This window comes from Variovorax sp. MHTC-1 (assembly GCF_003984645.1).
Classification (GTDB): domain Bacteria; phylum Pseudomonadota; class Gammaproteobacteria; order Burkholderiales; family Burkholderiaceae_C; genus Variovorax.
In genome coordinates, this window is the sequence record NZ_RWKI01000005.1 from 332725 (window position 1) to 389784 (window position 57060).

Annotated in this window: 46 protein-coding genes (2 of these 46 cut by a window edge); 14 read left to right on the plus strand and 32 right to left on the minus strand. The window is 68.4% G+C overall.

Going from position 1 to position 57060, the window contains the following annotated elements; all coding sequences use genetic code 11:
- Both miaB and EJI01_RS11505 read right to left on the minus strand, forming a co-directional pair.
- Positions 1–893, minus strand: partial view of a tRNA (N6-isopentenyl adenosine(37)-C2)-methylthiotransferase MiaB gene (gene miaB / locus EJI01_RS11500; protein WP_126837237.1) — the 5' portion only. The gene continues 481 nt to the left of window position 1, outside the view; only the first 893 of its 1374 coding nucleotides appear in the window; its start codon is at positions 891–893; its stop codon lies off the left edge, out of view.
- 146 nt (positions 894–1039) lie between these two features.
- A complete protein-coding gene (locus EJI01_RS11505; protein WP_260602417.1) occupies positions 1040–1510 on the minus strand; it encodes a hypothetical protein in 471 nt (156 codons plus the stop codon).
- A gap of 217 nt (positions 1511–1727) precedes the next feature.
- On the opposite strand from EJI01_RS11505, the gene EJI01_RS11510 reads away from it, so the two are divergent.
- Both EJI01_RS11510 and EJI01_RS11515 read left to right on the plus strand, forming a co-directional pair.
- Entirely contained in the window at positions 1728–2969 is a 1242-nt protein-coding gene (locus tag EJI01_RS11510) for an efflux RND transporter periplasmic adaptor subunit (RefSeq protein WP_185878903.1), read from the plus strand.
- Complete coding sequence (locus EJI01_RS11515) at positions 2966–6106, plus strand: efflux RND transporter permease subunit (protein ID WP_126837238.1); 3141 nt, start codon at positions 2966–2968, stop codon at positions 6104–6106. The genes EJI01_RS11510 and EJI01_RS11515 overlap by 4 nt, the downstream gene beginning before the upstream one ends.
- Positions 6107–6238: 132 nt before the next feature.
- Here EJI01_RS11515 and EJI01_RS11520 read toward each other — a convergent pair whose 3' ends face one another.
- From EJI01_RS11520 to EJI01_RS11565, 10 genes are all read right to left on the minus strand, one after another.
- A complete protein-coding gene (locus EJI01_RS11520; protein ID WP_126837239.1) occupies positions 6239–7180 on the minus strand; it encodes an alpha/beta fold hydrolase in 942 nt (313 codons plus the stop codon).
- Positions 7173–7979 carry an alpha/beta fold hydrolase gene (locus EJI01_RS11525; protein WP_126837240.1) on the minus strand — a complete coding sequence of 269 codons (807 nt, stop codon included), beginning with the start codon at positions 7977–7979 and terminating at the stop codon, positions 7173–7175. Before EJI01_RS11525 ends, EJI01_RS11520 begins: the two co-directional genes overlap by 8 nt.
- Positions 7976–8695, minus strand: a complete 720-nt coding sequence (locus EJI01_RS11530; RefSeq protein ID WP_126837241.1) for a 4'-phosphopantetheinyl transferase family protein — start codon at positions 8693–8695, stop codon at positions 7976–7978. Before EJI01_RS11530 ends, EJI01_RS11525 begins: the two co-directional genes overlap by 4 nt.
- A 10-nt stretch (positions 8696–8705) precedes the next feature.
- Positions 8706–13712 carry a non-ribosomal peptide synthetase gene (locus tag EJI01_RS11535; RefSeq protein ID WP_126837242.1) on the minus strand — a complete coding sequence of 1669 codons (5007 nt, stop codon included), beginning with the start codon at positions 13710–13712 and terminating at the stop codon, positions 8706–8708.
- Positions 13709–21034, minus strand: a complete 7326-nt coding sequence (locus EJI01_RS11540; RefSeq protein WP_126837243.1) for a polyketide synthase — start codon at positions 21032–21034, stop codon at positions 13709–13711. The genes EJI01_RS11535 and EJI01_RS11540 overlap by 4 nt, the downstream gene beginning before the upstream one ends.
- Positions 21035–21364: 330 nt before the next feature.
- Positions 21365–22003: a histidine phosphatase family protein gene (locus EJI01_RS11545; protein WP_126837244.1), complete on the minus strand. Its 639-nt coding sequence runs from the start codon at positions 22001–22003 to the stop codon at positions 21365–21367.
- A gap of 11 nt (positions 22004–22014) precedes the next feature.
- Positions 22015–22656: a DUF4136 domain-containing protein gene (locus EJI01_RS11550; protein WP_126837245.1), complete on the minus strand. Its 642-nt coding sequence runs from the start codon at positions 22654–22656 to the stop codon at positions 22015–22017.
- Positions 22657–22684: 28 nt separating this feature from the next.
- Positions 22685–23599 (minus strand): tRNA 2-thiocytidine(32) synthetase TtcA, encoded by a 915-nt coding sequence (gene ttcA / locus EJI01_RS11555; RefSeq protein WP_126837246.1) that lies wholly within the window; start codon positions 23597–23599, stop codon positions 22685–22687.
- A gap of 136 nt (positions 23600–23735) precedes the next feature.
- Complete coding sequence (locus EJI01_RS11560) at positions 23736–24125, minus strand: dihydroneopterin aldolase (RefSeq protein ID WP_126837247.1); 390 nt, start codon at positions 24123–24125, stop codon at positions 23736–23738.
- A complete protein-coding gene (locus EJI01_RS11565) occupies positions 24122–24922 on the minus strand; it encodes an SDR family oxidoreductase (RefSeq protein WP_126837248.1) in 801 nt (266 codons plus the stop codon). Before EJI01_RS11565 ends, EJI01_RS11560 begins: the two co-directional genes overlap by 4 nt.
- 17 nt (positions 24923–24939) lie before the next feature.
- Here EJI01_RS11565 and EJI01_RS11570 point away from each other — a divergent pair, with 17 nt between their 5' ends.
- The gene (locus EJI01_RS11570) at positions 24940–26037 is read left to right on the plus strand and encodes a class I SAM-dependent methyltransferase (RefSeq protein WP_126837249.1); all 1098 of its coding nucleotides are present in this window, start codon (positions 24940–24942) and stop codon (positions 26035–26037) included.
- Positions 26038–26078: 41 nt separating this feature from the next.
- On the opposite strand, the gene EJI01_RS11575 is transcribed toward EJI01_RS11570, so the two are convergent.
- Positions 26079–26459, minus strand: a complete 381-nt coding sequence (locus EJI01_RS11575; protein WP_126837250.1) for a DUF5329 family protein — start codon at positions 26457–26459, stop codon at positions 26079–26081.
- A gap of 116 nt (positions 26460–26575) precedes the next feature.
- On the opposite strand from EJI01_RS11575, the gene hisN reads away from it, so the two are divergent.
- Both hisN and EJI01_RS11585 read left to right on the plus strand, forming a co-directional pair.
- A complete protein-coding gene (gene hisN, locus EJI01_RS11580) occupies positions 26576–27373 on the plus strand; it encodes a histidinol-phosphatase (protein ID WP_126837251.1) in 798 nt (265 codons plus the stop codon).
- A 145-nt stretch (positions 27374–27518) separates the two neighbouring features.
- A complete protein-coding gene (locus tag EJI01_RS11585) occupies positions 27519–28058 on the plus strand; it encodes a helix-turn-helix transcriptional regulator (RefSeq protein WP_185878904.1) in 540 nt (179 codons plus the stop codon).
- A 28-nt stretch (positions 28059–28086) separates the two neighbouring features.
- Here EJI01_RS11585 and EJI01_RS11590 read toward each other — a convergent pair whose 3' ends face one another.
- Entirely contained in the window at positions 28087–28311 is a 225-nt protein-coding gene (locus EJI01_RS11590; protein ID WP_126837253.1) for a hypothetical protein, read from the minus strand.
- Positions 28312–28428: 117 nt separating this feature from the next.
- Between EJI01_RS11590 and EJI01_RS11595 the strand changes: the two genes are divergently transcribed.
- A complete protein-coding gene (locus EJI01_RS11595; protein ID WP_093104104.1) occupies positions 28429–28623 on the plus strand; it encodes a DUF2905 domain-containing protein in 195 nt (64 codons plus the stop codon).
- Positions 28624–28825: 202 nt separating this feature from the next.
- Positions 28826–29752 carry an ROK family protein gene (locus EJI01_RS11600; RefSeq protein ID WP_126837254.1) on the plus strand — a complete coding sequence of 309 codons (927 nt, stop codon included), beginning with the start codon at positions 28826–28828 and terminating at the stop codon, positions 29750–29752.
- Between the two features lie 180 nt (positions 29753–29932).
- Here the strand turns inward: EJI01_RS11600 and EJI01_RS11605 are convergent, their stop codons facing one another.
- On the minus strand, positions 29933–31417 hold the full coding sequence (locus EJI01_RS11605; RefSeq protein ID WP_126837255.1) for a PLP-dependent aminotransferase family protein: 1485 nt from the start codon (positions 31415–31417) through the stop codon (positions 29933–29935).
- A gap of 182 nt (positions 31418–31599) precedes the next feature.
- Between EJI01_RS11605 and EJI01_RS11610 the strand changes: the two genes are divergently transcribed.
- Positions 31600–31914 carry a hypothetical protein gene (locus tag EJI01_RS11610; RefSeq protein WP_126837256.1) on the plus strand — a complete coding sequence of 105 codons (315 nt, stop codon included), beginning with the start codon at positions 31600–31602 and terminating at the stop codon, positions 31912–31914.
- A gap of 81 nt (positions 31915–31995) precedes the next feature.
- Here EJI01_RS11610 and otsA read toward each other — a convergent pair whose 3' ends face one another.
- The 8 genes from otsA to EJI01_RS11650 form a co-directional block, all read right to left on the minus strand.
- On the minus strand, positions 31996–33381 hold the full coding sequence (gene otsA / locus EJI01_RS11615) for an alpha,alpha-trehalose-phosphate synthase (UDP-forming) (RefSeq protein WP_126837257.1): 1386 nt from the start codon (positions 33379–33381) through the stop codon (positions 31996–31998).
- A 25-nt stretch (positions 33382–33406) separates the two neighbouring features.
- Positions 33407–35332 (minus strand): glycoside hydrolase family 15 protein, encoded by a 1926-nt coding sequence (locus EJI01_RS11620; RefSeq protein ID WP_126837258.1) that lies wholly within the window; start codon positions 35330–35332, stop codon positions 33407–33409.
- Positions 35329–36090: a trehalose-phosphatase gene (otsB, locus tag EJI01_RS11625; RefSeq protein WP_126837259.1), complete on the minus strand. Its 762-nt coding sequence runs from the start codon at positions 36088–36090 to the stop codon at positions 35329–35331. The genes EJI01_RS11620 and otsB overlap by 4 nt, the downstream gene beginning before the upstream one ends.
- A 63-nt stretch (positions 36091–36153) precedes the next feature.
- Entirely contained in the window at positions 36154–37410 is a 1257-nt protein-coding gene (locus EJI01_RS11630; protein WP_126837260.1) for a multifunctional CCA addition/repair protein, read from the minus strand.
- Positions 37411–37451: 41 nt separating this feature from the next.
- Positions 37452–38096: a glutathione S-transferase family protein gene (locus EJI01_RS11635; protein WP_126837261.1), complete on the minus strand. Its 645-nt coding sequence runs from the start codon at positions 38094–38096 to the stop codon at positions 37452–37454.
- 3 nt (positions 38097–38099) lie between these two features.
- The gene (locus tag EJI01_RS11640; RefSeq protein ID WP_126837262.1) at positions 38100–38783 is read right to left on the minus strand and encodes a glutathione S-transferase family protein; all 684 of its coding nucleotides are present in this window, start codon (positions 38781–38783) and stop codon (positions 38100–38102) included.
- An 85-nt stretch (positions 38784–38868) separates the two neighbouring features.
- Entirely contained in the window at positions 38869–39429 is a 561-nt protein-coding gene (locus EJI01_RS11645) for an MgtC/SapB family protein (protein WP_126837263.1), read from the minus strand.
- A gap of 95 nt (positions 39430–39524) precedes the next feature.
- Complete coding sequence (locus tag EJI01_RS11650) at positions 39525–41546, minus strand: lytic transglycosylase domain-containing protein (protein ID WP_126837264.1); 2022 nt, start codon at positions 41544–41546, stop codon at positions 39525–39527.
- Between the two features lie 9 nt (positions 41547–41555).
- Between EJI01_RS11650 and EJI01_RS11655 the strand changes: the two genes are divergently transcribed.
- Complete coding sequence (locus tag EJI01_RS11655) at positions 41556–42170, plus strand: 5-formyltetrahydrofolate cyclo-ligase (RefSeq protein ID WP_126837265.1); 615 nt, start codon at positions 41556–41558, stop codon at positions 42168–42170.
- Between the two features lie 111 nt (positions 42171–42281).
- On the opposite strand, the gene EJI01_RS11660 is transcribed toward EJI01_RS11655, so the two are convergent.
- On the minus strand, positions 42282–43265 hold the full coding sequence (locus EJI01_RS11660) for a LysR substrate-binding domain-containing protein (protein ID WP_126837266.1): 984 nt from the start codon (positions 43263–43265) through the stop codon (positions 42282–42284).
- A 139-nt stretch (positions 43266–43404) separates the two neighbouring features.
- On the opposite strand from EJI01_RS11660, the gene EJI01_RS11665 reads away from it, so the two are divergent.
- A complete protein-coding gene (locus EJI01_RS11665; protein ID WP_126837267.1) occupies positions 43405–43725 on the plus strand; it encodes a DUF2917 domain-containing protein in 321 nt (106 codons plus the stop codon).
- Between the two features lie 21 nt (positions 43726–43746).
- Here the strand turns inward: EJI01_RS11665 and EJI01_RS11670 are convergent, their stop codons facing one another.
- Positions 43747–44151, minus strand: a complete 405-nt coding sequence (locus EJI01_RS11670) for a BLUF domain-containing protein (protein WP_126837268.1) — start codon at positions 44149–44151, stop codon at positions 43747–43749.
- Positions 44152–44241: 90 nt separating this feature from the next.
- Between EJI01_RS11670 and EJI01_RS11675 the strand changes: the two genes are divergently transcribed.
- Positions 44242–45012 carry a Crp/Fnr family transcriptional regulator gene (locus EJI01_RS11675; RefSeq protein WP_126837269.1) on the plus strand — a complete coding sequence of 257 codons (771 nt, stop codon included), beginning with the start codon at positions 44242–44244 and terminating at the stop codon, positions 45010–45012.
- Between the two features lie 112 nt (positions 45013–45124).
- The gene (locus EJI01_RS11680) at positions 45125–46423 is read left to right on the plus strand and encodes a hypothetical protein (protein WP_126837270.1); all 1299 of its coding nucleotides are present in this window, start codon (positions 45125–45127) and stop codon (positions 46421–46423) included.
- Here EJI01_RS11680 and EJI01_RS11685 read toward each other — a convergent pair.
- Both EJI01_RS11685 and EJI01_RS11690 read right to left on the minus strand, forming a co-directional pair.
- Positions 46408–47340, minus strand: coding sequence for a hypothetical protein (locus EJI01_RS11685; RefSeq protein WP_126837271.1), 933 nt, complete (start codon positions 47338–47340; stop codon positions 46408–46410). The genes EJI01_RS11680 and EJI01_RS11685 overlap by 16 nt on opposite strands.
- 64 nt (positions 47341–47404) lie before the next feature.
- Positions 47405–48295: a DUF6279 family lipoprotein gene (locus tag EJI01_RS11690; protein ID WP_260602418.1), complete on the minus strand. Its 891-nt coding sequence runs from the start codon at positions 48293–48295 to the stop codon at positions 47405–47407.
- Here EJI01_RS11690 and glmU point away from each other — a divergent pair.
- Entirely contained in the window at positions 48294–49718 is a 1425-nt protein-coding gene (glmU, locus tag EJI01_RS11695; protein WP_126837272.1) for a bifunctional UDP-N-acetylglucosamine diphosphorylase/glucosamine-1-phosphate N-acetyltransferase GlmU, read from the plus strand. The genes EJI01_RS11690 and glmU overlap by 2 nt on opposite strands.
- A 14-nt stretch (positions 49719–49732) precedes the next feature.
- On the opposite strand, the gene EJI01_RS11700 is transcribed toward glmU, so the two are convergent.
- Positions 49733–50302, minus strand: coding sequence for an Lrp/AsnC family transcriptional regulator (locus tag EJI01_RS11700; RefSeq protein WP_126837273.1), 570 nt, complete (start codon positions 50300–50302; stop codon positions 49733–49735).
- Positions 50303–50428: 126 nt separating this feature from the next.
- On the opposite strand from EJI01_RS11700, the gene glmS reads away from it, so the two are divergent.
- The gene (glmS, locus tag EJI01_RS11705; RefSeq protein ID WP_126837274.1) at positions 50429–52309 is read left to right on the plus strand and encodes a glutamine--fructose-6-phosphate transaminase (isomerizing); all 1881 of its coding nucleotides are present in this window, start codon (positions 50429–50431) and stop codon (positions 52307–52309) included.
- Positions 52310–53188: 879 nt separating this feature from the next.
- On the opposite strand, the gene EJI01_RS11715 is transcribed toward glmS, so the two are convergent.
- The 4 genes in view from EJI01_RS11715 to EJI01_RS11730 are tightly spaced (at most 50 nt apart) and all read right to left on the minus strand, a layout consistent with a single transcriptional unit that may run on beyond the window.
- Positions 53189–54469 carry a TRAP transporter large permease subunit gene (locus EJI01_RS11715; protein ID WP_126837275.1) on the minus strand — a complete coding sequence of 427 codons (1281 nt, stop codon included), beginning with the start codon at positions 54467–54469 and terminating at the stop codon, positions 53189–53191.
- Entirely contained in the window at positions 54466–55050 is a 585-nt protein-coding gene (locus EJI01_RS11720) for a TRAP transporter small permease (protein ID WP_126837276.1), read from the minus strand. The genes EJI01_RS11715 and EJI01_RS11720 overlap by 4 nt, the downstream gene beginning before the upstream one ends.
- A gap of 37 nt (positions 55051–55087) precedes the next feature.
- Positions 55088–56113 carry a TRAP transporter substrate-binding protein gene (locus tag EJI01_RS11725; RefSeq protein WP_126837277.1) on the minus strand — a complete coding sequence of 342 codons (1026 nt, stop codon included), beginning with the start codon at positions 56111–56113 and terminating at the stop codon, positions 55088–55090.
- A gap of 50 nt (positions 56114–56163) precedes the next feature.
- Positions 56164–57060, minus strand: partial view of an amidase gene (locus tag EJI01_RS11730; RefSeq protein WP_126837278.1) — the 3' portion only. 447 nt of this gene lie beyond the right edge of the window; the window shows 897 of its 1344 coding nt (coding positions 448–1344); the start codon falls outside the window, past its right edge; it ends in the stop codon at positions 56164–56166.

Here is a 57060-nt window from a genome sequence, read left to right on the forward strand (position 1 = left end):
GGGCGGATGGCGCGCAGCTTGCGCACCGTGCTCTTGTATTCCATCGCCGTGTAGCCGCGCTTCATCGCCATCAGGATGCGGTCGCTGCCGTGCTGCACCGGCAGGTGCAGGTGGCCGACGAGCTGCGGCACGCGGGCATAGGCCTCGATCAGCCGCGGCGTGAACTCGTTCGGGTGGCTGGTGGTGTAGCGGATGCGCTCGATGCCGGGAATCTCGGCGATGTACTCGATCAGGAGCGCGAAGTCGGCGATCTCCGCCGTGTCGCCCATCCGGCCGCGGTAAGCGTTGACATTCTGGCCCAGCAGCGTGATCTCGCGCACGCCCTGGTCGGCCAGGCCGGCGATCTCGACCAGCACGTCGTCGAGCGGGCGGTTTACTTCCTCGCCGCGCGTGTAGGGCACCACGCAGTAGCTGCAGTACTTGGAGCAGCCTTCCATGATCGAGACGAAGGCGGTCACGCCCTCGACGCGCGCCGGCGGCAGGTGGTCGAACTTCTCGATCTCGGGGAAGCTGATGTCGACCTGCGGCCGGCCCTCGCGCTCGCGCTGATCCAGCATGTCGGGCAGGCGGTGCAGGGTCTGCGGGCCGAAGACCACGTCGACGTAGGGCGCGCGCGCGATGATGGCCGCCCCTTCCTGGCTCGCCACGCAGCCTCCGACGCCGATCTTCACGCCACGGGCCTTGAGATGCTTGATGCGGCCCAGGTCGGAGAACACCTTCTCCTGCGCCTTCTCGCGCACCGAGCAGGTGTTGAAGAGGATCAGGTCGGCCTCCTCGACGTTGGTGGTCGGCTCGTAGCCCTGGGCGGCGTGCAGCACGTCGGCCATCTTGTCCGAGTCGTACTCGTTCATCTGGCAGCCGAAGGTCTTGATGAAAACTTTGGGGGTGGTCATGGGATTCTCCCGGAGATGCGGATGCCACCCCCCGAGCGCTGTTCCTTCGTGAGACACCGCGGAACTAGTTTCGCCAGGCCGCCGGTGTCGCCCGGCGAGGGGGTTGGCGGCTACACGAAGTGAGAAAGCCTGGGTGGTGAGCGTATTTACTGCCCGTAGCGGGGCAGCTGGTCGAACGGCGTCTTGCCGTCGTCGCGCGGGCCGGTGCCGGCCACGAAGGGCCAGAAGTTCAGGAGCGGCTTTTCCGCCGTTTCGCGCTTGGCCTGCGCTTCCTCGGGCGTGAGGATCCAGACCTCGCGCACCAGGCCGGCGGCATCGCGCGTGTAATTGACCAGCAGGTTTTGCCCGGTGATGGAGGCCGGCATCACCAGCATGTGCTGGGCGCTGCGGATGCGCGCGCCGGGCGAGAGCCGTTCGGACTGGCCGTCGAGCTGGATCTCGGGCGCATTCACCACCATGAACCGGCCGCGCAGCGTGCCGACGGGAAAGTTGCGGCCGCCCGCGGCGGCTTCGTTCTGGGTTTGCGGCACGGGCGCATCCTGGGCCCAGGCGGGCGCCGACAGGGCGGCGAGCGCTATTAAGATGAGAGCATTCCAGGGGGTGATGCAGCGGTTCATGGTGTTCATCCAGAGGCTGTGGGAGCGGCGATTCTAGCGGCCCGCTCCCTGCCGCCCACGCCGAGCCGCGCCCTTGGCGTCGGTCCTTCATGCTCGCTTTACTTATCTTTACGGGGGTGATGGACTCTCGCAGTGCACCCCTGCTCCAATGGTCGCTGTCAGGTAAAAGTGCACCCACTGCGCCTGCGATCAGCCCACGAGCCAACGTATACGCCCCATGAAGAAGAACCTCGTCCTCACCTTTGCGGGTGCGTTGATCGTCGCCGCCGCAGCCGGCACCTGGTGGTGGTCCGGCACCAAGACGCGCAGCGCCTCGGAAGCCGGTGCATCGACAGCGGCCATGGGTGCGGCGCCCAACGGTGGCGCGGTGGCGCTGGTCACGCTGGCAGCGGCGCGGCGGCAGGATGTACCGGTCACGGTGCAGGTCAATGGCAGCGTGGTCTCTCTCAACAGCGTGGACTTGCGCCCGCAGGTGACCAACACGGTGCGCGAGGTGCATGTGAAGGAAGGGCAGTTCGTGAAGGAGGGCCAATTGCTCTTCACGCTCGACGACCGTCCCGACCAGGCCAACCTCGCCAAGGCGCGCGCGCAGCAGCAGCGGGACGAGGCCACGCTGGCCGATCTCGAACGCCAGTACAAGCGCAGCCAGGAACTGGTGGCGCAGAACTTCATCGCCAAGGCTGCCGCCGACGCGACGCTGTCGCAGCTCGAGGCGCAGCGCGCCGCGGTGGCGGCCGACCGCGCGGCGGTGCAATCGGCGCAGGTGGCGCTGGGCTATGCGACGCTGCGCGCGCCGATCGCCGGGCGCATCGGCGCCGTCAACATCTACCCCGGCACGCTGGTGCAGCCCAGCCTGTCGCTGGTCACGATCACGCAGCTCGACCCGATCGCCGTGAGCTTCCCGGTGCCCGAAGGAAAGCTGCAGGACCTGCTGGCCGCGGCCCGTTCGCGCACGCCGGTCGAGGCGCTCGTCGCCGGGCGCAAGGCGCCAATGAAGGGCGTGTTGAATTTCGTCGACAACGCGGTCGACCCGCTGATCGGCACGGTCCGCGCCAAGGCGGTGTTCGACAACGCCGATCAGGGCCTCTGGCCCGGCCAGTTCGTCGAGACCCGCGTCACGGTTCGCACCATCGAGGGTGCGACCGTGGTGCCGGCGGCCGCGATCATGATGCTGGCCGAAGGGAGCTCGGTCTACGTGGTCGATGCCAACCAGACGGCCGTGCGCCGCAAGGTCGAGACGCTCCACAGCTTCGGCACGCAGGTCGCGGTGCGCGGCGTCGAGCCGGGCGAGCAGGTGGTCATCGAAGGCAAGCAGAACGTGCGTCCCGGCGGCAAGGTGCGCCTCGATGCATCGGTCTCGCCGCAGCGGCCCGGCGCGACGCCCGAGGCCACGCCCGGCAGCGCAGCCTCGGTCACGCCTTCCAACGCCAGCCTGGTCGCGGAGCGGGAACGCTCATGAACATCTCCGAGCTCTGCATCCGTCGGCCGGCGATGACGGTGCTGCTCTCTGCCGCGGCGGTGGTGGCCGGCATCTTTGCCTATTTCCAGATCCCGGTCGCGGCGCTGCCGAGCTACAACACGCCGGTCATCAACGTCAACGCGCAGCTGCCGGGCGCCAGTCCGGACACGATGGCGTCCTCGGTCGCGCTGCCGCTCGAAAAGCAGTTCTCCACCATCCCGGGGCTGCAGACCATCAGCTCGGTCAACACCCAGGGCGTGACCTCGATCACGCTCGAGTTCGTGAGCAGCCGCGACATCGACGCGGCCGCGGTCGACGTCCAGGCGGCGCTGCTGCGCGCGCAGCGGCAACTGCCGATCGAGCTGACCCAACTGCCGTCCTATCGCAAGGTCAACCCGGCCGATGCGCCGGTGCTGTTCATCGCGATGGTGTCGCAGTCGATGAGCCCGGCCGAGCTCAACGACTATGCCGAGAACCTGATCTCGCCGACCCTGTCGACCCTCGACGGCGTGGCCCAGGTGGTGGTCTACGGGCGCAAGGCCTTCGCGGTGCGCATCAAGGCGGACGCCGACCTGCTCAACGCGCGCAACATCACGCTCGAGGAGCTGGCCGACGCGGTGCGCTCGGCCAATGCCAATACCCCGGTCGGCGTGCTCGACGGCCCGCGCCAGACGCTCACCATCCAGGCCAACGAGCAACTGATGAAGGCGGCCGACTTCGCCAAGCTGATCGTCGGCCAGCGCAACGGGGCGCCGGTGCGTCTGGACGAGGTCGCGACCGTCGAGGACAGCTTCGAGTCGGTCAAGACCGCCAGCAGCTTCAACGGCCAGAGCTCGATCTCGCTCGCGGTGCAGCGGCAGCCCAATGCCAACACGGTGCAGGTGGTGGATGCGGTGCGCGCGCTGATGCCGCGCTTCCGCGAGGAGCTGCCGCAGTCGGTCGAGATCAACATGGTCAACGACCGGTCGATCTCGATCCGCGAGGCCGTGCATGACGTGCAGCTGACGCTGCTCGGCACCGTGCTGCTGGTGGTGCTGGTGATCTTCCTGTTCCTGCATCGCGTGGTGGCCACGCTGATTCCGGCCGCCACGATCCCGATCTCGCTGATCGGCGCGGTGGCGCTGCTCGCCGCCTTCGGCTATAGCCTGGACAACGTCTCGCTGCTGGGCATCACGCTGGCGGTCGGGCTGGTGGTGGACGACGCGATCGTGGTGCTCGAGAACATCATGCGCTACGTCGAGAAGGGCATGGAGCCGATGGCCGCCGCGCTGCGCGGCGCGCGCGAGGTTGGCTTCACCATCGTCTCGATCTCGGTCTCGCTGGTGGCGGTGTTCATCCCCGTCTTCTTCATGCCGGGCGTGATCGGCCTGCTGTTCCACGAGTTCGCGGTGGTGGTGGGCCTCGCGGTCTTGGTCTCGGCCGTGGTGTCGCTCACGCTGGTGCCGATGCTCGCGAGCCGGCTGCTGCGGCACACGCCGCGTGCCCACGGCGCCCTGGACCATGAGGAAGGGCACCCGGAACCGGGCACTGCAATCGGGCGCGGCTTCGAGCGAGGCTACCGCTGGGTGCACGGCAGCTACCTGCGCTCGCTCGACTGGACGCTGCATCACCGCAAGCTGATGCTCATCGTGGCCGCATCGACCTTCGCGCTGACGGCGTGGCTGTTCATCGTCATCCCGAAAGGCTTCTTCCCGGAGGAAGACATCGGGCAGATCTTCATCACGACCGAAGCCGCCGAGGACATCTCGTTCCCGGCGATGAAGGTCTTGCAGGATCGCGTGGCCGAGGCCGTGAAGGCCGACCCGAACGTGGCCTATGTCAACTCCTTCGTCGGCGTCGGCGGTTCGAGCTCCACGCAGAATTCCGGCCGATTGTTCGTGGTACTCAAGCCGCGCAAGGAACGCGCCGTCATGGCGCAGGTGATGGAGTCCCTGCGCACGCGCTTTCGCGAGATCCCGGGCATCACCGCTTACATGCAGCCGCTGCAGAACCTGCGCCTGGGCGGCCGGCCGAGCAAGGCGCGCTTCCAGTACACCCTGCAAAGCGTGAGCGCCGGCACGATGAACGTGTGGGCCGACCGGCTGATGGAGCGCATGCGCGCCGACCCGGCCTTCCGCGACGTGACCAGCGATTCGCAGAACCGCGGCCTGCAGGCCACCCTCGACATCGACCGCGTCAAGGCCGGCGTGCTCGGCGTCGAGGTCGGCGACCTGCGCACCGCGCTCTACAACGCGTATGGCGACCGGCAGATCGGCAGCATCTACGGCCCCAGCAACACCTACCAGGTGATCCTCTCGGCGGCCGACGACGACCGCCAGTTCGAGGAAGACATGACACGCCTGTCGGTGCGCAACAAGGCCGGGCAGCTGGTGCCGCTGTCGGCCTTCTCGACCGTCAAGCGCACGGTCGGCCCGACCTCGGTCAACCACCAAGGGCAGCTGCAGGCGGTGACGGTGTCTTTCAACCTCGCGCCCAACGTGCCGCTGGGCGACGCGACCGCCAAGGTCGACCGGTTCAAGGCCGAGCTCAAGATGCCTCCCTCGATCATCACGAGCTACGGCGGCGACGCCGCGGTGTTCCAGAGCTCGCAGGCCAGCCAGGCCGTGCTGCTGATCCTGGCGGTGCTGGTGATCTACGTGCTCCTGGGCGTGCTCTACGAGAGCTACATCCACCCGCTGACCATCCTCGCCGGCCTGCCTTCGGCGGCGGTCGGGGCGCTGCTCTCGCTCAGGCTCTTCGGCTTCGATCTGACCTTGATCGCGACCATCGGCATCCTGCTCTTGATCGGCATCGTCAAGAAGAACGCGATCATGATGATCGACTTCGCCCTCGATGCGCAGCGAACCCAGGGCATGCAGCCGGTCGATGCGATCCGCGAGGCCTGCAGGCTGCGCTTCCGCCCGATCATGATGACCACGCTGGCGGCCATGATGGGCGCTCTGCCGCTCGCGCTGGGCCTGGGCGCCGGCGCCGAACTGCGCCAGCCGCTGGGCGTGGCGGTGGTCGGCGGGCTGATCTTCTCGCAGGTGATCACGCTCTACATCACGCCGGCGATCTACCTCGCGCTGGACCGCTACAGCGGCAGCGGGCCGATGCAGGAGTTGCCCGAAGAAAAACTCGCGCACGCTGGGGCGTAGCTCGCTTCTACCCGCCGCTGAATTTGGAGGTCCATTCCAGGAACACCGCGGAACCGGCTTTGCCGGGCCGCTGGTGTTGCCCCCTTGCAAGGGGGTTGGCGGCCACACGAAGTGGGCAAGCCTAGGGGTGGCTCAATGCACCGGATCGCGCTGCCAGGCCGCTGCGCTGCGCGCTGCGCCGGCATGCGTGCCGGCGCGACCCGTCGCTGGGGAATGGGCCGAGGCCGTGCCGCCGTGCGTCACGCGCAGCGCCCAGTCGCACACCACCCGCATGAAGATCTGCTGCGAGGCCATCGAGGTGAGGCTGTGGTCGATCTCGCCGATGAACTCGTATTCGAACTGCTGCATGAAGGGCTCGTCGGCAAAGGGCCCCAGCTGGTCGCGGCCGCGGTCCGTCACGTGCATGGTGCCGGTGTAGAGCTGCAGCACCGCCACGTTGCGCTCCGCCAGCTGGCTCATCGAGCGGCGGAACAGCGCGGCCGTGACTTCCGGCGGTTCGGGTTCGAAGATGCTGGGCGACGCGGCGGCCGCGGCGCTGGCCGAGAACTTGCGCTGCAGCCAGCGCATCGTCTTGCCGATCACGGCCGGATTGGTCGGCACCGCCAGCGCGCGGTGCAAGCTGCGCTCCAGCTGCGCGCGGCGGCCCGGGAAGGCATAGCCGTCGAACATCAGCAGGCCGACGACGCGCGCATCGGCCACCGCAAGCGAAAGCCCGTTGGTGGCGCCCGAGCACAGGCCGATCGCAATGAAGCGCCGAATGCCGAGCATGGTCTGGATCAGGTTCATCGCCGCCTGCAGATCGAACACCGCCTGCGTGAGGAAGTGCTCGGAGCCGCTGGCCGGGCCGCTGTCGCCCAGGCCCGCGAGATCGAAGCGGATGCTGCTGATGCCGCGCGCGGCCATCTGCCGCGCCAGCTTCACGTTGATGCGCCGAGGCCCGATCCGGTGGTTCGCGCCCATGTTGAGCATGAGGCAGGCGACGGGCGCCAGCGAACCCTCGGCGGGCGTCGTGATGACGCCGATCAGCGAGCCGTCGGGCCCGAACTGGACGGGGATTTCTTTGTAGTCATTCATGGACTTCTGCCAGCAAGCGTTGCACGGCCTCGGTAGGGACCATCGCGTTATTGGGATGCGGGTCGGAGGTCCAGATCAGCGGGTGCTGGAACGGCGTGACGCGCAGCGGCATGTGGCGGGCCGTCTCCTTGCCCGCCCATTGATGGGCAATATGGTCGCCGGCATCGGCGAGCACCACGGTTTCGTGCAGCGCCGTGAGCTGCAGGGTTTCCGGGCCGAGCGCGCGCAGCTGCTGGCGCAGCAACTGCGATACGCCGAAGCCGAAGATTTCGTCGGTGAATGCATCGCCGTCCTTGGCCAGCCGGCGCCGCCATGCCGGGTCCGGCACGCAGAAGGAGCGCTCGAGCGCCTCCACGTGGCCGGCGCGCAGTTCCTGGACGTAGCGCGCGCCGTCGATGATCGGGTCCCACAGAATGAGCCGGGCCGGATCGCAGCGCCCGCTCTTGGCCGCCAGCACCGCCAGGGCGGCGCCCAGGCGCGCGCCGAGCCAGACGATGCGCCGGCTGCCGGCGCGGCGCCGCAGCTCCTCGTGCGCGGTGCAGACGTCGCGCCGCCAGCCTTCTAGATCGCCGTCGGTGTCCTCGCCGGGCGAGTCGCCGCTGCCGTGGTAGTCGAAGCGCAGCACCGCTACGCCGGAACGCGCGAGCCGGTCGGACAGCACGCGGAACAGGCGGTGCGCGCGCACGGCCTCCTGCCCGAGGGGCGGGCAGATCAACACGGCGATGCCGCTGTCGCGCTCAGGCGAATGGAAGAGCCCGAAGAGCTGCCGCGAGGCCGGGCCGAAGAGCATCGGAGTCATGCGTAAGTCTCGCTTTCGACGGCGTGCAGGCGCTGTGCGACAACCGCCTCTTCGCACATCAGCACCCGTGCCACCGCACACAGGGCGCCCTGGACATCATGGAAGGACGACAGCGCCAGGCGCACCACCCCGTCGGCGGAGCCGATCTTCACTTCGCGCGAATCGGGCACCACGCCCACGTCGAAGCTGCGCGTGTCGACCGAGAGGCCCATGCCGGTGGCCTTGAGGCAGGCTTCCTTGCGGGTCCAGCAGGTGAGGAAGGCGCGGTCGCGCTCGCTGGGCTCGAGCTGGGCCAGCGCCCGCCGCTCGGCCTCGGTGAAGTAGTTGGCGGCCAGCGCCGCCGCGTCCGGCATGGGGCGCAGCAGTTCGACATCGACCCCCACTTCGGCCTCGTCGCAGACCGCGATCAAGGCCACCGACTGGCTGTGGCTCAGGTTGAAGCGCAACTGCGCACGCTCGACCAGCGCGGGCTTGCCGAGGGCGCCGTGGTCGAACTCCAGCAGGCTCGCGGGGATCCCGCATTGCGCGGAGAGCGTCTCGCGCAGGGCCGCATGGGCGGCGACGAAGCGGTTGCGGTCGCGCCGAAAGACGAAGCGCCGGGCGCGCTCCCATTCGGCCTCCGACAGGGAAGCCACCGCCTGCGGCGCCGGCGTGGCGTCCAGGTCGACCTGCCAGAGGCGGCAAGATGCCGAGGAGGGGAGTTGCGTGATCGTCATGGCGGCCTCTTCAGCTCTTGCGGCCCCAGCCGGAGAACACGCGGCCGAGCAGGCCGCCGCGCCGCGATTCGTTCGCCGCCGGCACCGCGGCCATGTCGAGCGCCGTGCCTGCAGCGGCCGAGGCCAGCTGCCCCAGGCCTTCGAACACGTAGCGGCGCGGTTCCACGCGGAAGCCCATCACCTGTTCGGCTTGCTGGATCACGCGCATCGCGAGCAGCGAGTCGCCGCCGAGGTCGAAGAAGTTGTCGTTGGCGCGGATGTCGTTGACGTCGATGCTGAGCGCGCTGGCCCAGATCTGCGCCAGCTTCGCCTGCTCCGGCAACAGCAGCACCTGCGCCTGCGGCGGCCGCGCGGCCACGGTCTGCGCGGCGGTGGGCGCCGGCGCCTCGTCGGCCGCGAGCCGCTGCAGGTAGACCGCGCTTGCCGAGCCGGCCGGCGCCGCGATGGCTTCCAGCGTGGCGTCCGGCTGCTGCGCGACCAGGCGCAGCAGCTCGAGATAGCGCTCCATGAAGGCGGCGCCGGTCTCGCGCTTGTAGATGTCGGCGTTGTAGACCACCGCGCCTTCGAGGCCGTTGGGCTTGTCCATCAGCCAGATGCCGAGATCGTCGGTCGCGCCGCGCTGCGGCAGATGCATCTGGCGGTGCTGGAGTCCGCCGATGTCGCGCGGCCGCTCGCGCGCGTCCTGGAACGAGAACAGGGCCTGGTAGAGCCCCACGCCCTGCGCGCGCTCCACGAATTCGGGCTCGCTGACCAGGCGCTCGAAGGGGATCTGCTGGTGGCTCATCACTGCGATCAGCTCCTGCTTCACGTAGCGCATGAACTCGCCGAAGCGCAGCGAGCGGTCGATCTGGAAGGACAGCGGCAGCACGTTGTTGAAGAAGCCCATCACCGGCTCGAGCTCGGGCGTCTCGCGGCCGCGCACCGGCGTGGCGATGACGATCGAGCGGCTGTCGACGATGCTGCTCATCATGAGAATATAGACGCCCAGGGTCAGCATGTTGAGCGTGACGTCGTGGCGCTGGCCGGTCTCGCGCAGCCGCTCGGTGAGCGCCTTGTCGACATTGATCCAGTGCGCGCCGCCCTGGCCGCTCATGCCCGCGCGGCGCGGCATGTCGGTGCGCGGCGCCTTCGGCGTCGGCGAGTTCGCGAAACGGTCCTTCCAGTAGCGCAACTGGAGCTCGGCCTCGGGCTCAGTGAGCCAGCGCGCATACCAGTCGGCATAGTCGCCGTGGGTCACGGCCAGCTCGGGCAGTCCGTGCGCCTCGCCGCGCACCAGCGCGCCATAGACGGTGGACAGCTCGCTCTGCAGGATGTCGAAGGACCAGCCGTCCCAGATCAGGTGGTGCGGCACGAAGACGAAGGCGTGGTCCTCGGCCGAGATCCTGTAGAGCGCCGCGTGGAACATCGGCGCGCGATGAATGTCGATCGGGCGATCGGCCATCTCGTGCATGCGCTCGGTCAGCTCGGCTTCGCGCTGGTCCTCCGGCAGATCGCCGAGATCGAACACCGGGAGCTCGTAGGCCACGTCCTTCGCGATCAACGCAGCCGGCGCGCCGGTGGCGGGATCGGTGCCGATCGCGGTGCGCAGCGAGGGCTGCCGCTCGATGATCGTGCGCAGCGCCGCATTGAACTTCTCGACGTCCAGCGGCCCGCCGAGCCGGTGCGCGGACGGGGCGTTGTAGGTCGGACGCCCGGGATGCAGCTCTTCCACGAAACGGATGCGCTCCTGCATCGGCGTGAGCTGTGCGCTACTGCGGTCCGCGACATGCGCGATCGGCGCGCTGCGCGGCGCGTTGCTGCCGTCGAGGCCTTCGATCGCAGCGGCCAGCCGTTCGGCCGTCGGCGCCTCGAACAGCATGCGCAGCGGCACCGTGAGCTCGAACTCGCGGCTCAGCAGGGTCGCGAGCCGCGCCGCGAGCAGCGAATGGCCGCCCAGCGAGAAGAAGTCGTCGCGGATGCCGAGGCCGGGCAGGTTGAGCACGCGCTCCATCGTTTCCATCACGATGCGTTCGCGCTCGTTGCGCGGCGCCAGCCGCTCGCTCGTCTCTTGCCGCGTCGCGCTGGGCTTGGGCAGCGCCTTGCGGTCCACCTTGCCGTTGGGCAGCAGCGGAATGGCGTCGAGGCCGACCACGTGCTGCGGCACCATGTACTGCGGCAGGCGGCAGCGCAAATGACGATCGAGCGCGGCCAGGTCGACCGTGGCGCCCGGCGAGGGCGCGAGGTAGGCCACCAGGCGCACGTCGCCCGGCTGGTCTTCGCGCGTGACGACGACGCTGCGCGCGACGCCTGGCGCCTCGTTGCAGCGCGCCTCGATCTCGCCGAGTTCGATGCGGTAGCCGCGCACCTTGACCTGGAAGTCGAAGCGGCCCATGTGCTCCAGCAGGCCGTCGTTGCGCCAGCGGCCGCGGTCGCCGCTGCGGTAGATCAGCGTTTCGACGCCGTCGATGGCGGTCGTCACGAATCGCTCGGCCGTAAGCTCGGGCCGGTCGAGGTAGCCCAGCGTCACGCCCATGCCGCTGATGCAGATCTCGCCCGGCACGCCGATCGGGCAGGGCTCGAGGTTGCCGTCGAGGATCCAGACGCCGGTGTTGGCCATCGGCCGGCCGATGGAGACGCCGCGCGCCGCGACGATCGGGCGCTCCATGCGCCAGACGGTCGACCACACGGTGGTTTCCGTCGGTCCGTAGAGGTTCCAGAGTTCGCTCGTGCGGTCCATCAGATCCAGCGAGAGATCCGCGGGCACCGGCTCGGCGCCGATCCAGGCGCGAAAGCCGCGCGGGCCCGACCACTCGGCATCGAGCAGCAGCCGCCACATGCCGGGTGTAGCCTGCAGGATGGTGATGGCTTCCGACTCCAGCAGCGCTCGCAGCCGGTTGCCGTCCATCGCGACCTCGCGCTGCACGATCACGATCTCGGCGCCCGCCGCCAGCGGCAGCATCACCTCGGGCACCGCCATGTCGAAGGACAGCGTGGTCACCGCGGCCATGCGGTCGCCCGCACCGATGCCCGGCTGGCGCTGCATGGTCTGCATCAGGTTCGCCACCGCGCGGTGCGGCACGCACACGCCCTTGGGTTTGCCGGTCGATCCGGAGGTGTAGATGACGTAGGCGGTGTCTTCGCCCTGCGCATCTTGGGCCCCGGGCGGGAGCGGCGTGGGCGCTTCGTTCTGCCAGGCGGTGTCCAGGTCGAGCATCAGCACGCGGTCGGCCGCGTCTTCGCGCCACGTCCTCGGCGCCGCGGCGATCGAGGAGGCGGTCAGCAGCAGCCCGAGCTTCGCATCCTCGGCGTAGTAGTCCAGGCGCGCCTGGGGGAAGGCGGGGTCGAGCGGCACGTAGGCGGCGCCGCTCTTGAGCACCGCGAGCAGGGCCACGAACATGTCGAAGCCGCGGTCCAGGCACAGGCCGACGCGTTCGCCGCGGCCCATGCCGCGCGCACGCAGCGCATGGGCCAATCGGTTCGAGCGTTCGTCGAGTTCGCGGTAGCTCATGCGCCTGGCGCCGTCGCGCAAAGCCGGCTGCGCGGGCTGAGTCGCCGCGTGCGTCATGAAGCCGGCATGCATCAGCGGCGCGCCTTCCAATGGCGTCGGCGCCGGCTGCAGCGTCGTGAGGGCGTGCGCTTCGGCGGGCGACAGCAGCGCGAGCTTGCCGACCGGCTGGGCCGGATTGCGCACCACGGCGCGCAGCAAGCTTTCGTACATGCCGAGCCAGCGGCGCACGGTCGCATCGTCGTAGAGGTCGGCGTTGTACTGCGCCTCCATCTGCATGCCGCCTACCACGGGCGTCACGTTGAGGAAGAGTTCGAAGTTCTCGTAGCGGCGCGCGATGGTGCTCTGCTCGACCTGCAGGTCGGGAAAATTGCCCTCGTTGGGCGCGGCATCGCGGTCCACGTTGAACAGCACGTTCACCAGCGGCAGGCGGCTGGGGTCGCGCGGCACGGGCAGCTTCTTGAGCAGCGCGCCGTAGGTCAGGGTCTGGTGCTCGAAGGCGTCGAGCAGGGCGCTTCCGGCCTGGCGCGCCAGCGCATTGAAGGGCGCCTGGGTGTCGACCGCCACGCGGATCGGCAGCAGGTTGACGCAGTGGCCCACCAGCGAGGGCATGTCGCTGGGCATCTGGCCCGCGGCCGCGATGCCGATCACCAGGTCGTCATGCGCCGTCAGGCGGTGCAGGGTAGCGGCGAAGGCGCTGAACATGGTCGCGAACAGGCTGGTGCCCGAAACGGCGCCGACCTTGCGCAGGCCGTCGATGAGGTCCTGGCTCAAGACGTGATCGATGCGGTAGGCATTGAAGGTGCGCACCGCCGGCCGCGGGCGGTCCAGCGGCAGCTCCAGCACCGGCAGGCTGCCGCCCGCGAAGCGCGAGAGCCAGTAGCCGACGTGGGCGTCCATCTCGGGGCTGTTCGCCTCTTGGGCCTCCCAGGCGGCGTAGTCGGAATACTGGGCCGCCGGCTCCAATGCCGGACCGGCGCCGATCTGTTCGGCATAGAGGCTGCCGAGGTCCTGGCTGATCACGCCCCAGGACCAGCCGTCGCAGATCGCGTGGTGCGCGCTCATCACGAGCACGTGGTCGATCGGCGACAGCCGGTAGAGCGCGGCCCTGAAGAGCGGGCCCTGCTCGAGGTGGAACGGCTCGAGCACGGCGGCCACGCCGTCTTCCTCGAGCCTGCGCTTCTGCGCCGCCGCATCGAGCGCGCCGAGATCGTATTCGGCCATGTGGACCGGCGCGGCCTCGCCGATCAGCAACTGCGCGCCGTCGGGCGAGATGGTGGCGCGAAGCGATTCGTGGCGCGCGACCAGCCGGTCGAGCGCGCTGGCGAGCGCTCGCGTGTCCAGCGTGCCCTTGAGCCGCAGCCGGAGCGTCTCGTTGTAGGCCAGCGAGGCTTCCGGACTCAGGCGATCGCCGAGCCAGACTTCGCGCTGCGCCTCGGTGGTCGAGACGACGCGCTCGATCAGGCCCGAGGCGAAGGGATCGAACTCCTCGGCGGCGTCCTCGGCGGACAGGGTGGCGACTGCATCGATCATGCTTTGTACTTCGTGAATTTGCCTTGGGCGTTCGGATCGGGCACAAACCACGCGGGTTGGCCGTCCTTGTCGCGGCCGAGCCGCGCGTCGGGTGCGGGCGGATGCGAGGGGTCGAGCACCGTCTTGGGCGCGGCGCGGCGCGGCAGCAGCTCGGCTTCCTGCATCTCGGCAATCGATTCCTTGAAGGCCGACTTGATGGTCGCGATGTCCTGCTGCGAATGCGCGGCCGTCATGAAGCAGGGGAAGTTGTCGAGGATGTGCACCCCGCGGCTGCGCATCATCGCGAACAGCAGGTCCTGCAGCGGATGGTCTTCGAGCCAGCTGACGCGCCACAGCGAGGAGAAGTAGCGGATCTCGACCGGCGCGCCGACCTCGCGGCAGAAGGCCGAGAGCTCGTCGGCCATGGCCGCGGTATGCAGGTTCAGCTGTGTCTGCAGCTTGTTGTTGTCCGCCTTCAGGTGTTCGAGCGCGGCCTTGGCGGCGGCCAGCGCGAGCGGATGCCGCACGAAGGTGCCGGCGAAGTAGGTGACGCCCACCGTGGGCACGGAGTCGTCGCCGTACTGCCAGGGACCGCCGTCGAGCGCATCCATGTACTGCCGCCTGCCCGCGATCACGCCCACGGGCATGCCGCCGCCCAGCACCTTGCCGTAGGTGGCGAGGTCGGCGCGAATGCCGAACAGCGCCTGCGCGCCGCCCAGGTCGCAGCGGAAGCCGGTGATGACCTCGTCGAAGATCAGGCAGGTGTCGGACTTCTCGGTGATCGCGCGCACCTCGCGCAGGAAATCGCGCGGCTGGAAGTCGGGCCGGCGGCTCTGCACCGGCTCGACCAGCACGGCAGCCAGGTCCTCGGCATTGGCGCGGATGAACTCGAGCGCCTCGGGCGTGCCGTAGTCCAGCACGCGAATGTCGCCGAACATGCCCTGCAGCACGCCGGGTGCGGCCGACATGCCCTTGGCATTGCGGCCCGCGCGCACCAGCACCTCGTCGAAGGTGCCGTGGTAGGAGCCGGTGAAGAGCACCACGGTGCTGCGGCCGGTGACGGTGCGCGCGATGCGCAGCGCCGCCATCACCGCCTCGGAACCGGTGTTGCACAGGCCGGCGCGGTCGAATCCGGTGAGCTCGCACAAGAGCCGGGTCACGTCGGCGGCCAGCGGATGCTGCGGGCCGATCTCGTAGCCCAGGTCGAGCTGCTTCTTCACCGCCTCGTTGATGAAGTCGGGCGTCCAGCCGAAGAGATTCATGCCGAAGCCGTTGAGCGTGTCGACGTACTCGTTGCCGTCGATGTCCCACATGCGCGAGCCTTTGGAGCGCTCGATGACGATCTGGTAGGTGATTTCCTTGGTCGCGGGCCGGAAGCCGTTGACCACGCGCGGGTCGGCCATGTGCGAGCGGTTGTGCTCGGTGAAAGCCTTGCTCTTCCGGGTGCGCTCGACATAGCGGCGCATGAAGGCCGCCAGCCGCGCCTTCTGGCGCTCGGTCGGCTCCTTGCTCTGCGTGTGGATGCGCGCGATGGCGCCGAAGGCTTTCTTGACGTCGTACGTCGGCGCGGCGGGCGGCTCCTCGGCGGCAGCCGGCTCGGGGGTGTTGGACGCCGTGGCCGCGGCGGTGGCCATGGGCGTGGGTTGCTCCACCGCCGGCGCCGGCAGCACAGGGCTGACCGGAACCGTCGGGGCCGCCGACAGCAATGCGAGTTGCTGTTGCATCAATTGCATCTGTTGTGCGATGACCTGCTGCACCAGGCTGCCGCTGGCGTCCGTCACGACCGCCGCGGGCTGCATGGCCGGCAGTGCGGCAAGCGCCGGTTGCTGCGGCACGGCAGCGGGCATTGCCGGCGGCACGACCGCTGCGGCCGTGTCCGGCGGCAGCGTCGCATCGAGGAACTCGGCCAGCGCGTCGAAGCTGCGATAGCTCTCCATCAGCTGCCGGAAGGTCAGGTTCACCTTGAAGGTCTTCTTGACCTGCAGCGCGGCCTGCGTGAGCGTGAGCGAGTCGAGCCCGATCTCGACGAAGGGCGCGGCGCCGTCGACGTCGGCCATGTCGGCGCCCGAGAGGTTCTCGAACAGCTCGCGCAGGCGCGTGACGAGGGAGGCGCGCCGCGCGGGCGGTGCGGAAGTGGCGGCAGCAGCAGCGACGGTCATTGTCAACTCCGGAATCGATGGGGTCTGTGGGGGCACGGATGCGGCAACGGCGAGCGCGGGCGCGGGCGCAGGTGCAGCTGCGATAGGCGTCGAAGCGATGTCGACCCAGAAGCGCTTGCGCTCGAAGGGATAGGTGGGCAGGCGCACGCGCTGCTTGCGTGCGCGCGCGTCGAGGGCCGCCAGGTCGATCTCGACGCCCTGGGCCCAGAGCCGGCCGGCGCCGAGCCGCCAGGCGGCGCTCTCACTGCCCGGCTGGTCGGCGAGCAGCGAGGCCGCCGGCGCGGGCAGGGCCTTGGAGGCGTGCTGGCGCACCAGGGTGGCCAGCGTGTTGCGCGGGCCGATCTCGACGAAGAGCGGGTGCGCGAGCTGGGCCAGCACCTCGCGCACGGCGGGCGAGAAGCGCACCGTCTCGCGCAGATGGCGCGCCCAATAGCGCGGGTCGGTCGCTTCCTCGGCGCTCAGCAGGCGGCCGGTGAGGGTCGAGTAGATCGGCAGCGCCGGCGGAGCGAGCGGCGTCTCGCGCACCAGCGCCTCGAAGGGCGCGACTGCCGCATCCATCATCGCGGAGTGAAAGGCATGCGAAGTCGAAAGCGTCCTGGCGACGATGCCCTTGGCTTCGAGCTCGGCGCGCAGCCTCTCGATGGCATCGCTCGGCCCTGCCGCCACGCAGACCGCCGGGCCGTTGTCGGCCGCGAGCGAAATCCCTTCGGGCAGGAGCGGCTGCAGCTCGGCCGCCGGCAGGCGCACCGAGAGCATGGTGCCGGCGGGCAATTCCTGCATCAGCGCACCGCGCCGCGCAACCAGGCGGGCCGCATCTTCCAGCCGCATCACGCCGGCCAGCACGGCGGCGGCGAACTCGCCGACGCTGTGGCCGATCATCGCGGCCGGCTTTACGTCGAGCGCCATGAGCTGGCGCGCCAGCGCGTATTCGAGCGCGAAGGTGGCGGGCTGCGTGACCGAGGTCGGCGCCAGCGCGGCAGTATCGTCCGAGAACATGCGCTCGCGCAGATCGAAGCCGAGCACGCCCTCGAAAGCCTGCAGGCATTCGTCGAAGGCGGCGCGGAAGACGCCATCGCCGGCATACAGCGTGCGCCCCATGCCGGCGTACTGCGCGCCTTGGCCGGGGAACATGAAGACCGCTTGCGGTACCCAGGCGTTGACTGCGGCGCCGGCACGGGCGGCCGAGTCGGCGCTGCGCAATGCCGCGACCGCTTCGTCGATGGACTCGGCAACCACGCAGGCGCGCTGTGCGAACTGCTTGCGTCCCACGCGCAGCGTGTGGGCGACGTCGGCCAGCGAGAGTTCGCGGTGCGCGTCGAGGTGATCGGCCAGCCGGGCGGCGGCGGCGGCGAGCGCAGCCGGCGTCCGCGCGGAGAGCGTGAGCAGCTGCGGGCCGCTCGCCGGATCGGAAGGCGCGGTGGGCGGCGCTTCCTCGACGATCACGTGCGCATTCGTGCCGCCGACGCCGAAGCTGCTGACGCCGGCGCGTCGCGGCGCGCCCTCGCGCGGCCAGGGGCGAAGCTGGCTGTTCACGCGGAAGGGCGTGGCGTCGAAATCGATCGCCGGATTCGGCGCCTCGTAGTGCAGGCTGGCCGGGATCGCCTCGCAGTGCAGGGCGAGAGCGGTCTTGATGAGCCCGGCCGCGCCCGCGGCGGTGACCATGTGCCCGACATTGCTCTTCAGCGAGCCGATGGTGCAGAAACCGGTGTCGGCGGTGTGCGCGGCATAGGCGCGCGCGAGGCCCTCGACCTCGATCGGATCGCCCATCGGCGTCGCCGTGCCGTGCGTCTCGACGTAGGAGATGCTGCGCGCCTCCACGCCGGCCGAGGCCAGGGCCGCTTCGATCACCGCGGCCTGGCCGTCCACGCTGGGTGCGGTGAAGCTGGCCTTGGCGCCGCCGTCGTTGTTGATGGCCGCGCCGCGCAGCACCGCGTAGATGGTGTCGCCGTCGGCGATCGCATCGGAGAGCCGCTTGAGCAATACCACCGTCGCGCCGTCGCTGAACACCGTGCCCTTGGCCCGGGCATCGAAGCTGCGCGTATGGCCGTCGGGCGACAGCATCGAGCCTTCGTTGTAGAGATAGCCGCTCTTCGGCGGGCATGTGACGGAGGCGCCGCCCGCCAGCGCCATGCGGCACTGGCCGGTGCGCAGTGCGAAGAAGGCCTGGGCGATCGCCACCAGCGAGGTCGAGCAGGCGGTGTGCACGCTCACTGCCGGGCCGGTGAGGTTGAGCTTGTTCGCCACGCGGGTGGTGATGTAGTCCTTCTCGTTGGCCAGCATGACCTGGAACTCGCCCACCATCTCGACCAGGTCGGGCCGGGTCGAGACGTGGCGCTGGAAGTAGCTGGCGTTGTACATGCCGCCGTACACGCCGACCGGGCCGGGCGCCTGGTCGGGCACGTAGCCGGCGCGTTCCAGGCATTCCCAGCAGATCTCGAGGAACACGCGCTGCTGCGGGTCCATCAGCTCCGCTTCCTTCGGATTGATGCCGAAGAAAGCGGCGTCGAACTGATCGATGCCGTCGATCACGCCGCGGGCGCGCACGTAGAGCGGGTCGGCACGCAGCGCGGCGCTGACGCCGGCGTCCAGCGTCGCGTCGTCGAAGAAGCTGATCGATTCGCGGCCGGCCATCAGGTTGTCCCAGAACTGCTCGACGTCCGCCGCGCCCGGGAAGCGGCCGGCCATGGCGATCAGCGCCACCGATTCCATGTCGCTGCCGCTTGCCGGCTTCGCCGCGACGGCGCGTTCACGCTGCGGCGGCGCGGGTTCGTCGTGCTGCGCCTGCATGTCGGCGGCCAGGGCGGCGGGCGTCGGCTGGCGGAAGAACAGGTTGGTCGAGAGGCGGCGTTCGCTGCCCTGCTGCAGATCGCGCAGCACCCGCAGCACCAGCAGTGAATCGCCGCCTAGGTCGAAGAAGTTGTCGCTGCGGCCGACCTGGTCGAGGCCGAGCGCGCGCGCGAAGGCGGCGCAGACGCGGCGTTCCGCATCGTCGCGCGCTTCCTCGAAAGGCTGCGCGAGTTCGGGCCGCTGCCGCGGCGGCTCGGGCAGCGCCCGGCGGTCCAGCTTGCCGTTGGTCGTGACCGGCAGTTGCTCGAGCCAGACCTGCGCCGCCGGCAGCATGGCGTCGGGCAGGCGGTCGGCGAGATGCTGGCGCAGCAGGCTCCACGGCAGCTCGGCGCCGCGCGCCACGAGGTAGGCCACGAGACGCAGCCGGCCGCCCGCGTCCGCGCGCGGCACGACCGCGCAGGACTTGATGCCGGGATGGGCGAGCAGCGCGGCCTCGACCTCGCCGATTTCGATGCGATGGCCGCGGATCTTCACCTGGCCATCGATGCGGCCGATGTATTCGATCGTGCCGTCGGGGAGCCAGCGAGCCTGGTCGCCCGTGCGGTAGAGGCGCTCGCCGGGCGCGCCGAAGGGATCGGCCACGAAGCGTTCGGCGCTCAGGTCGGGGCGCTGCAGGTAGCCGCGCGCCAGGCCGCGTCCGCCGATGCAGAGCTCGCCGACCAGGCCGGCGGGCAGCATCGCCATCGAGGGGCTCAGCACGCGCAGCACGGTGTCGTTGATCGGGCGGCCGATGGGTACGGAGCGCGCGTCGGCCGGCAGGTCCTGTGGAATGCGGTGCGTGGCCGCGAATGTCGTGCACTCGGTCGGCCCGTAGCCGTTGATCAGCGCGAGCCCAGGCAGTGCGGCCAGCGCGCGCCGCACATGCGGCACCGACAGCGCCTCGCCGCCGGTGAGCAGCTGGCGCAGGCCCGCCAGTTGCGCGGGATCGTCGTCGACCACGGCATTGAACAGGCCGGCGGTGAGCCAGGCGGTCTTCACCGAATGCTGGGCGATGGTGCGCGCGAGCCCGCCACCCGTGGGCACCTTCTCGTCATGCACCACGCAGATGCCGCCGTTGAGCAGCGGGCCCCAGATCTCCAGCGTCGAGGCATCGAAGCCCAGCGGCGCCGCATGCAGCATGGCCTCGCCCGGACGGAGCTCGACATAGTGCGCGCCGATCACGAGGCGCAGGATCGAGCGATGGCAGATCTCGATGCCCTTGGGCGTGCCGGTCGAGCCCGAGGTGTACATCACATAGGCCAGCGATTCGCCGCCGGCCGCGGCCGGTGCGAGCGGCGGCAATGCGGCATCCTGGCCTGCGTCGTCGTCGATGGACAGCAGCGGCCGCTCGCTCGGCACCAGTTGCCGGTACGCGGCCTGCGTCACGACCAGCCGGACGACGGAATCCGAGAGCATGAACGCGATGCGCTCGGCCGGGAAATCGGGTTGCACCGGCACGTAGACCGCCCCGGCCTTCAAGATGCCGAGCAGCGCGACCACGGCCGTGCTCGAGCGATCGAGCATCACGCCCACGGTGTCGCCGGCACGGATGCCGCGCGCCTGCAGCCGGCGCGCCAGCAACTCGGCGCGCGCGGCCAGCTCGCGGTAGCTCAGCGCGCCCTCGACGCCCACCAGCGCGATCGCATCGGGCCGTGCGGCGGCCTGGCGGTCGAAGGCGGCATGGACGGTCAGCGCCGCGTCGCAGGCCGAGGCTGCGCTGTTCCATGTCTCCAGTTGGCGCTGGCTGTCGATGGCCGGCAGCGTGCGGATCTCGCGCAGGCTTGCCGCGGGGCGATCGAGCAGATCCGCGGCGGTATCGGCGATGGCCAGCAGCAGGCCGACCTCGATCGCGCTGTCCATCAGCGACGCGGCGGCAGCCAGCCGGAGCGTCGCCGGCCGGCCCGCGGGCGCATGGAATTCCAGCTGAAGCGAAGGCGCGTCGGCCTGGTCGGCGCTCGCGCCGTCACGAAGCCAGAGCGCGAAAGGGGACGGCGATCCGGCTGTCGAGGCGACGACGCTGTGGCGGCGTGCGCTGTCGACCGTGGCCAGCCATTGCTGCGCTGTCGCGCTGTCGTCGCAGTTCAGGACGATGCCGGGACCCGGTGCCTCGTGAAACTCCACCACGGCCAAGCCTAGCCAGCGGGATTGAAGCAGGATCCATGAAGCGGCGAAGAGCGTGTCCGGCAGAAGGCCGGACGCCTGGGCCTGCCCGGCCCAACGGGTCGCGAGTGTCGGCGGGATATCGAGGCTGGAGACTTGCACCGCGGCTTGGCCCGCTGCGCCGGCACGGGGGACGAACAGGTCCGCCAGCGAAAGCGTCGCCTCGGTCGAAGAATTGGCTTCTGGTCCTTGTTCCATGAACTGGTGGTTCCGCTGTTCGCCCTGTTGCTTCACTGCCTTGTGTTGCCGGCCTGGATGTATCTATTGTGAGTAACTACAAAGCATTCACTCCATGGGCCCGATATTGCCCTTCGGCGGCGCGTCGCGCTACCGTACGAACGGCTATCTGGCCAGCCTATGTCGTTTGGACGCTCTGCAACACTCGACGCATTTGGTTGCGAGCGGCGTAGGACGTCGCGGACACGATTGTGCCCCCCTTTTTACATTTTGAATACAAAGGAAGTACAAGAAGCGCCATGCGGATGGCGTTAACCAATAGAAAAGTTCTATTTTTGCGGAACAGGCTGCTCAGGCCGCGGCCTCGTCGAGAAAGCCCTCGCTCAGGTGCCCCGTATCGCCCCAGCCCACGAGCGTGAAGCCCTGGGGCGTCCAGAGGAGACGGTTGATGGCGGCATTGCCGAGGTGCCAGGTGCGCGGCGCCTGCAGCTCTTGCCCGGTGGCCGCGCGGTAGAGAACATCCATCACGCCGCCGTGCGCCACCATCACCACCAGTTCACCCGGGTGCCGGGCCGCGAGCTCCGCGGCCACGCCGGTCACGCGCTCCCGGAAGGTCAGCAGCGACTCGCCACCATCCGGTGCGAAGGCCGGGTCGCGGGTGCGCCAGAGCCGGGCCTGTTCGGGGAGCGTCGAATCGATATCCGCGAAGGTACGGCCTTCGAAGTGGCCGAAGGCCCGTTCGCGCAGCCCCGGCTCCGCCTTGACCTCGATGGCGCGCGGCCGTGCGATTTCGAGTGCGGTTTGCCACGCGCGCGCGAGGTCGCTGGCGTAGATGGCGGCGATGGGTTCTTCCGCGAGTGCCTGCCCAACGCGCCGGGCCTGCCAAAGTCCCGTGTCGTTGAGGGCGATGTCGAGCTGCCCCTGGATGCGAGTGTCGACATTCCAGGCGGTTTCGCCGTGGCGCACGGCAATCAGGCGGGTGACCTCCATCCGGGGCGATTCTAGTTTTTCGCGGTCGAGACCTCGATGTCCACGCGGCGCTCGCCCTTCGGCGGATTCGGAAAGCCCTGCAAGGCAGCCTGGAACATCACCGGCAGCACCGTCGCGCTGGCCGTGTAGGGGCCGTCGTTGCGCGCATGGGTTTCATACACGACGCGGTTGGACGGCAGTTCGCGCAGCACGATGCTGACCTCGCGCGCATACCAGGGGTTCGAGGCTGGCGGGAAGGCCGGTCCGTACCAGCCGCCGCCGTACCAGCCCCGGCCGTACCAGGGTGAGCCGTACCAGGGCGAGCCGTAGCGGCCGTAGCGGTAGGGCCCCCACGGCCCGCCGCCGTAGAACCAGGGGTCCGCCCAGGGGGAGCGCTCGGCCGTCACGCGGGCGCCGATCTGCGCCGTGTAGCGTGGGTTGGAATCGTCGCGGCGCAGGCCGACGCGTTCGAGCGCGGCGCCTGCCATCGCTTCGAGCTGAAGCTGCGAAGCCTCGCTGGCCTGCTGCGAGGGCAGGCGTTCGAAGCGGTAGGTGGCGCCGGCCGGAACGGCGCTGATGCTGGAGAAGCTTTTCACCTCGCTGTCGACCACCCAGCGGGTGGCGCAGCCGGTGAGGCCGACGGTCAGCACAAGGGCGGCGAGCGCAAGTTTCATGCGGATCTCCTGGTGGAGGCGCCGCTCCTCAAAGCTGCACGATGCGCAGCGCGGACGGCGCCGGGAACTCTGGCGCGTCGAAGGCCTTGTCGCCTTCGGCATCGGCCACGCCGGTGGCCTTGAGACCCTTGAAGTCGTGTTGCGTTCCATCGAGCAGATGCGAGGGCACCACGTTCTGCAGCGCATTGAACATGTTCTCGACGCGCCCGGGATGCTTGCGGTCCCACTCGCGCAGCATCTCGCCGACCTGCTTGCGCTGCAGGTTCTCCTGGCTGCCGCACAGCGTGCACGGGATGATCGGGAACGCGCGGTGCTGGGCCCAGCGCACCAGGTCCTTCTCGGCCACGTAGGCCAGCGGCCGGATCACGATGTGACGGCCGTCGTCGCTCACCAGCTTGGGCGGCATCGACTTGAGCTTGCCGGCGAAGAACATGTTGAGGAAGAAGGTCTGCAGCATGTCGTCGCGGTGGTGGCCCAGCGCGACCTTGGTGGCGCCGAGCTCGTCGGCCACGCGGTAGAGGATGCCGCGGCGCAGCCGGCTGCACAGGCCGCAGGTGGTCTTGCCCTCTGGAATCACGCGCTTCACGATCGAGTAGGTGTCCTGCTCCTCGATATGGAAGGGCACGCCGAGCGCACTGAGGTAGTCGGGCAGCACGTCCTCGGGAAAGCCGGGCTGCTTCTGGTCGAGGTTGACCGCGACGATGTCGAAGTGGATCGGCGCGCGGGCGCGGAGCTTCTGCAGGATATCGAGCAGTGCATAGCTGTCCTTGCCGCCCGAGACACAGACCATGACCTTGTCGCCTTCCTCGATCATGTTGTAGTCCACGATCGCGCGGCCGACCTCGCGGCACAGGCGCTTCTCGAGCTTGTGGGTCTCGCGCTCGATCTTGAGCGACGCGTCGCGAGGCGTCTCGGTTTCGATGTCAGTCCAAAGAGCACTCATGGTGCAACCCGCTTTCATTCAAAGACAGTATTTCCAGGAACACCGCGGAACCGGCTTTGCCGGGCCGCTTGTGTTGCCCCCGGCGAGGGGGAAGGCGCGCGCGACACGAAGTGCGCGAAGCCTGGGGGAGAGCCATTCACTTGCTCCTAAAAACTTCGACTCCCACTGCATCGCAGTCGGGATAGACATCGGGCTTGGCCGTCGACACGCGCGCGGCCTGCACCTTGGGATGGGCGAGCACCTGCGTGAGGATGTCGTCGCACAGCGTTTCCTGCAAGTGGATGTGGCCCTTGGAGAGGCGCGTGGCGACGGTGCGGCGGATGAAGTCGTAGTCGACCACTTCGTCGAGTTCGTCCGACTTCGGCGTCGAAACGTCAAGCGGCACGTAGAGGTCGACGTTGATGATCACGCGCTGCTCGGCGCGCTTCTCGAATTCGTGCACGCCGATGTTGATCCAGACCTCGTAGTCGCGCAGAAAGACGCGCCGGCACGAGAGCAGAAGGGGGTCGAGAGCGGCAGTGGTCATGGCTTGGAATCTTCCTGGAGCAGCTCGTCGACGACGAACATGATGTCGCGCGGGAGCGGCACCAGGTGCTGGCCGTTGTCGACGCAAAGGGTGGTGCCCGTCATGCTGGGCGTGCCGGCAAGAAAGACGCAAGCGCGGGTCACGTCGGCCGGATCGATGGGCCGGCGCAGCAGGTTGGCGCGCGAGGCCTTCTCGAAATTGGCCCGGTCCTGCGGCCCGCTGGTGTAGAGGATGCCCGGCGCCACGCCGCACACGCGCACCGCCGGCGCCAGCGCCTGCGCTTGCAAGGCCACGGCGCGCTCCAGCGCCAGCTTGGACACCGTGTAGGAAAAGTAATCGGGGTTCAGGTTGTAGACCTTCTGGTCCAGGATGTGGATGGCCGAGCGGTCGATGCCGTCGCCGGGCGCGGCGCTCTTCGCGAGCAGCCGTGCAAAGGACAGCGGCGCGATCAGGTTCACGCCGAGCTGGCGCAGCGCGGCATCGGCGTCGAAATCCAGGCCGGTGTCGGGCTCGAAGGCGGAGGCGTTGTTGACGACGCAGCCCAGCGGGCCGCCGGCCGTGGCCTTGGCGATCAGCGTGCGCCGTCCTTCCTCGCTCGCGATGTCGGCCTCGACCGCCGTGGCGCGGTGCCCTTCTGCGCGCAAGCGCGCGCACAGCGCCTCGGCCTGCACGCGCGAGGCGCGGTACTGGCACCACACTGTCCAGCCCGCGCGCGCGAAGGCCTCGCAGACCGCGGCGCCGAGCCGCTGGCCGCCGCCGGTCACGAGCACGCCGTGGCGTGGGGTCGATTCAGCCATCCTGATAGATTTCCCGTATGAACCAGGAGCACGGCGCCGAACGCGCCACCCCCTTGACCCGGATTATCGATGCCACCCTGCAGCGCGCCGGGGGCTGGCTGCCATTTGACCGTTTCATGGCCCTGGCTCTTTATGCGCCGGGCCTGGGCTACTACGCCAATGCGAGCCGCAAGTTCGGACAGATGCCCTCCTCGGGCAGCGACTTCGTGACCGCGCCCGAGCTCACGCCGCTGTTCGGCCGCGCCCTGGCCGTGCAGGTGGCCGAGGCGCTGGCGAAGACCGGGACCGACGAGCTCTGGGAATTCGGCGCCGGCTCGGGAGCGCTCGCGCTGCAGCTGCTCGACGCTTTGGGCGATCGCGTCGAGCGCTATCGCATCGTCGACCTGTCCGGCATCTTGCGCGAGCGCCAGCAGCAGGCGCTCGCGCGTCACGCCGGCAAGGTCGAGTGGCTGCACGAGCTGCCGGAGACGATGCGCGGCGTGGTGGTCGGCAACGAAGTGCTCGATGCGATGCCGGTGCAGCTGCTGGCGCGCAGCGGCGGCGCCTGGTTCGAACGCGGCGTGGTGCGCCGGGGCGAGGGCTTCGCTTGGGAAGACCGGCCGACCGAGCTGCGGCCGCCGGTCTCGATCGAGGGCGTGCATGACTACCTGACCGAGATCCACCCCCAGGCCGAGGCCTTCATCGCCACGCTGGCCGATCGGCTGAAGGAAGGCGCGGCCTTCTTCATCGACTACGGCTTTCCCGAAGCCGAGTACTACCACCCGCAGCGCCACATGGGCACCGTGATGTGCCACCGCGGCCACCAGGCGGACGGCGATCCGCTGGCGGAAGTGGGCGAGAAGGACATCACGGCGCACGTCGACTTCACGGGCGTGGCGCTCGCGGGCCAGGAGGCCGGCTTCGAGGTGCTGGGCTATGCCAGCCAGGCGAGGTTCCTGCTCAACGCCGGCATCCTGCCGATGATGGAGCAGGCCTCCCTGGCGGAGCGAACGCTGGCGGCGCGCCTGATCCACGAGCACGAGATGGGCGAGCTCTTCAAAGTGATCGGCTTCGCGGTCGGCGAGGCCTGGGATGCCATCGGCTTTGCCGAGGGAGACCGCAGCCACACCCTCTGAAGGGACCGGATGATTCGCCGAGATCGTCGCGGCGGCGCGGGTCAGGCCTTGGCTTGCCGACGCACCAGCCGAAGCTCTTCCTTCAAGAAATCGGCGGAATCGCGCGTGCCTTTGCCCGCGGTACGAACCTTGTAAGGCACCTTCGTCACTTCGGAGCGCGTGCCGCACAGCCTGATGAAGTCCTCGGCGGTCACGATCTTGTCCTTGAAGTGGTCGTACTTGGCGCGCAGGTGCCGCGCCGCTTCGGCCGCATCGTGCTCCTCGCCGTTGCGCATGAACTTCATCGACTTGTGGTGGGCGACGCGCTGGATCAGCGTCTCGATCACTTTTTGTTCGGAGGCCGAAGGCGTGGCGGACGCCGGACCGGCCGCACACAGCGCCAGCGCGGCCAGCAGGCCTTGCATGAATCTCAGAATGTTCATTGCATGAATCTCCAACAGCTTGTTATTGGCAGTCCAACCGATGGTGGCGGCGCGGCATGTCCGGCGTCAAGGCAGCTCGGCGTCAGGTTTAATCTATTCCTTTGCATTTTCGCGCCATGAGTTCCCACGCCCCCTTGCAGGACGATCTGCGCATCGCCGATGCGCTGGCCGATGCGGCCGCCGCGCTGTCGCTGGCCTACTTCCGCACGCCGCTCGACATCATCGCCAAGGCCGACGAAAGCCCGGTCACCCAGGCCGACCGCGCGGCCGAGACCGCGATGCGCGAGATCCTCGGCAAAGAGCGCCCGGCCGACGGCATCTTCGGCGAGGAGCACGGCCTGGAGCGCGTGGATGCCGCGAGCGTCTGGGTGCTGGACCCGATCGACGGCACGCGCAGCTTCATCACCGGCTCGCCGCTTTGGGGCACGCTGATCGCGCTGGTGCGCGGCGGCCGCGTCGAGCTCGGCATGATCGACATGCCGGTGCTTCGGGAGCGCTGGGTCGGCCTGCACGGCCTCGGTGCCGAGCGCAACGGGCAGCCGGTGCGCGCGAGCAGCTGCAGCGCTGTGGCTGAGGCGCGCATCGTCACCACGTCGCCCGATATCTTCAACGCGGCCGACTGGCAGGCCTTCGACACGCTGAGCCGCCGCTGCGCGATGCGCCGTTTCGGCGGCGACTGCTACGGCTATGCCCAGCTCGCGGGCGGCACCATCGACCTGGTGGTCGAAACCGGCCTGCAGCCCTACGACTACCTGGGCCCGGCCGGGCTGATCGAGGCCGCCGGTGGCGTGATCACCGACTGGCAAGGCCGGCCGCTGGGCCTGCAGTCCGACGGCCGCGTGATCGCCGCGGCCACGCCGGCCTTGCACCGGGAGGCGCTCGCGGTGTTGGGCGCGGCGGCCGGCGGCCGCTGAAAAGAAACGCGCGCGGGACCTTTGTCCCGCCTGCCCAGGGCGTTGACGCGCCCGCACGGGCCGAACCGGGACAGCCGCCTCAGGACAGCCGGCGCCGTGTTCCCAAGAATCGATGCTCCCTCACTGTCTCGCGGGAGCTCATTCCATGTCCGTTCACGCCATCCATGCGGCGATCCTGCCCTCGCGGCATCCTGCCTTGCTGGGATTGATCGCGCTGATCGATGCGACGCCCGGCGAGGGGCGCGCTGCGGTCCTCGGACGCTGGCTCGAAAGCCGCATCGGCGAACGCCGCCCGCTGGGCTGGCAGCTCGAGCGCGCGGCCACCGCGGCGATGTCGCTGCTCGATGCGGCCGATACGCCGATCGACGAACTGGCGCGCCGGCACCGCGTGAGCCGGCGCCAGCTCGAGCGCGATTTCCGGCGTTGTCTCGGCGTGGCGCCGCGCACCTACGCGCGGCTGGTGCGCTTCCAACGCGCGGCCTGCGCAATCGCCGACGGCATGCCGCTGGCGCAGGTCGCTGCGGAACACGGCTTTGCGGACCAGGCGCACATGACGCGGGTTTTCGGCGAGACCGCCGGCGTGACGCCGCGCCATCTGCGCGACGGCGGCGGGGCTGCGGCCGCGCTGCGTTCGGTGTTCGCGCATCGCATGGCGATGCCGCCGGCCTTGCGGCTGGCGGCTTGAGAAGCCGGCTGCGGCCACGGGGCCATCCTCACAGATCGTTGACAGGGCCACCCGCGCCTTCGGTCCGCGCGGCGGACGTGCGTTCGCGCGGCTCCTCCATGCCCTGCCAGACGATGACCTTGCCGTGGTCGCTCCACGCTTCGGTGGCCTGGGCTGCCGAATGAATGGTGCCCCGCGCATCGCAGCCGCCGATGCCGGCGGCCAGCACGCACAGCAGGCCGGCCAGCCCGGCTCGGGGGGTGGGTTCGAACATGATGTGCTCCTTCTGAAAAGAGCTTCGATGATCCGAAGACACGGCCTCGCGGTCTTGCACTTTTGCGTCATGCATGCATGGCCAACGGCCTCTTTCCGGCAGCGCTAGACTCTTCGCATGATTCGCTGGCTGATCGTCGTGGTGCTTGCACTGGTCCTCATGAGCGGGCTCACGGAGTGGCTGCGGCGCTACGGCTTCGGGCGCCTGCCCGGCGACTTCGAGTTCCGAGCCTTCGGGCGCGAATGGCAGCTGCCGATCGGCAGCACGGTAGTACTCAGCACCATCGCAGCATTGATCGCAAAGTGGATTTGAGGATGAAGCTCTCCCCCAGGCTTGCCCACTTCGTGTGGCCGCCCAACGTGCCGCGGCACGGAGGCCTTGGCCCTTCAGGCCGTCCAAGCCTGCGCAGGCAGGCTTGGAGCCGCGGCCTTCAGCCCTCACCGGGGGCAGCACCAGCGGCCCGGCAAAGCCGGTTCCGCGGTGTTCCTGGAATGGGCCGCGTGGAGCGACTGAGATGAGGGGTTGTGTCGATATCGGCGGCACCAAAGTGGCCGTGAGCCTGTCGGCCGACAGCGCATCCCCGCTGATCGGGCGGCGCAGCGAGCCGACCGCCAAGACCGGCGACAACGATGCGGTCGCGCTGCAGATCCTGCGGCTCATCGACGAGATCTGCGCCGAGCAGGGCATCGCCGCCGATTCGGTCGACCGCGTGGGCGTGTCTTCGGCCGGCCCCTTCGTGCTGCGCGACGGCATGGTCGAGCTGGCCACCCCCAACATCTGCGGCGGCATCGCGGGCCCGGCGCGCGGCCTGCCCAACAACTGGATGACGGCGATCGTCGAAGCCCCGCTCAAGCGGCGCTTCGCTCATGTGCGGGTCGAGAACGACGCGGTGGCGGCGCTCGAGGCCGAGCGCCGCTGGGGTGCGCTGCAAGGCGCCGACCACTGCGCCTATGTCACTTGGAGCACCGGCGTCGGCGTGGGCCTGTGTGTCGACGGCCGCATCCTGCACGGCAAGAACGGCAACGCGGGCCATGCGGGCCACAGTTTCGTGGTCGACGACGACAGCAATGCGCTGTGCGGCTGCGGCAACCTCGGCGACGTCGAAGGCCTGGCCGCCGGCAACTCGATCGCGCGCCGCTTCGGACATTCGGCCCCCGAGCTCTTCGCCGCGGCAGCCGCAGGCGACCCGCAGGCGGTGGCCACCACCGATGCGCTGTGCCGCGTGATGGGCCGCATGCTCTACAACCTGGTCGCAACCCTGGACCTCGAACGCATCAGCCTGGGCGGCAGCGTGTTCTGGAACAACCGCGAGTTCCTGCTGCCGCGCCTGCAGGCGCAGGTCGACGGCAAGCTGGTTGCCCTGACGCGCGGCGCGGTGCTGGTGCCCGCGGGGCTGGGCGACAAAGTGGGTGACTACGGGGCGCTGGCGCTGCTGGATTGAGGTGTTGGCTCCCTCTCCCGGGCCATTGATTTATGCGCTGCGCTTTTTTGGTCGCCGGAGCCGGGAGTTCGGCCCCGGCGGCGAGACCCGGCTCCGGCCTCACACCAAACGCAACGTACAAATCAGACGCCGAAGTGCCCTCACCCCAACCCTCTCCCGGAGGGAGAGGGAGGTCGGTCATCACGCGGCCACCGCAACAGTCAACCCCCGCTCCGCCACCCGCCCCGCACGCGCACAAGCCGCCACGATCTGCCCCAGCCGGCGCAACCCCGAGTCCACCGCATCGCCGTAGGGCCAGCCGCAGTTGATGCGCAGATAGTGGTCGAAGCGCGAGGAGTTCGAGAACAGCGTGCCGGGCGCCACCACGATCCGCTCGGCGAGCGCCGCATCGAAGACCCGCGACGAGGAGAGGCGCTCGGGCAGCTCGACCCACAGCTGCAAGCCGCCGGGAGGCAGGTTGATGCGCGTGCCCGCAGGAAAGCAGCCGGCGATCGCATCGGCGGTCTGCTCGCGCTGCGTCTTCAGGCAGTTGCGCAGATGACGCAGGTGGCGGTCGTAGGCGCCGGTGGCCATGAAGTGGCCTGCCGCGCCTTGCGAGAGTCCCTCGTTGTTGCGCGTCTGGGCGAACTTGAGCATCTCCACGCGCGCTTGCCAGCGCCCGGCCGCGATCCAGCCCAGCCGCAGGCCGGGGGCGAGGATCTTGTGCAGCGAAGCGCAATGGATCACGTTGCCGCTGGCGTCCCAGGACTTGATCGCGCGCGGCGGCATTGGCGCCTCGACGAGCTCGCTGTAGGTGTCGTCCTCGATCAAGGGGATCGCATGCTGCTCGCACAACTGCGCGAGCCGCACTTTGTGGGCATCGGGCATCACGCTGCCCAGCGGGTTCTGCAGGTGCGGCACCACCACCACGGCCTTGATGTTGTCGTAGGTGCGGATCGCGAGCTCCAGCGCCTCGATCGAGATGCCGGTCTGCGGGCTGGTCGGAATCTCCAGCGCGCGCATGCCGAGGCTCTCGAGCACCTGCAGCAGGCCGTAGAAGGTGGGCGACTCCACCGCCACCGTGTCGCCCGGCTGCGCCACGGCGCGCAGCGCGAGATTGAGCGCCTCGATACAGCCGTTGGTGACCAGGATGTCCTCCGGCGAGATCGTCATGCCCACGCGCACGCTGCGCTGCGCGAGCACTTCGCGGAACTGGCGATGGCCCTTCAGCGGCGCGGCGATCGCCAGCATGCCGGGTTGCTGGCGCAGCATGCGCGTCATGGCGTTGCGCAGCGCCTCGGCCGGATAGAGCTCCGGCGCGCCGCGCGCGATGGAGAGGTTGAGCTTCTCGGGGATCTGCCGGCGGCGCGCGACGAAGTCCGAGACCTTGGCGTGGATGCCGACGTACTGCGCCGGGTCGGGCGCCCGGTCGGCCGCGGGCTCGTCCATGGCCGCGATCGACAGGCGCCGCGGGCGCCGCACGAAGTAGCCCGAGCGCTCGCGGGCCTCGACCCAGCCCTCGCTCTCCAACGCGCGGCACAGCTGCAGCGCGGTCGAGAGGCTGATGCCGTGCTGGCGCATCAGGCTGCGCAGCGAAGGCAGCTTGTCGCCGGGCCGGAGCGAGCCGGCGCGGATCGCATCCAGGTAGCGCGCGGCCAGCTGCCGATAGAGCGGGGGTGAGTCCATGGCTTCGATGCTCGGGCAATGACGGCAGGGATAACAGATGCAGATGCCCGGAAAAACGACCATAACAGATGGGCCCGGCGCCGAACTGTTCCGCTTCCGATTGTCCTTGGCTGTGCCTGTTTTCAAGGCACCCCGCTGCCTACGATTCAGGCATCTCCACTTCGCACCGAACGAGGCCTGCCATGACCAGCGATCTTCCCGAAACCACGCGGCTCGAGCTTGGCCAGTCGCTGCACGTGGCCCTCGATGCAGGCGCCTCGCTGCTGGTCATGGAAGGCCACGTGCGCATCGTGTCGCCGCCGTCCTGGCTTGGCGAGACCGTACTCAGCGTGCAGAACAGCTTCGGCGAGGGCGAGGCCTATGCAGCCGGGCGCGGCGGCTGGGTCGAGGTCACGGCGCTGGCGCCGGCGCGCCTGCGGGGCGTGCCTCAGGCGGCGCCTGTCGTGCCGGCAGCGAACTCGCGCGTCGCGCGGCTGTGGCAACTGCTGGGGGGCTAGCCCCCACGCTCGGCACTGCGTGTCCTCGCTGCCCCCCAAGGGGGCGCAGCCCGCCTTGGGGCGGCCCTGCGGCGGCGGGGGCTAGCGCACGCTCTCGGCCGCGCGCAGGGCGTCGAGAAAGCTGCGCCGCCACCAGTGGATGTCCTGCTCGCGGATGCGCGACAGCAGCTTCTGATGGCGCTCGCGGCGCTCCTCCAGCGGCATCTGCAGCGCCTGCTGCACGGTCTCGGCGGTGCCGTGGGTGTCGTAGGGGTTCACCAGCAGCGCCTCCTTCAATTGCTCGGCCGCGCCGGCGAAGCGCGACAGCACCAGCACGCCCGGGTCGGCCGGGTCCTGCGCAGCGATGTATTCCTTGGCCACCAGGTTCATGCCGTCGCGCAGCGGCGTTACCAGCCCGACCGCAGCCGCGCGGCACAGGCCCGGCACGCGCTTGCGCGCCACCATGCGGTGGATGTAGCGCACCGGCATCCAGTCGAGCTCGCCGTAATCGCCGTTGATGGCGCCGCACAGCGACTCGAGCTCGCGCCGGATGTCGGCGTAGGCGTCGACCGTCTCGCGCGTGGGCGAGGCGATCTGGATCAGGGTCGCGCTGCGGCGGTTCTCCGGGTAGTTGGCCAGCAGTTCGCGGAAGGAGCGCACGCGGTTTGGGATTCCCTTGGAGTAGTCGAGCCGGTCGATGCCCAGCAGCAGGCGCCGGCTCGAATACTCGCGCTTCATGGTCTCGTACATGTCGCGCGACTCCTTGGCATGCGTGAGCGCGGCGAACTCGTCGACGTCGATGCCGATCGGGAAGGCGCCGCAGCGCACGGTCTGGCCGTAGGCGCGGTAGATGCTGTTGCCCATGAAGGCGCCGTTGGCCTCGTTGCGCACGTACTGCTCGAAATGCTGCACGTCCTGCTGGGCCTGGAAGCCGATCAGGTCGTAGGCGAACAGCGAGCGCATGAGCCATTCATGCTGCGGGACCGCCGCCATGATGATGTGCGGCGGCAGCGGGATGTGCAGGAAGAAGCCGATGCGCTGCCGGCATCCCATCGCGCGCAGCTCGGCCGCGAGCGGGATCAGGTGATAGTCGTGCACCCAGATGATGTCGTCGTCCTGCAAGAGCGGCAGCAGCTTGCGCGCGAACAGCTGGTTCACGCGCCGGTAGCCGCCGATGAAGCTGGCCTCGAAGTTGGCCAGGTCCAGCCGGTCGTGGAACACCGGCCACAGCACGTCGTTGCTGTAGCCGAGGTAGTAGCTATCGTGGTCTTCGCGGCCGAGGTCGATGGTGGCGAGGGTGACCTTGCCGGCCTGCTGCCGGTGCATTTCGCCTTCGCCGGTCGGGCCGTTCTCGACGATGGTGCCGCTCCAGCCGAACCACAGGCCGCCGGTCAGCTGCAGGCTTTCGCCGAGCGCGACGGCCAGCCCACCGGCTGCGGGCTTGCGCGGATCGGCGACGCGATTGGAAATGACGACGAGACGGCTCATGGGCTCCTTGTGATGGCGGCCGGGTTCATATGCACGAATCCCACGGCGCCGACAACCGCACCGCCGCATTGATGATTCCCACCATCGAATAGGTCTGCGGGAAGTTGCCCCACATCTCGCCTGTGACCGGGTGCGTGTCTTCCGACAGCAGGCCCAGCGGATTGCGTGCCGCCAGCATGGTTTCGAAGATCTGCCGCGCCTCGGCCTTGCGGCCGATCTTGGCCAGGGCGTCGATGCGCCAGAAGGTGCAGATGTTGAAGGCCGTCTCGGGCTTGCCGAAATCGTCGGCTGCCTCGTAGCGGCGCATGTAGGGGCCGTCGCAGAGCGATTTCTCCATCGCCTCGACGGTCGAGATGAAGCGCGGGTCGCGCGCGTCGATCAGGCCGACCTCGACCATCAGCAGGATGCTCGCGTCGAGCTCGTGGCCGCCGAAGCTCTCGGCGAAGGCCTGGCGCTCCTCGCACCAGGACTTGGTGAGGATCTCCTCGCGCATGCGCGAGGAATGGCCGTGCCAGTAGGCCGCGCGTTCCGGCAGGCCGAGCGCGCGCGCCACCTTCGCGAGCCGGTCGCAGGCGGCCCAGCTCATCAGCGCCGAGCTGGTGTGGATGCGCGCGCGCGTGCGCAGCTCCCACATGCCGGCGTCGGGCGTGCCGTAGACGCGGATGGCTTGTTCGCCCACGGCCTCGAGGTACGGGAACTCGGCCACGCCGGCGCGGCTGAGCAGGCGGTGGTCGTGGAAGGCCTGCGAGGCGCCGAGCACGATGTTGCCGTAGACGTCGTGCTGGAAGTGCTCCTGCGCCTGGTTGCCCACGCGCACCGGCCCCATGCCGCGGTAGCCGGCCAGCCCTTCGACGAAGGACTCCGGCAGCTCGCGCTCCAGGCCGATGCCGTAGAGCGGCTGGATGTGCTCGCCGTGCGAGCCGATCACCACGTTGCCGAGCCAGCGCAGGTAGTCTTCCATGGTGCCGACTTCGGACAGGCTGTTGAGCGCGCGCACCACGAAGAAGGCGTCGCGCAGCCAGCAGAAGCGGTAGTCCCAGTTGCGCTGGCTGCCCGGCGCCTCGGGGATGCTGGTGGTCATGGCGGCGACGATGGCGCCGGTGTCCTCGTAGAGCGACATCTTGAGCGTGATCGCGGCGCGGATCACCGCGTCCTGCCACTCGAAGGGGATCGCGAGCCGCTTGCTCCAGGTGCGCCAGTAGGCGATGGTCTCCTGCTCGAAATGGCGGGCCGTGTCGGCGATGCCGTCGGTCAGCGTCTCGTCGGCGCCGAACACGAAGTTGTGCTCGCGCGACAGCACGAAGGGCTGTTGCGACAGCACGTGCGAAACCGAGGCGTCGGTGTTGAGGCGCAGCGCGAAGTCGGGCCCCACGTAGCGGATGTGGTTGCTGCCGCGCGTGATGGTCGGCGCCGTCGCGCCCCACTGGAAGCGCGGCGCGAGCGAAACGCGGATGCGCGGCGTGCCCTGGATCGGCCTGACGCGGCGAACGAGGGTGAGCGGCCTGAAATAGCGCGAGCGGCTGTGAAAGCGCGGCGCCAGGTCGGTGATCTCGAGGCCCTGGCCTGCGCTGTCGAAGAGCTGGGTGCGCAGCACGGCGGTGTTCGGCTCGTACCACTGCTTGGACGACGCGAAGTCCTCGATCTCTATGGCCCATGCGCTCGCATCCTCGGCCGGATGCAGCAGCGCGTTGAACACCGGCTCGCCGTCGAAACGCGGCAGGCAGCACCAGACGATGCGGCCGCGCTCGTCGACCAGCGCGCTGAAGGCGCAGTTGCCGATCACGCCCAGCTTCAGCGAGGGTTCGGCCGGCGCAACGAAGCCGCGGCGGCCAGCGGGTGATTCCAGTACCTCGGGATGCGGCGCTGCCTTGTCGCTCGCGCCGGCGGCGCCGGCGATCGCCTCGCCGGCGCGGTCTTCGGGCGCGGCGATCTCTTTCAGATTCGTCGTCATGCAGGTTTTCCTCGGGTGTCGGATACCGGTCCCGCGAGCAGATCGCGTGCCTGGACCAGCCATTCGAACACGGCGCGGGGAGAATCCAGCCGGTGCAGCGCCAGGCTGGGACCCGATCCGACCTTGATCGCCACGCCGCCGCGCGGCTGCACGATGGCGAAGCCGCTTTCGTCGGTGGTGTCGTCGCCTGCGAAAACCGGCATGCGGCCGGCGAAGGGCGCCTCGCGCAGGAAGGCATCGATCGCGATGCCCTTGTTGACGCCCGCGGGCTTGACCTCGAAAACGAACTTGCCGTGCAGCAGCTCCAGCTGCGGCTGGCCGTCGATCACGCGCAGCAACGCGTCGCGGCAGACGGCTTCGAGCTGCGGCGCGAGCCGGTAATGCAGGGCGATCGCGGCATGCTTGCGTTCCACCAGCAGGCCTTCGTAGACGCGCGCGAGTTCGTTGGCGGTGTCCAGCACCAGCTTGAGGTCGGGCGCGCGCTGCTCCTGCATCCGGCCCTCGGCATCGCGGCGCTGCACGCCGTGCTCGCCGGCGGCCGGCAGGCGCAGCGGCGCGAGGAATCGGTCGAGCACGTCGATCTGCCGGCCGGACACGACCGCCAGCGCGCCGTCCAAGAGGTCACTCAGGTCGCTCAGCAGCGGGACCAGGGCGCTGGGCACGTCGATCGCCTCGGGCGTCTCGGCGATGGCCACCAGGGTGCCGTCGAAGTCGAGGAACAACGCGGCGTCGGGGGTAAGGCGAGGGGGCGTCTGCATGGAGGGAAAACCATAACAGAGTCGCAGGGCGGAGGGCGTCGGTCAAAGCCGGCAATCGTTTTTTCAGACGGAAACAGGGAGCGCGGCGGCCACGGCTGCCACGCGCGCGCGGGCGATTGCCTCGCCGATCCTCGCGCCGGCGGCGCCCGCCTGCTGCGCCGCGCGCGCGATCGGCTCCGTTTCGACGGATCGGGCCGCGGCCAGCGCGGCCAGCAGCCGTTCGCGCTGTGGATACGGCTTGTCCTCGAGCCCGAGCCGCCCGCGCGCATCGCATTCGCAGGCCAGCAACGCCTGATCGAACCGCTCGGGTTTGCGAAACGCATCGCAGCGTTCGAGCAGCCGAACCAGCGCCTTCGCTCCGAGCTCGCCGCTGCGGTGGATGTTGCCGTGCTCGCGCGCCACCACCTCGGACAGTTCGCGCAGTTCGACCGGCACGCGCCAACGCTCGCACACGGCGCGCAGCAGTTCGACGCTGCGCTGCTCGTGGCCGATGTGGCGCGGCAGCGCCTCGGCCCGCGTGGTGCCCTTGCCGAGGTCATGCACCAGGCAGGCGAAGCGCACCGAAAGCGGCGCTTCGAGCCGGGCCGCCATGTCGAGCACCATCATGAGGTGCGCGCCCGTGTCGACCTCCGGATGATGGGCTTCGGGCTGCGGCACGCCCCACAGCCGGTCGACCTCGGGCAGCAGCACGGCCAGCGCGCCGCAGTCGCGCAACAGTTCGAACATGCGCGAAGGCCTGGCTTCCGTCAGCCCGCGTGCAAGCTCCTGCCAGACCCGCTCGGGCACCAGTGCATCGACTTCGCCGGCGGCCACCATCTCGCGCATCAGCGCCATGGTCTCGGGCGCGACGCCGAAGTCGGTGAAGCGGGCCGCGAAACGCGCGACGCGCAGGATGCGCACCGGGTCTTCGCGGAAGGCATCGGTCACATGGCGAAGCTGCTTGCGTTCGAGGTCGCGCCGGCCGTGATAGGGGTCGACGATGTGGACGAGGTCCAGCGTCTCGCCGGCGTACTCGGCCGGCAGCGCGATGGCGTTCACCGTGAGGTCGCGTCGCGCCAGGTCCTGCTCGAGCGTGATCTCGGGCGAGGCATGGATCACGAAGCCGCGGTAGCCGGGTGCGCTCTTGCGCTCGGTTCGCGCCAGCGCGTATTCCTCGCGCGTCTTCGGATGCAGGAAGACGGGGAAGTCGCGGCCCACGGGCAGGTAGCCCCGCGCGGCCATCTGTTCGGGCGTGCTGCCGACCACCACCCAGTCGCGATCGCTGCCGGGCCGGCCCAGCAGCGCATCGCGAACGGCGCCGCCGACGAGGTAGATTTGCATCCGCCGCAGTTTAGGCGCTCGGCCTTCTGCGGCGGTCGGCGTCACCAGCGCGGCGCGATGCGTTCGCCCGGCAGCACGTCGTAGGGCGGCGCCCAGCCCGGCAAGCCTCGGAGGCGCCCGACCCAGGCCGCGATGTGCGGGTAGCGCGCCGCCACGTCGATGCCGCTTTCCTCGGCCGGGTAGAAGAGATAGCCCGACAGCGAGAAGTCGGCGATGGTCGGCTCGGCGCCGACAATGAAGTCGCTCGCCGACAGGTGCCGTTCGACCACCCCGTAAGCGGCATCGATGCGGCCCATGAGCCAGGCCATGACGGCTGGATCGGGCGCGCTGGCGCCGAAGGACTTGGCGAAGCGGTAGCTCGCGAAGTAGCTGGTGAACTTGTGGTTGTCGAACAGCAGCCAGCGCAGGATCTCGCGTCTGTCCTCCGGCGTACGGCCGCCGTAGGCGCCGTGCTTGTCGGCCAGGTGGGTGAGGATCACGCCGGACTGCGTGAGGCGCAGCGGCCCGTCCTCCAGCACCGGGGCCTCGCCCATCTCGTTGAGCGTCTCGCGCCAGGCCGGATCGCGCGTGAGGCCGCCCTGCATGTAGTCCACGAACACGGTCTCGAAAGGCTGGCCGAGCGCGCGCAGCAGGAAGGCAACCTTGAAGCTGTTGCCCGACTGGGCGAAGCAGTGCAAGCGGTACATGTCTCAGCGTTCGAAGCGGTAGGGTTCGTCAATGACCACGAAGCGCTTCTCGACCAGCGCCTCATCGATCCAGGCCTTCACGCCGGGAAGCTGCTGTACGCGCTCGATATAGGCGGAGATCGCGGCAGGCACCGGCAGGCCGAAGGTCCTGATGCGCACGCCGACCGGCGCGAAGTACGCATCCGCGATGCCGAACTCGCCGAACAGCATCGGCCCGCCATGGGTTTCCAGGAGGCCGCTCCACATCTGCACGATGCGCGCGAGGTCGGCGCGAACCTCCGGCTTGTCGCGCAGGATGATCCGGCCCTGCTCGCGCAGGTCCGCCTCGATGTTCATTCCGCAGTGGCTGCGCAGCGCGCCGAAACCGGCGTGCATCTCGGCGCAGATGCTGCGCGCATGCGCGCGCTGGGCCTTGTCGCGCGGCCAGAGGGCCTTGTCGGGATGGCTCTCGGCCAGGTATTCGCAGATCGCCAGCGTGTCGTAGACGACGATGGCGCCGTCCTCGAGCACCGGCACGCGGCCGACCGGGCTGACCGCGCGAATGGTCTTCTTGAAGCCCGCGTCGGCATCCATGGTGTCGAAGGGCACCATGACCTCCTCGAATGCGATGCCGGCCTGCTTCATGAGCACCCAGGGCCGCATCGACCAGGACGAGTAGTTCTTGTTGCCGATATAGAGCTTGGGCATCACGGTCCTCCAGATTGCTGCAAAGCCCTCGATGCTAGCGGCTGGCCAGTGCGCGATTGATGCCGAAGGCGCGGGCTATTGATGCTCAGCGCTTCGTTTCGTCGTCCGGCGACGCGATCACGCGTGGTTTTCCGTTGCCGCCGTTGCCGTTCGGCGGGCCGACCATGCGCTCGATCAGCGCCACCAGCCGCGGCACCAGGGAGAGCACGGCCAGCGCCAGCAGGGCGCTGAGTATCGCCGTCACCTCGCGCCCGAGCCCGCAGGCCATGCCGATCGCGGCCGTCATCCAGAGGCCGGCCGCGGTGGTGAGGCCCTGCACATGGCGTTCGTCCCGGCCCTGCTTGAGGATGGTGCCGGCGCAGAGAAAGCCCACGCCCGCCACCAGGCCCTGGATGACGCGGCTCATGTCGGCCGGCACGATGCCGGTCTGCTGCGGCACGAGCACGAAGAGCGCGGAGCCGATCGCCACCAGCATGTGGGTGCGCACGCCGGCGGCCTTGCCCTGCTGTTCGCGCTCGAAGCCGAGCGCGAAGCCCAGCACGGCCGCCAGCAGCAGGCGCACCAGGATGCGGGTGAGCTGGGCGACGTCGCCGACGTCCGAGAACTCGGCCGCGATGGTGCTGGCGGCTTCGTCCCACCAGGTCATTCAGCGACCTCCCCCAAGGCTTGCCGCTTCGTGCACTTCGCGCACCGCCTCCTGAAGGAGGGGACGAGCGCCTTCGGGCGGCCGGTCGCCGCTCATCAGGGCAGGTCCTTGTTGGGCTCGGGCTCGGCGGCATCGCGCGGGCCCACCTTGCCGAGGCGATCCTTGATCGACTGCGGCCGGCCGGTGATCAACGCGGCGTAGTTGGTGGCGTTGGCGAGCACCTTCTTGACATAGTCGCGGGTCTCGTTGAAAGGCACGTTCTCGGCCCAGATCGCCGCCTCCACCACCGGTCCGTTGCGCCAGTTGCGCGGCCGGCCGGGGCCGGCGTTGTAGGCCGCGGCGGCGAGCGCCATCGAGCCGTCGAAGTCGTCGAGCGCCAGCTTGAGGTAGTTGGTGCCGATGGTGATGTTGGTGTCGCGGTCATTGATCTGGCCGGGCGTGAAGCCCGCGAGGCCGATCTTGTTGGCGGTCCAGCGCGCGGTCGCGGGCATCACCTGCATCAGGCCCGAGGCGCCGACGCCCGAGCGTGCGTCCATGATGAAGCGGCTCTCCTGGCGGATCAGGCCGTAGACGTAGGCCGGGTCGAGGCCGATCTCCTCGCTCTTGCGCACCACGGTGTCGCGATAGGGCATCGGGTAGCGCTGCTCGACGTCGATCATGCCCTTGGTGCGTTCGCTGGTGTTGATGCAGCGGTCCCACACTTCGCGCTGGCAGGCGAAGTCGGCCGCGGCCAGCAGTTCGCGATCGCCCATGCCGCCCTTGTCGTGCAGGTTGGTCGCGTAGTTCCATTCGCGCGTGCCCTCGGGGCGCAGGCCGATCGCGATCGCGTAGAGCGCGCGGTTGAGCGCGGCGTTGCTGCGCGCGGCTTGCTTCTCTTCGGGCGTGAGCGGCGCCGGGCGGGTCGGCACGGTGGCGCGCTCGCCCAGCTCTTCGAGCGCCAGCAGCTCGTAGAAGCCGCGCGTGCCGGCAATGCTCTCGAACAGCGCGCGCGCCTGGGCGCGGCGCTCGTCGCCGCCGTAGGCGTGCAGGGCGCGTGCCTTCCAGTAGATCCAGGTCGGGTCCTGCTGCGTCGATTCGCTCATGGCATCGATCGCGGCCTGCACGTTCTTCCAGTGGCCGCTGCGCAGCGCGGCGCGCGTCTTCCAGGCCAGCATGTCGTCGGAGAGATCGCTGTTCTTCGTGACGTTCGCGAAGGCGCCGCCGGCCGCCGGCGAGAGCTTGACGGCGTACTGCCGGCCGATCGCGCCCCAGACCCAGTTGCGCTCCTCCGGCGTCAGCATCGGGCCCCACTTGTTCTCGAGCTGGGAGGCCGCCATGTCCGGGTCGGCGATGGTCATCTTGATCAGCGCGAGCACCACCAGTTCCTTCCGGGCCTTGGTGGCGACGAAGGCGCGGCTGGTCAGGAACTTGGCCATGCTGGCGTTCAGCTCATCGAACTGGGCGACAGCATCGGGCGCGGCGAGGAGGATCGCGGCACGCGCCGCCTGCGGCCGGTTGGTCTCGATGGAAAGGCGTGCCTTTTTCCAGGCGTCGTTGGGCGACATCAGGCCGGCCGCGATCATGCGGTCGGCCGCGGTCAGGCAGCCGTCGTCGAGCTCGCGCTGGCCGAGCCAGTTGCGGCGGACTTCGTCGGCCTGCGCCTTGGTGGCGTTGCCGCCGCGCAGCGTCTCGACCAAGATCGCGTAGCAGCGCACCTGGGCATCGTCGTTCATGCGGAAGGCCGGATGCAGCGCGGCGAAGCCGTCCCAGTCGCGGCGCTGGCCGAGCAGCATCAGCCAGTCGTTGCGCAGGCGGTCTTCCTGGTAGGTGCCGGCATAGCGCGAGAGGAAGTCCTGCACCTCGGAGGCGCTCGCTTCCTGCAGGCGCGCCTTCAGCTCCCAGTAGGCTGCCCAGGGTTCCAGCACATGGCCGCGCGCCTGCGGCAGCAGGGCAGCGAGACGCGCCTTGTCGCCGCGCTGGAAGGCCTGCTTCATCTGGACCAGCACATCGTCGTCGCGGTTCTGCGCGCAGGCCGGCTGCAGCAGTGCCGCGGTGGCGAGGACGAGCGAAAGAACGAGGGTGGAGGAGGGTGCGCGGGGGCGGCGGAGCGCGGGTGCCAAAATGCTTGCAAACTGCATCGGGCGATTATGGACAAGTCAAAGGGTGCCGACACCTCGGCAACTGCCAACTTTCTCAAGCAACAGCTGCGAAAAGCACTGATCGAACAGCGTCTTGCGATGCCCGACCGCCTCGCGCGCGCCGACCTGCTGCAGCGCGTGATGCGGATCTGGCTGGTCGGCCGGCCCGACACCGTGATCGGCGCCTACTGGCCGATCAAGGGCGAGTTCGATCCCCTGCCGGCGCTGCACCGCTGGAAGGAAGACGGTGAATTGCTGGACGAGCCGCACCGCCGGCGCATCGGCCTGCCGGTGGTCGACCGTGTCCACAAGATCCTGACCTTTCGTGCGTGGTACCCGGGCTGCCCGATGGAGAACGACGCCTTCAACATTCCGAAGCCGAAGGACACCGAGCTGATCGTGCCCACGCTGCTGTTCGTGCCCTGCCTGGGCTACAGCGCCGGCGGCTACCGCCTGGGCTACGGCGGCGGCTTCTACGACCGCACGCTGGCGGCGCTGGAGCCGCGGCCTTTCACCGTGGGGCTCGGCTTCACGAACGGCTACATCGAGGAGTTCGAGCCGGAGGCGCACGACCTGCCGCTCGACGCCATCCTCAACGACAACGGCGTCGTCTGGCCGACATGACGCTCACCCCCAGGGCTTCGCGCACTTCGTGTCGCGCGCGCCTTCCCCCTCTCGAGGGCAACACCAGCGGCCCGGCAAAGCCGGTTCCGCGGTGTTTCTGGAAATCCGCGTTCAGTCCAACTGATCGACGGTGTCGGGGTCCGGCACCTCGCCGATGGTTTCGCGCGTGACGGCGGCCTGCGACTGCAGCCAATCGCAAAAATCCTTAATCTCGGGCCGCAGTGCGCTGCGCGGCCCGGCGATCAGCCAGTAGGCCATCGGTGAATCCATGCGGTGCTGCGGCAGCACCTCGACGAGATCGCCGTTGGCCAGGCTTTCGGCGATCAGCGAGCTGCGCGCCAGCACCACGCCCTGGCCGGTGAGCGCGGCCTGCACCATTTGGTAGGCGTAGTTGAAGTAGAGCCAGCGCTTCGGCTGGGCGCGCTGCAGGTTGTTGATCTCGAACCAGCGGCGCCAGGTGAGCCATTCGAGGTGCGTGCGGTGCGCGTCGCCTGCCTCGATCAGGGTGAAGCGTGCGATGTCGGCCGGTTCTTTGATGGCCGGGTTGCTTTTGATCAGCCAGGGGCTGGCCACCGGCGTCAGCGATTCGCCGAAAAGCCGCACCGCCCCGGCCGGCATGCTCTCGCCCGGGCCGTAGCGCAAGGCGATGTCGACGTCGGACATGTCCAGGTCGAGCGCCACGTCGCTGGCGTCGATGCGGATGTCGATGTCCGGGTTGTCGCGCTGGAAGGCCTCCAGCCGCGGGATCAGCCACATCGAGGCGAAGGACGCGAAGGTGGTGAGCGACACGCTCTTGCGGCCCGCGCTGTGCCGGATCTGGCGCACCGCGCCGTCGATGCGCGGCAGAGACTGCTGCACCGCCAGCAGCAGCTGGGCGCCCGCGCTGGTGAGCTCGACCGCGCGCGTGTGGCGCAGGAACAGGCCGACGCCGACCTCCTCTTCCAGCGACTGGATCTGCCGGCTCACGGCCGACTGGGTGAGCGCCATCTCCTCCGCCGCGGCCCGGAAGTTCAGGTGCCGGGCCACGGCTTCGAAGGCGCGCAGATGGCCGGCCGAGATCGGGCGGGAGCGCAGGTGGGTCTGGGAATGCTGCATGGACGCAGAAAGTGGATTGATGCGAAACCGGAATCAGTAGGCTACCGCGTTTTCATTGGACCGCCAACGGGGGAACGTCGATCATTCATTCCCGAAGCGCGCAATTGCGTTTCGGAGAACACCCTCTACAGGAGCTCACATGTCCGCCGCTTGCACCACCACCTCTACGTTCCCGTCCCCGGCTGCTGCACGTCCCGCTGCCGTACCGCCGGCCGTGCGCCGGGGTGCATGGCAGCTGGCGGCTGGCGAGGCGACCAGTCTCAGGGCTTCCAGCGCGAGCATCCTGCGCATCCGGCAAGGCCGGGTGTGGGTCACGCGCGATGCCACCGATGTCTGGGGCAGCGAAGACCTGGTGCTCGCGCCGGGTGAAACGCTGGCCGTCGCTGCCGGCGAGCGCATCGTGATGGAGCCGTGGGACAGCCACGGCGCCACCTACAGCTGGGACGTGGCAGCGGCCTAGCCCGCCGGGGTTACCGGCTGGCTATCCAGCAATGTCGAAGCGGGGGCGCAGCGCCAGGAAGCGCTCCAGCGCCTCCGCCCCGTCGAGTTGCTGAAGGATGGCGATGTCTTCGCCTTCCGCATCGTCCTCGGTCTGGGCCAGGCCCATATCGAAGCGCCGATACCGGCGCCCCAAGAGCTCGCCGTCATAGACCACGCGCATCTCCGTGTGCCGCGGGTCGGCCTCCAGGCGGTTCAGCAGGCCCAGCACCTGCCTTCGCGGGCCTTCGAAATGCTGGCAAAAGCGCATGCCGTCGAACACCAGCAGTCCCGTGATGCCTTCTGTGGCGTTGCGAACGCGTGCCCGGCTCACGATCTGGCCGACGATTTCGGTAGGTTGGTCGGGCGCCAGCAGGCTGCAATACAGGATTTCGTGGAGTTCGGTCATTCGTTCGTTGGCACACAGGGATCCAGTCTAGGTGCGCCAAACAGCTCGCGAAATGTGAAAAGACATTGCCGCGAGGCCTATAGTGGGCCGGTGAAATTCGAGGACTATCCAGCTCCTGTCCATCCGCCGCGCTGCGCCCATCCGTGCGAGGAGTGCGGCCTGCGCCGCAACCCCGCTTTCCTGCCCGTATCGCCCGAGGAACTGGCTGCCATCCAGTCCTTCCGCAGGGGCACGCGCGTCGTCGATGCCGGCCGGCCGATCGTGGAGGAAGACCGCCCCAGTGCGCAGCTGTTCACGCTCTATTCCGGCTGGGCATTCCGCTTCAAGACGCTCAGCGACGGCCGGCGGCAGATCCTGAGCTTCCTGCTGCCGGGCGACTTCATTGGGTTGCAGGACGAATTTGCCGAGAGTCATACGCACGGCGTCGAGGCGGTGACCGCGGTCACGCTGTGCGTCTTTGCGCGCGACCGGCTCTGGGAGCTGTTCCACGGCCAGCCCAAGCTGGGCTACGACATCACCTGGCTGGCAGCGCGCGAGGAAAAGATGGTGGACGACAACCTCGTGACCGCCGGCCGCCGCAACGCGGCCGAACGGGTCGCGATGCTGCTGATGCATCTCTACCGCCGCGCCGAACGCCTCGGGATGGCGCGCGAGGGCTGGGTCGTGTTTCCGTTCAACCAGCAGCACATCGCCGATGCACTGGGCCTGTCGCTGGTGCATACCAACAAGACCTTGCGGCGCCTGCAGCAGCTCGGGCTCTATAAGCTCGACGGCGGATGGCTGCGCATCCTCGAGCCCCACGCGCTCGAGACGCTGGGAGACTATTTCGAGCGGCCGCTGCAGCCCACGCCGCTGATCTGAAGCGCGGGGCCGTTGCGGCCATCGCGTATCGTAGAGGGCCCGTCCGGAAATCCCGGACACGAGCCCCCGACCCGGCAGCCGCCGGCCAACCCCTGACCGCGCTGCCACACCTGTGAAACTCCTGCCCCGTCTGCGCCAGATCGCCATGGTCGGCGGCGTCGAAACCTTCGGTGTGGCGATCGGCGGCATTGCCGGCCTGCTCATCGTCAACGTGATGCCGAAGGACCAGTACGCGGCCTACACCTTCCTGGTGGCGTGCATGACGCTGATCCTGGGCATCACCGACCTTGGGCTCGCGCATTGCACCCTGCCCATCGTCGGCCAGCGTGCAGGAGAAGTTCGGTGGGTGGTGGGCGTCTGCCACCAGGTGTTCCGCAAGCGCTGGCTGCTGCTGGCACTGGGCCTGGCCATCATCGGCCCCTACTGGTTCTATACCTCGCAGCAGCATGCGTGGTCCGGGTGGGCCTATCTCGCAGCGTCGCTGCTCATGGTCGCCGTCGTCCTGCTGACCCTCAGGGAGCACTACGCCAACACGGTGCTCTTGATCCTCGGCCAGATCCCGACCCTGAACCGCATCGCCTTCTCGTCCCATTGCGTGCGCATCACCTTCGTCGGCGCGGTGCTCCTGCTGCCCGCCACCTCCTGGGCGGTGACCGGCATCGTGGCGGCGACCGCCGCGGCGAGCTTCGTTAGCGTGATGCTGTACCGCAAGGCCTTCAGGACACAGCAACTGCCGGCCGCCCATCTCGACGAGGCGGACACGAAGAAGGTGGACGCCCAGGTGATCAGGATCGCCAAGCCGCTGGTGCTGCCGGCCATCTTCTACCAGGTGCAGGGCGTGATCACCGTGTTCCTGGCGTCCTTGTTCGGCACCGCCGGCATGCTGGCCGAGGTCGGCGCCTTCGGCCGCCTGGCCATGGTGCTGATCGTGGTGGACCGCGTCACCAACATCCTGCTGTTCCCCGCCATTGCGCGGGCGCCGGTGGGACCACGCCTCGGCACGATCGTGGCGCAGGCGCATGTGGCCTATTTCGCCATGAGCGTACTGGTCCTGCTGACCTCTTTCTACTTTCCGCAGTACTGGATCCTGCTTTTGGGCAAGCAGTACGCCAGCATGACGCCGCTGGTGTGGATGGTGTTCCTGGCCTCGATCCTGATGAACGCATCGGGTTTTGCCTTTCGCACCCTGTCGGTTCGCGGCGCGACCGCAGGCCAGACCTACAGCATCGCGGTGACGCTGATCACCCAGATCACCTACCTGTGGCTGGTGGGCGTGAGCGATCTGCGCTCGGTGCTCGGCTTCGGCATCGCGAGCAGCCTGGCCAACTTCGGCTACCAGTACTTCCTGTTGGCCGTGCGCTGGCTGGAGTGGCGCAAGGACGCCGCCGAGGACGCTCAGGCGCGCTTGTAGACCCGCCCGATGGCGGCGGCGATCTTGAGCGAGAGCTGGCGCTTGGCGAGCTCGCCGTCCGAATACGCCTTGATCGGCCCATCGGCGAAGCGGTAGTACCACTTGCTCGCGGGCGAGGGCGGCTGTCCGCGCAGGGCCTGGCGGATGTGGCCGCCATGCCAGGGCTTGACCGAGCCGACCGCGTGCGAAAGGTAGTAGCCGCCGGGCGCGAAGTCCATGGCTTCCGGCCCTGCCGTGTTGAGCGGCGCCTCGCACACGGTGAGCGCGAAGTTCAATGCGTCCTGGTCGGTCGAATGGAACAGGGCGGCGGAACCACCGGCCTTGAGCTCCTTGGCGTGGTCGTTATAGGCCACGACCAGGTCGCACAGCCGGCGCCAGAGGTCCAGGAATTCCAGATGCGCGCGCGAGACCGCGATGAAGCCCGCGTTGTAGTAGCGGTCGAGCCCGCGCCGCGGCGTGGCGCCGTGGGGTTCGAAGAAGCGGGCCCACAGGAGCCGCTTGGGATGCCGCGCCGGGAAGCACCAGTTGACGTCCTCGGCCAGCGAGATCCCGTCTTCGGTAAACCAGCCGGCCAGCGAGGGCCAGTCGCACTTCACCACGATGTCCGGATCGATATAGGCCACCACATCGGATTGCGGCGCGTGTTTCTCCAGCATTTCGCGGATGAAGGTCGGCTTGTAGTAGGTGAAGTGCAGCGGGGTGTCGAGCTCCAGCATGCACAGCACCAGCCCGGGTGCCGCCTGCAGCCGGCCGGTGCTGCGGTCGAAGGCCGGCGCGTCGACGATCCAGCCCGGCAGTGCGCCGCGGTAGCCGACCCAGAGCTCGCCGGTGTAGCCGGCGGCGACCAGCGAATTCGCCAGCGCCGCGACGCCGAAGTGGTAGTTCCGTTCGAAAAGCGTGCAGAGCGTGATGTTCATGGAGGGTCGCAGTTGATCGCGCTCGAGTGTAAACAAATGTTCTATAAGCCGATGCGGCAAGACATCACGACGCGGCCATCAGCTCGACCAGGTCGCGCTCGTAGGCCTTGAGCCGTCGCGTCGCCTGCTCGCGCTGGGATGCGCTGGTGCGTTCGTGCAGGGCCGCCATGTTGCGGCAGCCCTCCTGCAGCAACGCCTGTTGCCGGTCGCGAGCCGGCCCGGGCGGCGGGTCGGCAATGCGCTGTACGTAGGCATGGATGGCCGCGCGCGCTTCGGCCGGCGGCGTCTTCTCGGCCTGGAAGCGGCGCAACAGGGCAAGCGTTTCCTGCTGGCGCGTCCTGCGCTGGCTGTCGATGAAGCGCGGATCGAACACCGACTGCGCCACCTGCTGCCTCAGCAGCTCGCGCTGCGACGGATCGAGCCGGCCATAGAAGTCCTCGTTGCGATCCAGAAGCAGCTCGTAGCGCTTCTCCTGCCAGCGGGCGGGGCTGCGTTCGAGCCAGTCCTTGCGGTAGTCGGCATTGACCTTGGCGTACTTGCGCTCGAGCTGCTGCAACTGCGCTTCGCCCAGGCTCAGGGCGAGATCGGCGCCGGCGGGCTCGGCATGCTCCGCCACCGCCACCATGCGCGCTCGGACCTCATCGCCTATCTCGCAGGCCTGCTCCGGCGTGAAATCGCCGGGTGCGAGGGCCTGGGCCTTCTGCAGCAGCGCGACGATCTTCGGCAACTCGTTCTGGCGATGCCAGGCCAGCAGCTGTGCGAGCTCGTCGCGCACGCGCAGCGTCTGCGCGCCGTCGAAGTCGAGGTAGCCGTCGAGCCACCAGTAGCTGAACTCGGGCAGGTTGTTGTAAGCCAGCTTGATCGTGCTGCAGGCGGCCAGCGCGGAGGCGACGAGCAGCACGCCGATAATTCGCGCCAGCTTTGCGCAACGCATCCGCATTCGGGAAAGAGGCATGAACAAGACTCCGCAGGACAACCAGGAACCGGTCGACGTCGTCATCATGGCGGCCGGAAAAGGCACTCGCATGAAGAGCAGCCTGCCCAAAGTGTTGCATCGATTGGGCGGCCGCGCACTCGCGGCGCACGTGGTCGACACCGCCCAGCGCATCGGCGCGCGCCACGTGGTGGTCGTGACGGGCCACGGCGCGACCGACGTCGAGGCCGCGCTCGAAGGCGGCGCCAGTGGCAGGGTGCCCTTGTTCGCGCGCCAGGTGCCGCAGCTGGGCACCGGCCACGCGATGCAGCAAGCCGCGCCGCTCCTGCCCGACGACGGCACGGTGGTGGTGCTGTCGGGCGACGTGCCGCTGATCGGCGAGGCCACCCTGCGCGCGCTGGTGGCGCAAAGCGGCGGACGCCGGCTCGCGCTGCTCACGATCCGCGTCGACGATCCGACAGGCTACGGCCGCATCGTGCGCGCCCCCGCGGCCCAGGACGGCGAGGGCGAAGTGCAGGCGATCGTCGAAGAGAAGGACGCGAACGAGGCGCAGCGCGCGATCCGCGAGATCTACAGCGGCGTGATGGCGGTGCCCGCCCAGTTGCTGAAGACCTGGCTCGCTCGCCTGGACAACAAGAACGCGCAAGGCGAGTACTACCTGACCGACGTGGTCGGCTTCGCCACCGTCGACGGCGTGCCCGTGGTCGCGCACCGCACCGACGACGCGCTGCAGGTGGCCGGCGTCAACAGCCCCGCGCAGCTCGCGGCGCTCGAACGCGCCTACCAGCTTCGCCAGGCCGATGCGCTGATGGCGCAGGGCGTGCGGCTCGCCGACCCGGCGCGCTTCGACCTGCGCGGCACGCTGGCGTGCGAATCGGATGTGGAGATCGACGTCAACTGCGTGTTCGAGGGCGCGGTGTCGCTGGGCGCGGGCGTTCGCGTGGGTGCCAACTGCGTGATCGCCAATGCGCGCATCGAGACCGGCGCGGTGATCCATCCCTTCACCCACATCGACGGCGAGAAGGCCGGCGTGACGGTCGGCGAGGGTTCGCGGATCGGGCCCTTCGCGCGGCTGCGGCCCGGTGCCCGCCTGGGTGCCGAAGTGCACATCGGCAACTTCGTCGAAGTGAAGAACTCGACCCTGGCCGCCGGCGCCAAGGCCAACCACCTGGCCTACCTGGGCGACGCCACCGTCGGCGCGCGCGTCAACTACGGCGCCGGCAGCATCACGGCCAACTACGACGGCGCCAACAAGCACCGCACGGTGATCGGCGACGACGTGCACGTGGGCAGCAACTGCGTGCTGGTGGCGCCGGTCACGATCGGCGTCGGCGGCACGGTGGGCGGCGGTTCGACCGTGACCAAAAGTACCGAGCCAGGGGCCTTGACGGTGGCGCGCGCGCGGCAGGTTAGCTTTGCGAACTGGCAACGACCGAAAAAGTAAGGCCCCCCGGCTTCTCACTCCGCTTCGCTGCGTGTAGTTCGCCACCCCCCGAGGGGGAGGCGCGGCTCGCCTTGGGGCGGCCCGGCGGCGGCCGCCGAAGGACTGAGGGGCAACGGCACGCGCGGCGAGAACTTTGCACGCTGGACGCTGAAGAAAGCCTTCACGTTGCGCACGTTGGCGTCGGTGGTGAAGAGGCGCTGCGCGAGCGCCTGGTAGCCCGGCATGTCGCGCACCGTGACGATGAGCACGAAATCCGGTCCCGGCGAAACCCGGTAGCACTGCTGCACGGCGTCGTCCAGCGTGATGCGCTCTTCGAAGGCTTCGAGGGCAGCGGCGTCCTGGCGGTCCAGCGAGACCTCGATCACGGCGGTGAGCAGTGCGCCGACACGCTCGGTATTCAAGATCGCAACCTCGCGCTCGATCCAGCCCGCCTCGCGCAGCCGCCGCACGCGGCGCAGGCAAGTAGGCGCGGAAATATTGAAGCGCTCTGCGAGCGATTGGTTGCTTTGGGAGGCGTCTTGTTGCAGGGCGTCCAGAAGCTGAAGGTCGATCTGATCTATGTCGGTTGATTTCACAATTACCATGATTATGAAATAATAGTTTGTCCGTAGGCAATAGTGAAATATTTGATCGAATTCGAACTGATATTGATCTGAAGTTGCGCGACAAGACGCCTACGATTCCACCGACTTCATTCCGTAGGAGCTCTCATGTGTGGCATCGTCGGCGCCGTTTCCGCTCGCAACATCGTCCCCGTCCTCGTGCAAGGCCTGCAGCGCCTCGAATACCGCGGCTATGACTCCTGTGGCGTGGCCGTGCATGCGAAAGGCCTGCAGCGCGCCCGCACCACCGCGCGCGTGGCCGACCTGCTGGCCCAGGTGCGCGACGACCGCATCGAGGGCACGACCGGAATCGCGCACACGCGCTGGGCCACCCATGGCGCGCCGGCGGTGCACAACGCGCATCCGCATTTCAGCCACGGGACCGGCGCCGACGCAGAGGCCGCGCGACCCGGCCGCGTGGCGCTGGTGCACAACGGCATCATCGAAAACCACGAGGCGCTGCGGGCGGCCCTTCAGGCCAAGGGCTATGTCTTTGCCAGCCAGACCGATACCGAAGTCATCGCCCACCTGATCGACAGCCACTACGACGGCGATCTGTTCGAGGCCGTCAAGACCAGCGTGTGCCAGCTGCAGGGGGCCTACGCGATCGCGGCGATCTGCCGCGACGAGCCGCACCGCGTGGTCGGTGCGCGCGCCGGCTCGCCGCTGATCCTCGGCGCGGGCAAGGAGGACGGCGAGAACTTCCTCGCCAGCGACGCGATGGCGCTGGCGGGCGTGACCGACCAGATCGTCTACCTCGAAGAGGGCGACGTGGTCGATATCCAGCCGGGCAAGTACTGGATCGTCGACCGCGCGCACAAGCCGGTCACGCGGCCGGTGCGCACCGTGCTCGCGCACAGCGGCGCTGCGGAGCTGGGCCCGTACCGCCACTACATGCAGAAGGAAATCTTCGAGCAGCCGCGCGCGATCTCGGACACGCTCGAAGGCATCGAGGGCATCGTGCCCGAGCTCTTCGACGGCGTCGGCAGCGACGGCGCGCCGGGCGCGGCCGCCTGGCGCGTGTTCCAGGACATCGACAAGCTGCTGATCCTGGCCTGCGGCACCAGCTACTACAGCGGCTGCACCGCCAAGTACTGGCTCGAAAGCATCGCCAAGATCCCGACCCAGGTCGAGATCGCGAGCGAATATCGCTACCGTGATTCCGTGCCGGACCCGAAGACCCTGGTCGTCACCATCAGCCAATCGGGCGAGACCGCCGACACGCTGGCGGCACTGAAGCATGCGCGCTCATTGGGCATGGAGCAGACCCTCACCATCTGCAACGTCGCGACCAGCGCGATGGTGCGCGAATGTAAGCTGGCCTACATCACGCGCGCCGGGGTCGAGATCGGCGTGGCTTCCACCAAGGCCTTCACGGCGCAACTGGCGGGACTCTTCCTGCTCACGCTCGTGCTCGCACAAGCCAAGGGTCGTCTCAGTGAAGAAGAGGAGGCGCGCTTGCTGAAGGAGATGCGCCACATGCCGGTGGCGCTGCAGTCGGTGCTGGCGCTGGAGCCGCAGATCATCAGTTGGGCCGAGGACTTCGCGCGCAAGGAAAACGCGCTCTTCCTCGGCCGCGGGCTGCACTATCCGATCGCGCTCGAAGGCGCGCTCAAGCTCAAGGAAGTGACCTACATCCACGCCGAGGCCTATGCCGCCGGCGAACTCAAGCACGGACCGCTCGCGCTCGTCACCAGCGAGATGCCGGTGGTGGCCGTGGCGCCCAACGATGCGCTCTTGGAAAAGCTCAAGAGCAACCTGCAGGAAGTGCGCGCGCGCGGCGGCGTGCTCTATGTGCTGGCCGACGGCGATACGCGCATCGAGAGCGGCGAAGACCTGCACGTGATCCGCATGCCGGAGCACTACGGCGCGCTCTCGCCGATGCTGCACGTCGTGCCGCTGCAGCTGCTGGCCTATCACACGGCCTGCGCGCGCGGGACCGATGTCGACAAGCCGCGCAACTTGGCGAAGAGCGTGACGGTGGAGTAGGTTGCGGGCACTCCGAGGCTGCTTTTTAGGTTTACTAAGGTCGCGGGATTTTTTCCCTAGGGAAGCGGCCCGATCCACTGAAAATTTGATTGCGGGATTTTTTGACTAAAAAGTCGCCTGCGCATCGACGGGCGCCCGTTAGCAAAAGTAGTGGCACCTCCGTCATAAGAGCGGAGGGCCTCTGTGCATGCGAACTTCGATTGCCCTCCCAGAGGCTTGAGGTGGTGATCCGTAAACTCGATTTACATCCTGGGAGAAAAACTTTCGTGGAGGTTGGCGGGTTTGTTCAAGACCAAAATAGTCGTAAACGCCCTAATACAGTCGTAAACGGGCGAATAGAGTCATGAACGGCGCTCGCACAGTTTGGTTCTAGGTCGAGGGCGGTGGATCGGCGCCATCGAATGCATGGGTACTCCTTTCCTTCACGTGACGCCGTTGAAAGAACATGCAAATTGTGCCTCTAGGGGCGCGTGATTGCTCACATTTGCCGAAGGAGGGGCTATCCCTCTCGAGTTGAACTACCGGTCCAGACTGCGGAGCAGCCGTCCAAGGCGAAGTGCCAACTAGCCCCCTTCGGATCGAGGTAGTTGGCCGACATGTTCGAGAAGTTGTTGACTTCGATGGTCGCGTACTTGCCTGCATCAGGTACCGTCTGCATCAGGTCATCCCCCTATATCACGGGGACGACGCCTTGGGTCGCAGGGTCGACCTTCACGGCGATCGTCCCATCCGTGGCGATGAATTGCACCACGGGTCGTGCTTGCGCCGATGCGTCCATCGCCGCCAGGCACATCGCCAAGGATGCCAGAGTTCTTCTCAATGCTTTTCATGGTCGATCTCGCAGAAGTGGTGGAGCCGGTGGGCGGGCCTTGCGTCTTGCTAGCCACCGAACCATCTGGCAGGCACGGTGACGAGCGAGGGGAAAAGCACCATCAGGAACATCACCAGCAGCTCGGCCAGCAAAAAGGGCCACACGCCCTTGGTGACCTCGTCGATCTTCATGCGGCCAACGCCGGCGACTACATTGAGCACGGTGCCCACCGGCGGCGTGATGAGCCCGATCGAGTTGTTGATTATGAACAGCACGCCGAAGTAGACCGGGTCGATTCCAGCGGCCTTGATAACCGGCATTAGCACCGGCGTCAGGATCAAGATCGTCGGGGTCATGTCCATCGCGGTGCCGACAACCATCACGAGCACCATAATGGCGATCAGCAGCAGCGTCGGGTTGCCCATAAAAGGCTGGAGCAAGCCGATCACCTTGCTCGGCAGGTCGGCCACCGTGACGAGCCATGCCGACACCATCGCCGCGGCGATGAGCAGCATGATGACCGAGGTGGTCTTAGCGGCGGTGACGAAGATGGCGTAGAGCTGATTGAGCTTCAGCTCGCGGTAGACGACGGTAGCGACGAACAGCGCGTAGACGGCGGCGACAACGGCGGCCTCGGTCGGCGTGAACACCCCCAGGCGCAGGCCGACGAGGATGATCACCGGCAGCATCAGCGCCCAGGTCGATGCGCGCAACGCGACCAGTACCTCGGCGCGCGACTTGCGCGGCGGCGCTTCGATCTTCTCGCGCCTGCCGAGCCACCACCAGGTGAACCACAGCGACGCGCCGATCAGCAGGCCCGGGAAGATGCCGGCCAGGAACAGCTTGGTGATCGACACGTTGGCCGCAACGCCGAAGATGACGAAGCCGATGCTCGGCGGGATGATCGGCCCGATGATTCCGGAGGCCGCGATGAGGCCCCCCGCGCGCGCCTTGTCGTGCCCGGCCTTCACCATCATCGGCAACAGCAGCGCAGTCAGCGCGGCGGCATCGGCGACGGCCGAACCGGACAACGCGGACAGCAGAACTGCGGCCATGATCGCCACATAGCCGAGGCCGCCTTTCACATGGCCGACCAACGCGAGCGCCAGGTCGACGATTCGCCGCGACAGTCCGCCGACATTCATGATCTCGCCGGCCAGCATGAAAAAGGGCACCGCCAGCAGCGGAAAGCTGTCGGCGCCGTTGATCACGTTCTGGGCCAGGATCTGCGAGTCGAACAGGTCGAGGTGCCACATCAGCGCCACGCCGGTGGCGAGGAGGGCGAAGGCGATCGGAATGCCCAACGCCATCGTGCCGAGCAGGGCCCCGATGAAGATGGCGACCGTCATGGCCGACCCCCGTGGGGGTTCAGGCGGGATGCGTCCTCTCGTGCCAGCTCGGCCTGCAGCGCCTCGAGCTCCCCTTGTTCTTCGGATTCCTTGACCATCACCAGCTCGTCCTCGCTCAGCTGGCCGGAGAGCACTCGCCAGAGGTCAAGCGCGATCAGCACCGCGGCCGACACGGCGAACACGATGCCGGACGCATAGAAGATGGCGACGGAGGCGCCGGTGACCGGTGCGCTGACGTCCCAATTGATCGTTGCCTGCTCGAGGCTGCCTTTGAACACCAGCCACGCGATGAAGAGCATCAGCAACTGTCCGATGACGAGGCACGCCTTCTTGCCGGCGACGGGCAGGCGCGAGACAAGCATGTCGGTGCCCAGATGGGCATGCTCCTTCAGCGCGACGATCGCGCCGAGGAAGGTGAGCCAGACGAACAGCCAGCGTGAAACTTCCTCCGACACCGTGATGCCTGAGTTGAAGCCATAGCGCAGCACCACATTGCCGAAGACCAGAACGACCATGATCGCCAGGAAGAGAGCGATCACGCCGTTCAGCAGCCGACAGTACACCTCGATCAGGCGCGTCATGATCTCTCTTCCCTTGGTTGCTTGAGGGCTGGCCCGATCACTTGGCGCTGCGCGCCTTGCCGAGCTCCGAGAACAACTCCTGTGCGAGCGCCGGATCGACCTGCTTCACGTACTTCTCCGTCACGGGCTTGAGCTTCTCGCGGAGCCGCTCGCGCTCCTGCGCGGGGAACTCGGTCAACGTCATGCCTTTGCTCTTCAGGAACTCTGCAGCTTTGGCGTTGACCTCCCGGTTGGCCTTGCGCTGGTAAGGCTGGGCCTCCTTGGCCGCATCGATCAGGAGCTTGCGTTCGTCCGTTGAAAGCTGGTCCCAGATCTTCTTGCTGAACAGCAGCACGATCGGATTGAAGGTGTGCTTGGTGTCCGAGCCGTACTTCTGGATTTCGTAGTACTTCGAAGCTTCGACCAGCGAGTACGGATTCTCCTGGCCGTCCACAGCCTTCTGCTCGAGCGCCGTGTAGACCTCGGGCAGCGGCAACGGCGACGAGTTCGCGCCGAGCGAGTTGAACATGTCGATCATCACCGGGATCTGCATCACGCGCAGCTTGAGGCCCTGCAGGTCCTCCATCTTCGCGACCGGGCGCCGGCTGTTGGTGACATTGCGAAAGCCATGTTCGAAGTACGTTAGGCCGATCAGGCCCTTCTCGGGCAGCTTGTCCAGCAGCTTCCGGCCGACGGGACCGTCGATCACGAAGTCGGCCTCCTTCTCGTTGTTGAAGAGGAAGGGGAGGTCGAACAGCGTGAATTCCTTGATGGCCACGGAGAGCGATCCGGGCACCACCATCGTCAGATCCACTGTCCCGCCCTGCAGCGACGAAATGATGGCCGCATCACCGCCGAGCACGCCCGCGGGAAAGAGCTTCACTTTCATCTTCCCGCCGCTCTTCTTTTCGAGGATCTCGGCGAAGCGCTGCGCGCCCATCCCTTGGGGATGCTCCTTCTGGTTGACGAACGCGAGCTTGAAGTTGCGCTCCTTGATGTCTTGAGCGTGGCCGGCGCCGGCCATCGCGAATGAGGCAGCCAGCGTGCAGAGAGTAGCCAGGATGCGCTTGGAATATGTCGTCATTTGAATGTCTCCTTTGAAAATCAGTGGAGCGGCCGCGTGCCAACCGGAAGTCAACGCGGCCCGAGGGCGCGCTCGATGGCCGCACCGACCGCCAGCACGTGCCGGTCTGTGCCTGTCGGGCCGCAGACCATGAACCCGACCGGCGCCGCTCCCTGTTCGTGGCAAGGCAACGTCAGCGCGCAGCCATCGAGGAAGTTGACGACGCCGGCGTTGCGAAGCAGGCGCAGGTTCCAGCGCACGTAATCGTCGTCGCTGCGTCCGGCTTCTTCGATCGTCGGCGCTATGCAGGCCACGGTCGGCATCACGACAGCGTCGAAAGGCGCGGCCGCGGCAGAGAACTGGCCGATGGCCGACGCCCGCAGGCGGAGGAGTTCGATGTGATCGGCCGCGCCGATGTGGGCGCCGAGGGCAATGCGCTCGCCGACGCGTGGATCGTAGAGATGCAGCCGGTCCAGGTTCTTGCGGTGCACGACAAAGGCTTCCGCGCCGGCGATGCCGCCGCCCTCGAAGTAGGATTGATGCGCGTCGAGCGGCGGCACCGTCGCCGTCGTGATGCAAGCTCCCGCTCGCGCCAATGCAGACAGCGTGACGCCGAAGGCGCGCGCTACGTCGTCGTCGAGGTCGTCCATGAGGCCTCCCTGAGGTACGAGCAGGCGAAGGCCGCGGACCTCCAGCGGCACGAGCGGGGATGGCCTGGTTCCGGCGAGGATCGCGTCGTACGTCGCGCAGCACGCGACGGAATTGGCCAACGGCCCGACGGAATCGAGCGTCCACGACAAGGGGAAGGCGCCGTCCGTCGGCACTCGCCGCGCTGTCGGCTTGAAGCCGACCACGCCGCACAGCGCCCCCGGGATCCGCACCGACCCGCGCGTGTCCGAGCCGAGTGACATGACGCTCATGCCATCGGCTTGTGCCACGGCCGCGCCGGAGGAGGACCCGCCAGGCAC

Excerpts from the sequence above, each read along its gene's own strand:
- EJI01_RS11645 (WP_126837263.1), bottom strand. The coding sequence starts at position 39,429 with ATGACCTGGTGGGACGAAGCCGCCAGCACCATCGCGGCCGAGTTCTCG.
- ttcA (WP_126837246.1), bottom strand. The coding sequence starts at position 23,599 with ATGAGTGCTCTTTGGACTGACATCGAAACCGAGACGCCTCGCGACGCG.
- EJI01_RS11690 (WP_260602418.1), bottom strand. The coding sequence starts at position 48,295 with ATGCCTCTTTCCCGAATGCGGATGCGTTGCGCAAAGCTGGCGCGAATT.
- EJI01_RS11525 (WP_126837240.1), bottom strand. The coding sequence starts at position 7,979 with ATGACTCCGATGCTCTTCGGCCCGGCCTCGCGGCAGCTCTTCGGGCTC.
- otsB (WP_126837259.1), bottom strand. The coding sequence starts at position 36,090 with ATGCAGACGCCCCCTCGCCTTACCCCCGACGCCGCGTTGTTCCTCGAC.
- EJI01_RS11620 (WP_126837258.1), bottom strand. The coding sequence starts at position 35,332 with ATGACGACGAATCTGAAAGAGATCGCCGCGCCCGAAGACCGCGCCGGC.
- EJI01_RS11565 (WP_126837248.1), bottom strand. The coding sequence starts at position 24,922 with ATGGCTGAATCGACCCCACGCCACGGCGTGCTCGTGACCGGCGGCGGC.
- EJI01_RS11700 (WP_126837273.1), bottom strand. The coding sequence starts at position 50,302 with ATGGTAATTGTGAAATCAACCGACATAGATCAGATCGACCTTCAGCTT.
- EJI01_RS11670 (WP_126837268.1), bottom strand. The coding sequence starts at position 44,151 with ATGACCGAACTCCACGAAATCCTGTATTGCAGCCTGCTGGCGCCCGAC.
- EJI01_RS11560 (WP_126837247.1), bottom strand. The coding sequence starts at position 24,125 with ATGACCACTGCCGCTCTCGACCCCCTTCTGCTCTCGTGCCGGCGCGTC.
- EJI01_RS11530 (WP_126837241.1), bottom strand. The coding sequence starts at position 8,695 with ATGACGATCACGCAACTCCCCTCCTCGGCATCTTGCCGCCTCTGGCAG.
- EJI01_RS11520 (WP_126837239.1), bottom strand. The coding sequence starts at position 7,180 with ATGAATGACTACAAAGAAATCCCCGTCCAGTTCGGGCCCGACGGCTCG.
- EJI01_RS11550 (WP_126837245.1), bottom strand. The coding sequence starts at position 22,656 with ATGAAACTTGCGCTCGCCGCCCTTGTGCTGACCGTCGGCCTCACCGGC.
- EJI01_RS11595 (WP_093104104.1), top strand. The coding sequence starts at position 28,429 with ATGATTCGCTGGCTGATCGTCGTGGTGCTTGCACTGGTCCTCATGAGC.
- EJI01_RS11585 (WP_185878904.1), top strand. The coding sequence starts at position 27,519 with ATGTCCGTTCACGCCATCCATGCGGCGATCCTGCCCTCGCGGCATCCT.
- EJI01_RS11540 (WP_126837243.1), bottom strand. The coding sequence starts at position 21,034 with ATGGAACAAGGACCAGAAGCCAATTCTTCGACCGAGGCGACGCTTTCG.
- EJI01_RS11505 (WP_260602417.1), bottom strand. The coding sequence starts at position 1,510 with ATGAACCGCTGCATCACCCCCTGGAATGCTCTCATCTTAATAGCGCTC.
- glmU (WP_126837272.1), top strand. The coding sequence starts at position 48,294 with ATGAACAAGACTCCGCAGGACAACCAGGAACCGGTCGACGTCGTCATC.
- EJI01_RS11655 (WP_126837265.1), top strand. The coding sequence starts at position 41,556 with ATGGACAAGTCAAAGGGTGCCGACACCTCGGCAACTGCCAACTTTCTC.
- EJI01_RS11510 (WP_185878903.1), top strand. The coding sequence starts at position 1,728 with ATGAAGAAGAACCTCGTCCTCACCTTTGCGGGTGCGTTGATCGTCGCC.
- EJI01_RS11630 (WP_126837260.1), bottom strand. The coding sequence starts at position 37,410 with ATGCAAATCTACCTCGTCGGCGGCGCCGTTCGCGATGCGCTGCTGGGC.
- EJI01_RS11545 (WP_126837244.1), bottom strand. The coding sequence starts at position 22,003 with ATGGAGGTCACCCGCCTGATTGCCGTGCGCCACGGCGAAACCGCCTGG.
- EJI01_RS11650 (WP_126837264.1), bottom strand. The coding sequence starts at position 41,546 with ATGCAGTTTGCAAGCATTTTGGCACCCGCGCTCCGCCGCCCCCGCGCA.
- EJI01_RS11720 (WP_126837276.1), bottom strand. The coding sequence starts at position 55,050 with ATGACGCGCCTGATCGAGGTGTACTGTCGGCTGCTGAACGGCGTGATC.
- EJI01_RS11575 (WP_126837250.1), bottom strand. The coding sequence starts at position 26,459 with ATGAACATTCTGAGATTCATGCAAGGCCTGCTGGCCGCGCTGGCGCTG.
- EJI01_RS11725 (WP_126837277.1), bottom strand. The coding sequence starts at position 56,113 with ATGACGACATATTCCAAGCGCATCCTGGCTACTCTCTGCACGCTGGCT.
- EJI01_RS11715 (WP_126837275.1), bottom strand. The coding sequence starts at position 54,469 with ATGACGGTCGCCATCTTCATCGGGGCCCTGCTCGGCACGATGGCGTTG.
- EJI01_RS11600 (WP_126837254.1), top strand. The coding sequence starts at position 28,826 with ATGAGGGGTTGTGTCGATATCGGCGGCACCAAAGTGGCCGTGAGCCTG.
- EJI01_RS11635 (WP_126837261.1), bottom strand. The coding sequence starts at position 38,096 with ATGTACCGCTTGCACTGCTTCGCCCAGTCGGGCAACAGCTTCAAGGTT.
- EJI01_RS11640 (WP_126837262.1), bottom strand. The coding sequence starts at position 38,783 with ATGCCCAAGCTCTATATCGGCAACAAGAACTACTCGTCCTGGTCGATG.
- EJI01_RS11605 (WP_126837255.1), bottom strand. The coding sequence starts at position 31,417 with ATGGACTCACCCCCGCTCTATCGGCAGCTGGCCGCGCGCTACCTGGAT.
- EJI01_RS11570 (WP_126837249.1), top strand. The coding sequence starts at position 24,940 with ATGAACCAGGAGCACGGCGCCGAACGCGCCACCCCCTTGACCCGGATT.
- glmS (WP_126837274.1), top strand. The coding sequence starts at position 50,429 with ATGTGTGGCATCGTCGGCGCCGTTTCCGCTCGCAACATCGTCCCCGTC.
- EJI01_RS11665 (WP_126837267.1), top strand. The coding sequence starts at position 43,405 with ATGTCCGCCGCTTGCACCACCACCTCTACGTTCCCGTCCCCGGCTGCT.
- EJI01_RS11515 (WP_126837238.1), top strand. The coding sequence starts at position 2,966 with ATGAACATCTCCGAGCTCTGCATCCGTCGGCCGGCGATGACGGTGCTG.
- EJI01_RS11590 (WP_126837253.1), bottom strand. The coding sequence starts at position 28,311 with ATGTTCGAACCCACCCCCCGAGCCGGGCTGGCCGGCCTGCTGTGCGTG.
- EJI01_RS11535 (WP_126837242.1), bottom strand. The coding sequence starts at position 13,712 with ATGATCGATGCAGTCGCCACCCTGTCCGCCGAGGACGCCGCCGAGGAG.
- hisN (WP_126837251.1), top strand. The coding sequence starts at position 26,576 with ATGAGTTCCCACGCCCCCTTGCAGGACGATCTGCGCATCGCCGATGCG.
- EJI01_RS11610 (WP_126837256.1), top strand. The coding sequence starts at position 31,600 with ATGACCAGCGATCTTCCCGAAACCACGCGGCTCGAGCTTGGCCAGTCG.
- otsA (WP_126837257.1), bottom strand. The coding sequence starts at position 33,381 with ATGAGCCGTCTCGTCGTCATTTCCAATCGCGTCGCCGATCCGCGCAAG.
- EJI01_RS11660 (WP_126837266.1), bottom strand. The coding sequence starts at position 43,265 with ATGCAGCATTCCCAGACCCACCTGCGCTCCCGCCCGATCTCGGCCGGC.
- EJI01_RS11685 (WP_126837271.1), bottom strand. The coding sequence starts at position 47,340 with ATGAACATCACGCTCTGCACGCTTTTCGAACGGAACTACCACTTCGGC.